At 35.5% G+C, this 44786-nt stretch carries 48 protein-coding genes and 2 pseudogenes; 21 read left to right on the forward strand and 29 right to left on the reverse strand.

The window, feature by feature from the left end:
- Positions 1 to 215 precede the first annotated feature (215 nt).
- Positions 216 to 2288, reverse strand: a complete 2073-nt coding sequence (gene mobQ / locus MKZ17_RS20175) for a MobQ family relaxase (RefSeq protein ID WP_340725592.1) — start codon at positions 2286 to 2288, stop codon at positions 216 to 218.
- Between the two features lie 219 nt (positions 2289 to 2507).
- On the opposite strand from mobQ, the gene MKZ17_RS20180 reads away from it, so the two are divergent.
- From MKZ17_RS20180 to MKZ17_RS20190, 3 genes are read left to right on the forward strand one after another with little or no spacing between them, the layout of a single operon-like run.
- Positions 2508 to 2738: a hypothetical protein gene (locus MKZ17_RS20180; RefSeq protein ID WP_340725593.1), complete on the forward strand. Its 231-nt coding sequence runs from the start codon at positions 2508 to 2510 to the stop codon at positions 2736 to 2738.
- Entirely contained in the window at positions 2728 to 2970 is a 243-nt protein-coding gene (locus MKZ17_RS20185) for a hypothetical protein (protein ID WP_340725594.1), read from the forward strand. The genes MKZ17_RS20180 and MKZ17_RS20185 overlap by 11 nt, the downstream gene beginning before the upstream one ends.
- A 48-nt stretch (positions 2971 to 3018) precedes the next feature.
- Complete coding sequence (locus MKZ17_RS20190) at positions 3019 to 3249, forward strand: helix-turn-helix domain-containing protein (protein ID WP_340725595.1); 231 nt, start codon at positions 3019 to 3021, stop codon at positions 3247 to 3249.
- 172 nt (positions 3250 to 3421) lie between these two features.
- On the opposite strand, the gene MKZ17_RS20195 is transcribed toward MKZ17_RS20190, so the two are convergent.
- Both MKZ17_RS20195 and MKZ17_RS20200 read right to left on the reverse strand, forming a co-directional pair.
- The gene (locus tag MKZ17_RS20195; protein ID WP_340725596.1) at positions 3422 to 4972 is read right to left on the reverse strand and encodes a primase C-terminal domain-containing protein; all 1551 of its coding nucleotides are present in this window, start codon (positions 4970 to 4972) and stop codon (positions 3422 to 3424) included.
- 729 nt (positions 4973 to 5701) lie between these two features.
- On the reverse strand, positions 5702 to 7447 hold the full coding sequence (locus MKZ17_RS20200; RefSeq protein WP_340725597.1) for a DUF262 domain-containing protein: 1746 nt from the start codon (positions 7445 to 7447) through the stop codon (positions 5702 to 5704).
- A 174-nt stretch (positions 7448 to 7621) separates the two neighbouring features.
- Here MKZ17_RS20200 and MKZ17_RS20205 point away from each other — a divergent pair, with 174 nt between their 5' ends.
- From MKZ17_RS20205 to MKZ17_RS20230, 6 genes are all read left to right on the forward strand, one after another.
- On the forward strand, positions 7622 to 8428 hold the full coding sequence (locus MKZ17_RS20205; RefSeq protein WP_340725598.1) for an AAA family ATPase: 807 nt from the start codon (positions 7622 to 7624) through the stop codon (positions 8426 to 8428).
- The gene (locus tag MKZ17_RS20210) at positions 8421 to 8837 is read left to right on the forward strand and encodes a hypothetical protein (protein WP_340725599.1); all 417 of its coding nucleotides are present in this window, start codon (positions 8421 to 8423) and stop codon (positions 8835 to 8837) included. Before MKZ17_RS20205 ends, MKZ17_RS20210 begins: the two co-directional genes overlap by 8 nt.
- Positions 8838 to 9017: 180 nt before the next feature.
- Positions 9018 to 9245: a single-stranded DNA-binding protein gene (locus MKZ17_RS20215; RefSeq protein WP_340725600.1), complete on the forward strand. Its 228-nt coding sequence runs from the start codon at positions 9018 to 9020 to the stop codon at positions 9243 to 9245.
- A 156-nt stretch (positions 9246 to 9401) separates the two neighbouring features.
- On the forward strand, positions 9402 to 10706 hold the full coding sequence (locus tag MKZ17_RS20220; protein WP_340725601.1) for a DNA cytosine methyltransferase: 1305 nt from the start codon (positions 9402 to 9404) through the stop codon (positions 10704 to 10706).
- Between the two features lie 35 nt (positions 10707 to 10741).
- Positions 10742 to 11809: a DNA cytosine methyltransferase gene (locus MKZ17_RS20225; protein ID WP_340725602.1), complete on the forward strand. Its 1068-nt coding sequence runs from the start codon at positions 10742 to 10744 to the stop codon at positions 11807 to 11809.
- Between the two features lie 49 nt (positions 11810 to 11858).
- A complete protein-coding gene (locus MKZ17_RS20230; RefSeq protein ID WP_340725603.1) occupies positions 11859 to 15029 on the forward strand; it encodes a type ISP restriction/modification enzyme in 3171 nt (1056 codons plus the stop codon).
- Between the two features lie 96 nt (positions 15030 to 15125).
- Here the strand turns inward: MKZ17_RS20230 and MKZ17_RS20235 are convergent, their stop codons facing one another.
- Complete coding sequence (locus tag MKZ17_RS20235; RefSeq protein WP_340725604.1) at positions 15126 to 16019, reverse strand: tyrosine-type recombinase/integrase; 894 nt, start codon at positions 16017 to 16019, stop codon at positions 15126 to 15128.
- A 467-nt stretch (positions 16020 to 16486) separates the two neighbouring features.
- The gene (locus MKZ17_RS20240; protein WP_340725605.1) at positions 16487 to 16969 is read right to left on the reverse strand and encodes a JAB domain-containing protein; all 483 of its coding nucleotides are present in this window, start codon (positions 16967 to 16969) and stop codon (positions 16487 to 16489) included.
- Between the two features lie 265 nt (positions 16970 to 17234).
- Here MKZ17_RS20240 and MKZ17_RS20245 point away from each other — a divergent pair, with 265 nt between their 5' ends.
- Both MKZ17_RS20245 and MKZ17_RS20250 read left to right on the forward strand, forming a co-directional pair.
- Positions 17235 to 17438, forward strand: a complete 204-nt coding sequence (locus tag MKZ17_RS20245) for a hypothetical protein (RefSeq protein ID WP_340725606.1) — start codon at positions 17235 to 17237, stop codon at positions 17436 to 17438.
- 128 nt (positions 17439 to 17566) lie between these two features.
- Positions 17567 to 18538 (forward strand): hypothetical protein, encoded by a 972-nt coding sequence (locus MKZ17_RS20250; RefSeq protein ID WP_340725607.1) that lies wholly within the window; start codon positions 17567 to 17569, stop codon positions 18536 to 18538.
- 22 nt (positions 18539 to 18560) lie between these two features.
- Here MKZ17_RS20250 and MKZ17_RS20255 read toward each other — a convergent pair whose 3' ends face one another.
- The 3 genes from MKZ17_RS20255 to MKZ17_RS20265 form a co-directional block, all read right to left on the reverse strand.
- Positions 18561 to 19199, reverse strand: coding sequence for a hypothetical protein (locus MKZ17_RS20255; protein ID WP_340725608.1), 639 nt, complete (start codon positions 19197 to 19199; stop codon positions 18561 to 18563).
- Positions 19200 to 19317: 118 nt separating this feature from the next.
- Positions 19318 to 20820 (reverse strand): ArdC family protein, encoded by a 1503-nt coding sequence (locus MKZ17_RS20260; RefSeq protein WP_340725609.1) that lies wholly within the window; start codon positions 20818 to 20820, stop codon positions 19318 to 19320.
- Entirely contained in the window at positions 20820 to 20999 is a 180-nt protein-coding gene (locus MKZ17_RS20265) for a hypothetical protein (protein WP_126992091.1), read from the reverse strand. The genes MKZ17_RS20260 and MKZ17_RS20265 overlap by 1 nt, the downstream gene beginning before the upstream one ends.
- 147 nt (positions 21000 to 21146) lie before the next feature.
- Between MKZ17_RS20265 and MKZ17_RS20270 the strand changes: the two genes are divergently transcribed.
- Entirely contained in the window at positions 21147 to 21701 is a 555-nt protein-coding gene (locus MKZ17_RS20270; RefSeq protein WP_340725610.1) for a hypothetical protein, read from the forward strand.
- Between the two features lie 43 nt (positions 21702 to 21744).
- Here the strand turns inward: MKZ17_RS20270 and MKZ17_RS20275 are convergent, their stop codons facing one another.
- Genes MKZ17_RS20275 through MKZ17_RS20285 form a run of 3 tightly spaced genes read right to left on the reverse strand, consistent with a single transcriptional unit; the run spans position 21745 to position 24523 of the window.
- Positions 21745 to 22098: a hypothetical protein gene (locus tag MKZ17_RS20275; RefSeq protein WP_340725611.1), complete on the reverse strand. Its 354-nt coding sequence runs from the start codon at positions 22096 to 22098 to the stop codon at positions 21745 to 21747.
- Between the two features lie 16 nt (positions 22099 to 22114).
- Positions 22115 to 22951, reverse strand: coding sequence for a conjugal transfer protein TrbL family protein (locus tag MKZ17_RS20280; protein WP_340725612.1), 837 nt, complete (start codon positions 22949 to 22951; stop codon positions 22115 to 22117).
- A 36-nt stretch (positions 22952 to 22987) separates the two neighbouring features.
- On the reverse strand, positions 22988 to 24523 hold the full coding sequence (locus tag MKZ17_RS20285) for a VirD4-like conjugal transfer protein, CD1115 family (protein ID WP_340725613.1): 1536 nt from the start codon (positions 24521 to 24523) through the stop codon (positions 22988 to 22990).
- A gap of 82 nt (positions 24524 to 24605) precedes the next feature.
- Here MKZ17_RS20285 and MKZ17_RS20290 point away from each other — a divergent pair, with 82 nt between their 5' ends.
- Entirely contained in the window at positions 24606 to 24788 is a 183-nt protein-coding gene (locus MKZ17_RS20290) for a hypothetical protein (RefSeq protein WP_340725614.1), read from the forward strand.
- A gap of 1 nt (position 24789) precedes the next feature.
- Here MKZ17_RS20290 and MKZ17_RS20295 read toward each other — a convergent pair whose 3' ends face one another.
- From MKZ17_RS20295 to MKZ17_RS20360, 14 genes and pseudogenes are all read right to left on the reverse strand, one after another.
- Positions 24790 to 25209, reverse strand: a complete 420-nt coding sequence (locus tag MKZ17_RS20295; protein WP_340725615.1) for a hypothetical protein — start codon at positions 25207 to 25209, stop codon at positions 24790 to 24792.
- Positions 25206 to 25760 (reverse strand): hypothetical protein, encoded by a 555-nt coding sequence (locus MKZ17_RS20300; protein WP_340725616.1) that lies wholly within the window; start codon positions 25758 to 25760, stop codon positions 25206 to 25208. The genes MKZ17_RS20295 and MKZ17_RS20300 overlap by 4 nt, the downstream gene beginning before the upstream one ends.
- A complete protein-coding gene (locus MKZ17_RS20305; protein ID WP_340725617.1) occupies positions 25757 to 26788 on the reverse strand; it encodes a bifunctional lytic transglycosylase/C40 family peptidase in 1032 nt (343 codons plus the stop codon). The genes MKZ17_RS20300 and MKZ17_RS20305 overlap by 4 nt, the downstream gene beginning before the upstream one ends.
- Before the next feature lie 4 nt (positions 26789 to 26792).
- Positions 26793 to 28151, reverse strand: coding sequence for a type VII secretion protein EssB/YukC (locus MKZ17_RS20310; protein ID WP_340725618.1), 1359 nt, complete (start codon positions 28149 to 28151; stop codon positions 26793 to 26795).
- 141 nt (positions 28152 to 28292) lie between these two features.
- Positions 28293 to 30230 carry a VirB4 family type IV secretion system protein gene (locus MKZ17_RS20315; protein WP_340725619.1) on the reverse strand — a complete coding sequence of 646 codons (1938 nt, stop codon included), beginning with the start codon at positions 30228 to 30230 and terminating at the stop codon, positions 28293 to 28295.
- Between the two features lie 11 nt (positions 30231 to 30241).
- Positions 30242 to 30907, reverse strand: coding sequence for a TrsD/TraD family conjugative transfer protein (gene trsD / locus MKZ17_RS20320; protein WP_340725620.1), 666 nt, complete (start codon positions 30905 to 30907; stop codon positions 30242 to 30244).
- Positions 30908 to 30925: 18 nt separating this feature from the next.
- Positions 30926 to 31264 (reverse strand): conjugal transfer protein, encoded by a 339-nt coding sequence (locus tag MKZ17_RS20325; RefSeq protein WP_340725621.1) that lies wholly within the window; start codon positions 31262 to 31264, stop codon positions 30926 to 30928.
- A 70-nt stretch (positions 31265 to 31334) separates the two neighbouring features.
- A complete protein-coding gene (locus MKZ17_RS20330; RefSeq protein WP_340725622.1) occupies positions 31335 to 31673 on the reverse strand; it encodes a CagC family type IV secretion system protein in 339 nt (112 codons plus the stop codon).
- A 29-nt stretch (positions 31674 to 31702) separates the two neighbouring features.
- Positions 31703 to 31843 carry a hypothetical protein gene (locus MKZ17_RS20335; protein ID WP_340725623.1) on the reverse strand — a complete coding sequence of 47 codons (141 nt, stop codon included), beginning with the start codon at positions 31841 to 31843 and terminating at the stop codon, positions 31703 to 31705.
- A 102-nt stretch (positions 31844 to 31945) separates the two neighbouring features.
- A complete protein-coding gene (locus MKZ17_RS20340; protein ID WP_340725624.1) occupies positions 31946 to 32263 on the reverse strand; it encodes a hypothetical protein in 318 nt (105 codons plus the stop codon).
- Between the two features lie 462 nt (positions 32264 to 32725).
- Positions 32726 to 33265: pseudogene (locus MKZ17_RS20345) on the reverse strand (recombinase family protein); the annotation flags it as partial.
- Between the two features lie 224 nt (positions 33266 to 33489).
- A complete protein-coding gene (locus MKZ17_RS20350; RefSeq protein ID WP_340725626.1) occupies positions 33490 to 33915 on the reverse strand; it encodes a hypothetical protein in 426 nt (141 codons plus the stop codon).
- A gap of 26 nt (positions 33916 to 33941) precedes the next feature.
- Positions 33942 to 34418, reverse strand: a complete 477-nt coding sequence (locus MKZ17_RS20355) for a hypothetical protein (protein WP_340725627.1) — start codon at positions 34416 to 34418, stop codon at positions 33942 to 33944.
- Positions 34419 to 34470: 52 nt separating this feature from the next.
- Positions 34471 to 34860: a hypothetical protein gene (locus tag MKZ17_RS20360; RefSeq protein ID WP_340725628.1), complete on the reverse strand. Its 390-nt coding sequence runs from the start codon at positions 34858 to 34860 to the stop codon at positions 34471 to 34473.
- Between the two features lie 454 nt (positions 34861 to 35314).
- Between MKZ17_RS20360 and MKZ17_RS20365 the strand changes: the two genes are divergently transcribed.
- On the forward strand, positions 35315 to 36241 hold the full coding sequence (locus MKZ17_RS20365; protein ID WP_340725629.1) for a serine hydrolase domain-containing protein: 927 nt from the start codon (positions 35315 to 35317) through the stop codon (positions 36239 to 36241).
- Positions 36242 to 36586: 345 nt separating this feature from the next.
- Entirely contained in the window at positions 36587 to 36787 is a 201-nt protein-coding gene (locus MKZ17_RS20370; RefSeq protein WP_340725630.1) for a hypothetical protein, read from the forward strand.
- A 60-nt stretch (positions 36788 to 36847) separates the two neighbouring features.
- Here the strand turns inward: MKZ17_RS20370 and MKZ17_RS20375 are convergent.
- Positions 36848 to 37735, reverse strand: a pseudogene (locus MKZ17_RS20375) (IS3 family transposase); the annotation flags it as partial.
- 11 nt (positions 37736 to 37746) lie between these two features.
- Here MKZ17_RS20375 and MKZ17_RS20380 point away from each other — a divergent pair.
- Together MKZ17_RS20380 and MKZ17_RS20385 are read left to right on the forward strand one after the other, a co-directional pair.
- Entirely contained in the window at positions 37747 to 37950 is a 204-nt protein-coding gene (locus tag MKZ17_RS20380; protein WP_340725638.1) for a helix-turn-helix transcriptional regulator, read from the forward strand.
- Entirely contained in the window at positions 37947 to 38330 is a 384-nt protein-coding gene (locus MKZ17_RS20385) for a hypothetical protein (RefSeq protein ID WP_340725631.1), read from the forward strand. Before MKZ17_RS20380 ends, MKZ17_RS20385 begins: the two co-directional genes overlap by 4 nt.
- A gap of 452 nt (positions 38331 to 38782) precedes the next feature.
- On the opposite strand, the gene MKZ17_RS20390 is transcribed toward MKZ17_RS20385, so the two are convergent.
- Positions 38783 to 38980, reverse strand: a complete 198-nt coding sequence (locus MKZ17_RS20390; protein ID WP_340725632.1) for a hypothetical protein — start codon at positions 38978 to 38980, stop codon at positions 38783 to 38785.
- A 140-nt stretch (positions 38981 to 39120) separates the two neighbouring features.
- Positions 39121 to 39648 (reverse strand): hypothetical protein, encoded by a 528-nt coding sequence (locus tag MKZ17_RS20395; RefSeq protein ID WP_340725633.1) that lies wholly within the window; start codon positions 39646 to 39648, stop codon positions 39121 to 39123.
- Positions 39649 to 40749: 1101 nt separating this feature from the next.
- Here MKZ17_RS20395 and MKZ17_RS20400 point away from each other — a divergent pair.
- Complete coding sequence (locus MKZ17_RS20400; protein WP_445326959.1) at positions 40750 to 41154, forward strand: transposase; 405 nt, start codon at positions 40750 to 40752, stop codon at positions 41152 to 41154.
- Between the two features lie 366 nt (positions 41155 to 41520).
- Here MKZ17_RS20400 and MKZ17_RS20405 read toward each other — a convergent pair whose 3' ends face one another.
- On the reverse strand, positions 41521 to 42144 hold the full coding sequence (locus MKZ17_RS20405; RefSeq protein ID WP_340725634.1) for a hypothetical protein: 624 nt from the start codon (positions 42142 to 42144) through the stop codon (positions 41521 to 41523).
- 465 nt (positions 42145 to 42609) lie between these two features.
- Between MKZ17_RS20405 and MKZ17_RS20410 the strand changes: the two genes are divergently transcribed.
- The 3 genes from MKZ17_RS20410 (at position 42610) to MKZ17_RS20420 (ending at position 44693) form a co-directional block, all read left to right on the forward strand.
- The gene (locus tag MKZ17_RS20410; RefSeq protein ID WP_340725635.1) at positions 42610 to 43095 is read left to right on the forward strand and encodes an NUDIX domain-containing protein; all 486 of its coding nucleotides are present in this window, start codon (positions 42610 to 42612) and stop codon (positions 43093 to 43095) included.
- 456 nt (positions 43096 to 43551) lie between these two features.
- Positions 43552 to 44430, forward strand: a complete 879-nt coding sequence (locus tag MKZ17_RS20415) for a helix-turn-helix transcriptional regulator (protein ID WP_340725636.1) — start codon at positions 43552 to 43554, stop codon at positions 44428 to 44430.
- Positions 44427 to 44693, forward strand: a complete 267-nt coding sequence (locus MKZ17_RS20420; protein ID WP_340725637.1) for a hypothetical protein — start codon at positions 44427 to 44429, stop codon at positions 44691 to 44693. Before MKZ17_RS20415 ends, MKZ17_RS20420 begins: the two co-directional genes overlap by 4 nt.
- The last annotated feature ends 93 nt before the right edge of the window (positions 44694 to 44786 follow it).

The raw sequence follows: 44786 nt of genomic DNA on the forward strand, positions 1-44786 counted from the left end.
AAGTTTGGGGGCATAGTAAAAAGGCAGGAATGTTGTTAAATAAACGTTTCTGCCCTTTCTTATGGAACATTGTTTATGCGTAATTTTATGCACGTTTTTAAAAAGCCTTTCCTGACAATCGTTTAAGCGTATTTTCGTGATGATTGCACTTCTTACAATCTTGCATAAAATCCTGTATATTCTTAGCGTATATTTTTCGCGTTTTGTCGGCAGGACTAAGATCGTTTTCTCTTTTGATTTGATTCCGATTGCTGTCTCATTCGCTGACGCTGTGCCTGCAACTTCTCAAACTCCTCATATTCAAGCTCATCCAAAATCCGATCAATCGCTTTTCCTTTAAAGAACTGCTCAAATAAAAATGGTGCGCCGTACACTTTTAACTGCTTGCCACCAAACGTGTCATTGTAACGAACAACACCTTCCCTCGTCTGCACAACCGTAACGGCTAAATGACGATTTGCCTGTTCTTCCGATAAAATACCTTCCCCAATGCAATCACTTAATACAAACGCTCGGTAACGAGAATGATTGAGGTCTTTCACAAGCCGTTGCTCTAACTCCTTCTGCAATGCTAATAATTCCTGAGGCGACGCCTGTTCACCTTTTAAAATCGCAATATCATATGCTTGCTTAAGTGTTAAATAACGATCCACCAATTGTAGCTGTTCTTTTTCGTACTTTTTCGGTGGCGTCTGTGGAAAATCATCAAGCTGCTCCTTCGTAAATGCCTCACCATAATAATCCATTGCTGTTACAAGCCATTCACGCTCTATAAGTGACTTATCTGCTACATCTAAACTTGGCATCCGTAAATGAATCCGTTCGTCGTAATAAGCGCCAAAAATCTTGAGTGCGAGCTGCAACCTTTTCATCTCTTTTAACTGCTTTTCAAATTGTGCTCGCTCTGCCTCTGATAAACGTGCAATTGTCGCTTTATTTTGCAGAGACACACCATGCTGTTGCATAAAAGTTGCTGTTTGTTGCTGCACTTTTTGTAATCGTTCCTCAGCTCCTACAACCGTAGCAATCGGCTGCTTTACAATTGACTGAATCTGACGAATAACTTCTTCAGCCCGAGCATCCATTAAAACCTCATTTACTTCTGCCTCATTTAATGTTTTTCCAATGCGAGCTGTACCATTTAACACTTCACGCTTTTCAAATGGCGTCCACGTGCTCGTATCAAGCTTAGAATAGTATTTAATAAGCAAACGGTCGGCTTCCTTTTCAAACAGCTCCTCAGCCCGTTTCAAAGCCTTTTCCTGCGCTTCAAAGCCTTTATAACTTTGCTCATTAAAATCGCCTAAATCAAGCTGTACTTGAAGCTTCACATCCCACAAATAAAGCATTCTTCTTTTATCTGCTAATGTTTCCGGCTGCACATACATTTTCAATACTTTCGATAACTGGCCAAGCTCCTGTTTTTCAGCTGGCGATAATGCCTTTAAAATGAGTTCATGTTTTTCAAACTGCTCTAATCTTTCTTCAACATCCTGAAGCGCTAATTTCTTCTCATTGCGCTCCTTCACTTCACGATTAATTGCCACTCGATCAGAAGAACGCCCTTCTTGCTCCATCTTCCTTGCAACATAGCCTTCATGAATCGTCGGCTCCTGCTCTAACCCTAAATCAGCATGTGACTTCTCTGAAATTTCTAGCTCAACGCCAGCAAGCAATAAATGCTGATTTGCATAAACTGCCCAAGACAAGCGCCACTGCTGTAATTTCTCTTTTCGATTCCAATCATTTACGTCAATTTTTCGAGACTTTTTCGCCCCACTTTCCGTAAATAAAGCCTCTCCCTTTTCATCAACAATGTATTCCTTTCGAGACTTCGCTCCCCAAGAACCATCTTCTAAAAATGGACGCATCGTTAACATCACATGAGCATGTGGATTTTTTACATCATCACGATGAATCGCCACATCTGCCACCATGCCCTCATCTACAAATACCTCTTGTACAAAATGACGCAGTAATTCTCTTTGTTGCTGCTGTGATAACTCTACCGGTAAAGCAACTGTAAATTCACGTGCAAGTTGTGCGTTTTTCGCCTTCTCAATCTTCTCTACTTCATTCCATAAACTTTCCCGATCTAAGCACCATTCAGGCGCATGTACAGGCTTTAAAAGCATCGTTTCTGGTAATACATCACGATGATGATAAGAACTCACTTTATCATACCGTTCACTATATAATCGTTCTCCACTTCGATAAGCTGCACTGGCGATTGCTGATTGTCCTTTACCTCTAGAAATGACCTGCATACTAAAATGATAAATTGCCATCAAACATCCCTCTTTTCACATGAGCGCTAGCGAATTTTTCACGTGAAGCGTGACCGTGTTTTCGCACATACACCAAATGAGAGCGTAGCGAACAAATGGTGTATAAGTGCGCCCTTAGTTACTTAGATTTTATCATAAGTCTCTTATTATTTGAATTATTTTCTCTTTTATGCTCTAATATCGTTAAAGTAACATTCTGAAATGAGAGGAGTTCTACCCATGAATGATATTCGTAAAAAACTTGATAAGCTGGAAGAAATGAAAGAACAAATTCGCCAAGAAAAAGAGAAAATGAATGCACATATCGGACGCCAGCTCTTAACAAAATTAAATATTCAACATGAAGATCTTTCGAAAACACAACTTGATGACTTAATTGATACACTCGTTACACTTTACCAAGATTACAACACACTAAAAACAGCTCCTGAACAAAGCCATGACAAATAATTCATTACACAAACTAATTGCTGAGAAAAATCGCTTAGAACTTGAAATCACAAAGCTCACAAAGCAACAAACCCATAATGAACGTACACATACACTCATTCAAAAAGGCGCTTTACTAAACAAATACTTTGATACACACCATTTATCCATTGAAGAGACAGAAGAATTACTCCAACTTTTTGCAAACTTTATAAAAGAGAAACGACCACAACGATTTAATAAATCTACCTAACAAAGGTAGAAATTTCTACTTTTGTTAGGTTACTAAAGGAGCTTATCTATGCAACTATTATCAAATGCAATTAGAGAACATATCAAAGACCTCATGCAACAACAAAACTTAACCGTTTCCGAACTAGCAAGACGATCGGGTTTAACACAATCAACCGTAGATTCCGTACTTCATACACAAAACACAAATCCTCGTATTGACACGATCCACAAAATTATTAAAGCCTTAAACATATCTGTTACAGAATTCTTTAATCATCCTACATTTAAAGACCTTTAAAACATAAAAGGTCCTCGCCCAGCAAGCTGGCCTGCGGAACGCCTCCCGCTCTGGGCTCTACTCTCCTACAAACATAAAAAATATACCTAAGAAACAACAACTACTATAGCCTCTCTCCTACACCAAAAAGCACGCGTAATTAGAAATATGTAAGGCAGACTGGAGTATTAATTTAACTAGAGCCACGAATACGATGTTCATCGGTGACGGATGGGCTTTCTTTAAAGAATAGAGATGCTAAATAGCTCATTAACGGCGCATAGCCGGCAATGATTTCTAACTCCTCTGTCCATTCCTTTATAACTTGAATCAGCTGCTTGCGATATGTCGCTTTTTTCTCTCTTGCCGTATTCATAAGCTCCATTGCATACTGAATAAACAGCTTCACTGTTGTCCAACCTGTTTTGGCACCTCTACCTTTCCCTGTTACCGTTTTAACGAGCTGTGTAGAACGCTTTAGCACCTCATTTAATGTACTTTGCGCCATACCGATTGCCTCACAAAGCTCTTTTTGTGTACGCCAAATAAACGGCTCTGAAGACGCTTTTTCAGCCGTAATGTACCCTATAATATCTTCTTCCCATTCATCATAATGGCTACGTGTACGATCCTCTCGCTCCTTTTTAAACTTGTACCAGGCACGACTGCCAAATGACACCGTATATTCAGTCCCATTTTTTACGTGCAGGGCAAGTATCGCCTCTACATATTCTTTACTTGGACCATTATATTTTCCTGAATACGCTGACTGTAAAATGGCATATAAGTCCTGACCATTTAAAGGATCTTGTAAGCGCGCATTAAATTCATCTAAAAAGTTCTCCGTACGCGACTGGTCCCAACCTTCTGCGTAGCAAATAAGCGCTAGTGTAAACAGCGTATTATTACGCCCTAGCATGCCTTTATTACCTTTAATATTCACTGTATGAACTAATGCATCAAACCACTCTGTATGCACGACAGACTGCTTCTGTTTCTTTGTAGGTAGCACAAATAAAGGACGCTGTTGATCATCATCTTGACGCATCGACCACTGTATCAGTGCCGCAATAGAATATTGATTATCGAAATCTTTATACACGACATTTTTTTCTGTTGGTAAACGGAAAAAGCCAAAGTCATTGCAAAATAAATCGGCTTCTACCGACTGTAAACTACGCTTTAAATTATCACTAATACGCTTGGCCACTTTTAACCCACGGAAGTTTTCTTTATTTGAAATAAACAGTGGCGATTCCAGTACAAAATACAGCTGATAACCACGATCCGATGCAACAATAAACGTCGGTAAACCAATTGAAGCGTCCATGCAGACAAGTAGCAGCTCGTTCACACTATATTTTTTCGTATCAATATCGACAACGAACGTATTAATTTGCTGAAGATTACGCTCCTCAAAGCCGTGGATAAAACGGCGTGAATCATCCGTATAACCAAACGTACGGTACACGTTCGGTGTAAAGTGTGTTAACGAAGGCGCATCCTCTAATAACGTTTCCTTCGACGTCACGATGTACCCCTTTACGCCATTTGCTGTAAAGTCTGCTTTTTGACGCACCACAAAGACAGACCCTTGACGTGTCGATTTTTCTTTCTTCTCAGCCTCAACACGTGCCGGCAAGCTCGCTTTCGAATGTTTCTTTTTATATGTGTGGATTCCTGTGTGTAGCAGCGTATCAAACAGCTGTCCCATCTCCTGCTTTTGTAACGCAAAAATAACCATGGACATAGCTCTCCTTTCTTCTAGGTGAGCGTCCACAGCTATCTCGTTCACAAGCACACTTAAAAAAGGGTGCATGAAGCCAATTTTCAATCAGAAATATTGAAAATGTCGTCTACAGTTGCTATAATTAGCGTAATCTTGTTTTACTAATGGCGTGTTACCAGCACACCATTTGCTAATTATAACAACAAATAAGATAGTCACATCTAGCCATGGACGCTCTCTTGTTTAGTTGTTGAAACGACGATAAGTTAGTTACCAGCTAACCGCTCGGACGCTCACTTATTTAGTTGTTATTTTTGTTGGAGTCATTCCTTGTCCTGCCAAAGACAATTGAGGAATGGCTTTTTATTTTGCCTAAAATCTTTATTACTATTTAATAAACCATAAAATACGAGGGTTGTAAACTCATAAAAAGCGTTGATATCCTTATGTTTTCTCGCACTTTTCTACTTTTCCACTTTTGCGAGAAAGTTGACTTTGGGTAGAAATTGCAAATTTCCACTTTTCCACCTTTGCGAAGTAGAAATGATTTTTCGCGTTTTAAAATGGACATAAAAATCCCCTCTCACGCCTTATATAGCAAGGATTTTCGTGAAAGGGGACAAATAAGAACTTTATTTCAAAAGTAGAAATTTCTACTTTTGTTAAGTAGATACGTTTCTCGCAAAGGCGGAAATTTCTACTTTTCCACTTTTGTGAGGAAAGGGGCTTTATATTACATTTTTGTTACAGCACAATTTTTAGTAACGCTTCTCGTAAAAGCTGCTCTCTTTGCTCTAGAAATTCAAGAAACGCATCTAACTCTTGCGAAACTTGAGGTATATAATGTTTTTCAAAATAGAAATTCAAATCTACATCATTAGGGTACTTATTATTTATCCATTCTTTAAATGGTCTGTCCGACTTTTCGATATTAGGTATACCTTCTAACAATTGAATATTACTAATTAAATCAACACTCTCTAAATATTTATCGATTTTATCTTCCGAAACACCGGCTCTTTTTAATTTAGGTCTTGTAAAGTAGCTTCTCGGATGAATGTGATCTAAATGGAAGATATTCCGATAATCTAGCGTCGGATACAACATCGAAAGAATTGTAAATGTGCGACCATTTCCATACTTGGAACTTAATAAATTATCAATTTCATCTTCATCTAAAGTAAAGTTTTTCACTTGGCCCTTATGTGCACTAATAATTTCATCTAATGGGAAATTCGATGGATTCTCTTGTATCACTTTGCGTAATGATTTAATAACATTATCCGGTGCTCCACCAAACACTCTTTTTAATAACGCTATACTTAACCATTTTTTTAATTTACTTCGGTCGTCTTCATACTTTTGTAAAATATAATAATTTTCAGGAAGCCCAATCGTCTTCAAATAATAAATAATCGGAATAAGAGCATTATTAGATGTCAACGTACTTTCTGAATAACCGAAACTAGCAGCCAAATGTACGCCCTGTCTAATAGCTTCCTTAATTTCTTCCCACTTATCTTCTATCGTTTGCATAGTAGACGCATTAAAATTATCCACTTTAAACGCAATGTCAGTAAAATCGCATAAAACTAGACTTGTTTTTAAAATAAAGTCTTTATTGAAATAAAACCCATGTCCAATGGCATTAATTTCTTCAACAAATTCTGTAATTTCTTTGCGCGCATCTTTCTTCTTCCATTGTGCCGTTGCTATAGATAATAATAAATCTGAGTAACTTAAAGTAGTACCACCACTATTTACTCGAATAAAGATATTAAGTACCTTATCTAACTCCTGATCTTTTTCTAAATAATAATTTACTATAGGTGTCTGATGAATGACCTTGTGCAATTTGAACAAAGTACTACTAACGAATCTAGCCTGTTCTTTTTCAAGTACATTTAATCCGTTTTCAAAAATGTAATCATTTACTTCCACAGGCTCTTCATATTTCAAAATATCGCCGACTTTAAACCAATGTGCTACACCATCTTCGTTGTCTTCTTTTGCTTCTTCCTCTGTAATGAACAAGAAATCATACTTCACATCAAATTCATCTGATTCCGCTAATAAATCTAAATATAAATAACGTTTTGGATAAGCTGTTGGATTATCTCTGCGCTTTCTTGGCATTTTATATGAATAGCTACCATGTAACCCAATGTATAAAGAAGTTAGTCTTTGTTGACCATCTAATATAGCAGTTAAATCATTATCTTTATTAATTTCAGAAACGCGATTATGTTTGTTTGTCTTTTCATGAAAATCTCTAATGAAATCATAAAATTGAAATTTCGTATTATTTTCTTTTAATACTTTCCAAAATAAAAATGATCCAACAGGATATCCTTGCATAATTGAATCAAATAAATGTTCGATTTGATTGGTATCCCAAACAAACTCCCTCTGGATGGCAGGTAACACAAATTCTCTCCGACGTATACTATCTGTTACTTCTTTAATTGTTATTGGCGTTTGAAAACTCAAAGTAATCGCTCCCTTCGAAATTGATTATATCAGTAACCAACAAAATTTCCTATTAAATACAGTTATAAAAGTGGAAATTTGCAAAGAAGATTTTTGCAAAGTATCTTTTTATAAGTTATACTTTAGTTATTAAAAGATAAGTTCGAAAATATATATCTATGAGGAGATGATAAAATGGCGATAACAATCGTGGTTGGGAACTTTAAAGGTGGCGTAGGTAAGACAAAGGTGTCAGTGATGGCGAGCTGGGAGCTGGCAATGGCACGTGGTAAAAAGGTTCTTTTAGTAGATATGGATCCCCAAGGCAACGCGAGCACTTTAATTGCACGTTCAACAGGTGTAACAGAAATTAACACAAGTATTTTTGAAGGGTTCCAAAACGGCTCGTTAAAAGAGTGCATCGTCGAAGTGACGGATAACCTGCATATGATTCCCGCACAAGTGTCGTTCAAAAACTTCCCAAAATTCTTATATGCCAATGTAAAAGAAGAAATCGATCAAGTTTCGTATTTAAAGAAACTGCTCGATCCGATTCGTGACGAGTACGACTACATCTTCATTGACGTACCACCAACAATTAGTGACTTCTCGGATAATGCGATGATGGCTGCGGATTACGTTTTAATTATCCTACAAGCTCAAGAATTATCGCTTGAAGGCGCTGAAACGTATGTAAAATACCTACAGTTTATGGCCGACAACTACGATGCGGATATCCAAGTCGCTGGTGTATTACCTGTGTTACTTCGTCCAGGTGGTCGTGTGGACATGTCGACAATTGAACGTGCGAAAGAAATGTTCGGGGAAGATAACGTGATGGAAAATGTCATCAAACACTTAGAACGCTTAAAAGCTTGGGACGTAACAGGTATCACAGACAACGATATGCACGATCGCAAAGCACACCAAGTCTTCCTTGATGTCATTGACGAGTTAGAAGAGAAGCTAAATCAGTTTGAGGAGGCTGGTAAGTATGAGTAATGAAAAAGGCGGTTTAATTAAAAAGAAGAAAAAACCGACAATCATGCAGCCGGCTGTTCCCGTTAAAAAAAATGATATGGACTTCGGTTATGCTGCACCTGAAAAACAGGACGAGCCGATAGCACCTGTTGAAGTACCTACCCCTGTGGTTGTTGAAAAAGAGGTCACAAAGATCGAGCCGGCTCAGCCACGTAAAAAGCTAGGTGTTGGGAAAACAAACAGCACCAAGAGCTTAAAAGTACCGACTGTCATTCATAGTGAAATCAATTTACTTGGTTCTTTTATGGATGAAGGGAAAACGTATGTCATTTTGCAAAAGTTGATTGATAGCTATGTGAAGAACGAATTAACGGATCGTCAACAGCGCCAGTTTGAATTTATGGTTGAAGCGTTTCACGAGGAAAAGTAAAGAAAGAATACTTCACAAAAGTAGAAATTTCTACTTTTGTGAAGTATCTATTTTAAGATTTTATATTTATAATAGTTATCTTAATTACAATAGAATAGTTTTGTATATACCTATTTACTATTATTACAGAAAGTTGTATCATAAGCTTATGCATATGTTTAAGAGATGGGGGAATAAAATTTGGACTGTTTAAAAAAAGCAATTCAAGAAATTTCATATCTAAAAAAAGACGAAGAATTTTTAATAAAGGACTTATTTAAGGGATATGAATGGAATCGCCTAGGTATAGGTGAGCGCCGTACATTAGGATCTCTATTTCTAAATGAAGTAAGACATGGTCAATTAAAAAATAATATTAAAATTGTTGAAAAAAATAGTGCAAACCAACAATTATATATAAAAATTTGACAACTATTTAAATAAGAAAATCAATTTCAGAAGAATAATTAACAGCTACAAATAAAAAAATATTGCTTTTTGTATAACTAAAAACAACTTAGTGGCAAAAATTTTAAAAAAAATATAAAATAAAGAAACATACGTTCCTAAATAAAGGAGTTAGAAATGCAAAATACATTATATAAAACAGCTCTTATTGACTTATATGAAAAATACAACTTAGATACTTACATTAAAAATAATTCAATTAATTTAGGGTATCCTCCAGATAACATAAGAGTTCATTCACGCTCTTTAGGTGTCTGGTTATCTTCAACAAAAAAATTCCACACTCTAGATTTATCACAACCTATTAAAGGTTCAATTCAAGTCGTTGATTTCTTTTCAGGTTGTGGTGGTATTTCATCTGGATTCAAAGCCTTTTCAACGATAATTAACTCTTTTGAAGAAGTATGTGCTATTGATAACGACATCAAAGCAAATAGTACATTTAAAGAAAATCTAGGTCTTACTCCACTCGAGTTAGATATTAATACTCTTGTTGATTTAAACTCTAGAGATTTATATAAAATTTTAAATATTAACCCTTCAAAACCATTGTTAATAATTGGTTGTGCCCCATGTCAGGGTTTTTCTGCACATAGTAAAAAATTAAAAGTTACAAATGATACTAGAAACACATTAGTAGGGAAATTTGCTAATATAGCTAAAAAATTAAATCCCGATTTTATTGTCATGGAGAATGTTCCCGAATTACTATCTAAAAAATACTGGTCTAATTTTGAAGAATTTGAAACAACTTTCCTAGAAAGTGGTTATAATGTTCGAGCTAGAGTTTATAATATGGCAGATTTCGGAATACCACAAGCGCGTCATCGTTCAATTGTACTTGCATCTAAAAGAAAGTTTTTAATGCCCGAAGGATTTTTAAAACCTAATCAATATCAAACGGTTCGAGATGCAATTGGGCACCTACCTCCTATTGAACCAGGTATCCCTTCTCCCACAGATCCGTTTCATGTAACGGCTAAACATCAAAAATCAACTATTGAAACTATTAAAAGTGTACCTAAAAACGGTGGTAACAGACCCATAGGTTCAGGACCCCAATGCTTAGATAAAGTTAAAGGCTTTTCGGACGTTTATGGCCGTCTTTCATGGGACAAACCCGCTATTACAATGACAAACTATGCGCGTAACCCTGCTAGTGGAAGATTTGTTCACCCTGAACAAGATAGAGGATTATCTGTTAGAGAGGTCTCTTTAATTCAGGGGTTCCCCCAAAATTATAAATTTTTAGGGAATTTTGATGAGAAGTATAGACAGATTGGGAACTCAGTTCCTCCTAGATTTGCAACTTATTTAGCAGCTTTTATTTTTGGAGAAATATTATCCGAAGAACCTACTGAAGAACAATATTTATTAGATTGTTCTGAGGATATTAACTTTTCTCTCACAAATACTTTTTAAGTTATAAATCTATTTATAGAAAGGAACGATGTTAATTGAAACAATTCACTTGTATAGATTTATTCTGTGGTGCTGGAGGCTTATCACTGGGGTTAAGTAAGGCAAACTTTAATATTAAAATAGCTTTTGATAATAACGAACATGCAGTATCAACATATAATAATAACTTTTCTCATAAAGCTGTTTTAGAGTCTGTTGAAAATATAAACAGTAACCAAGTATTAAAATCAGTTGGTCTAAAAAAAGGAGAGTTAGACCTTTTAGCCGGAGGTCCTCCATGTCAAGGCTTTTCGATACAACGACGTGGAGATGATAATGACTCTAGGAATACATTAGTTCTTGAATATGCCCGCTTATTAGAAGAACTTAGTCCTAAAATGTTCATTATGGAAAATGTTACTGGTCTTCAAACTAAACGTGGCAAAGTGTTTCTAGATGAAATAATTGAAAGAGCACAAAAGGCAGGATATAAATGCCACATCAGTATTTTAAATGCTGCTGATTTTGGAGTACCACAAATCAGAAAAAGAATATTTATTGTTGGAGAAAAAAGTATAGGAACAGAATCTTATTTTAAATTCCCAGAAAAGATTTTTGAACCTAATAATTATAGAACTGTGTGGAACGCTATTAAGGACTTACCTCAGCCACCTGATAATTTTAAAGATCATGAATTATATCCTAATCATAGAAAAGAAAGATTATCAGAATTAAACCGTTTAAGAATCTCCCATGTTCCTCAAGGTGGGGGACGTGAAAATATTCCAGAAGAATTACGATTAGAATGTCATAAAGTAAGTGTTGAAAAAGCAGGACATAGATATGTATATGGCCGTTTAGAAGCTGATAAACCTAGTGGGACAATAACTGCAAGATTTGATAGCTTTACACGAGGAAAATTTGCCCACCCTTTCGAAAACAGAAGTATTACATTACGTGAGGGTGCTAGATTACAAACATTCCCCGATGATTTTGTATTTTTAGGTTCTAAAGTAGAAGTGGCGAAGCAAATAGGGAATGCAGTTCCCCCAGTTTTAGCAGAACATTTAGGTCATGCCTTAAATCTAGCTATATCAAAAATGGATAAAATTTCTATGGTATAATTTAAATCAGCACCAGTATATTGGTGCTGATTTTTTAGGAGGGTTAAGCATGTTAAATAAAAAAATTGTTAAAGATTATCTTATTTCGTTTTTAAACTTTTATACTCAAGGAACAGAGTCTGGCTCTGCAACTCCAGAATTAACTTACAGACCTGCTATTAGTAACTTTTTCACTAACCTATTGAAAAACTTAAATATAGAAAAAAAAATTAACTACATACACGAACCTAGCTCAACTGGTCAAGGCCGTCCTGATTATTTATTCCATAATATCAATGACTATGGTGTTTATGGTTATATCGAAACAAAGTACGTGACATCTACTCAAATTCAAGTTACTGAATTTGAAGAACAACTAAAAAAATATGCTCAACTAAATGTGCCCTTAATTTTGACAGATGGGTTAGAATTTATTTTTTTCAAAGCCGATGGAGATATTCTAGATTTAGAAAATTTCGAACGTGTCTGCTTAGTAACATCTAAACTAGATTTCCTGCAAAAAAAGAAAATTAACCTATCATTGGACTCATTAGAAAAATTTGATTTAGAGATATCTGAATTTTTTTCCGAATCTAATCTACGTACCTTAATAAATAATGAAGTAATATCGCTTTTTTCTCGAAAAACGGCATTAATGAAATCCGAAATTCAAAAAATAATTAATATTCAGTATCCTGACCCTTTAAACTTAGAACTACATAGTAACTTAAGTAATATATACAATAACTTTAAGGCTACTCTTGACTCTAGCCTAAATAATGAATATTTTTCAAGTTTATGTGCTCAACTACTAAATTTTTCTTTATTAAGTCGCTATATAGAGTTGAAAATTAATAAAAAAGAAATAACTGTTTTAGAATTAGAATTAATAAATTCGTCAATACTTTTACAAAACTACACGCCCTTGAACACATTAATGACATACATTAAAAATAATAAATTAAGTCCTATAGCTACAACTTGGTATAGTTTGGCAAACATTTTAACAAAAATTAAATTTGATTATATTGACCTTATTGAAAATATTCCTGATTTCCATACTAAATTTTATAAACAATATGACTTAAAAGAAAAAGATGCTTATGGTGCTTATATTACACCTAATGAGGTAGTGCAATACTGGATAAGATTTTTAAATGACCTTTCAAATAAGTTTTTAGATAAAGATTTATTCGATAGATCCTTATCTATAATTGACCCTTGTTGTGGAACAAATGCAGTACATTATAATTTGACTGAATTTACAAATGTTTTAGGCAAGAAATTAGAGTGTACATTTATTGGTTTAGAAATTTTACCTGCTCCACTATTCATGGGCTGGATTCGTCTTTCTAAATTTTCTAATTTAGATACATTCAAAACTTACTTGTGTAATTCACTAATTGATGATTTGAATTGTAATGAAGAAAGTTCTAGCGATTTATCTGATGCGTATATGAATACTATAAAATCCGAAATTTCTAGAAAATTCAATTTGATAATCGCAAGTCCCCCCTCATCTGACGAAAGTATTTTAAATACAGGAGAAAATTTTAAATTTGTAAATAATATTATTGAAAAGTTTAAAATTCCATCCGAATTAAGAAGCTCTAGACAAAATATTCAAAAATCATTACAAAATGATTTTGTTAAATTTATAGCATGGTCTATGAGCAAAACAGTCGAGGGGCAAAGTATGATTTCCTTAAACGTGCCTAGTTCACTTTTAACTGAGGAATCATACCTTTATTTAAGAAAATATTTAATTGATAAATTTAAAATTATATATGTTCTAGAGTATGATTCTGATTTAAGAAAAAATTCTGGTAATAACCAAAATATAAATAACACAAGGCAAGGTCGAGTACTTATTACTCTCGTAGATGTACCTACAAATGCAGCTACAACTAAATTATATTATAAAGATATATCTTGTTTATCTATAACGGAGAGAAGAAAATGGTTTAACGATAATAACGATTTTTCTGAATATCTAGAATATGAAATTCAAACAAAAAATTATCTTTTGAAACCTGTACAAGTTGAAAAAAATAGTGTAGATTTATATTCCAATAAATTCATCTCCTTAGATTCTATTTTTAAAAATAATGTATCTGGTGTAAAAACAGCTTGTACAGCCTTGGTCGTACAAAATAATGAGGATTTAGTTCTATCTATTTTGGAAGAGTTTAAAAACGAAAAAATCTCTGATGAATATATGTTTAATAAATATTTCCAAAAGCAAGGACGAAATGTTAGCTATGCAACTGGTTGGAAAAGAGCTTATACAGCTAGGGAAATTAGTGATAATTTCATCCGTGAAAATATTGTTCCTTATAACTTTAGACCATTTTTAAAACGATCTATTTTTTACGCACCTTCTGTAATGAATGAAGCATCCAATGGTGGAGCACGATATAGACCTGAGTTACAGAAACTGTATTTAGAATCACATGTAAACCAAACTGCTTTAGCAATAGCAAAAAAACCATCTAGCTTAAGTACATCTATCGTACCTTTCACATATGTAATTGATAGCCTTACAGATAATGATTTAGCAAAAAGAGGTAACTCTTATATATACCCCATTTATTATTATCGTGAAGGTATAATAACAAATATTGACGAAAAAGTAATTAGAACTCTAAATTCATTATTCTATAACGATGAAACACCTAATTATGAATCAATTGCGTTAGATTTAATATCATATATTTATATTATTAGCTCTTCATCATACTTTTTAGAAACATTTTCTGATATCCTTTATTATCAAATAACTAATGAGTCTATTAAGGTCCCTATAACTTCAGATAAAGATTTCTATTTAACTGCTGTGAGTTTAGGACATCAATTGATTGAATCTCAATCGTCTTATATAAGAAACACTGCTAACCTTAGAGATTTACTAAAATTTGATGGCAATATAGATTTCTTACTATCAAATATTAAAATTGACTCCAATAACGGTTCTATTAAGCTTCAAGATGAAAATAACAAAGTAAAATTCTCTATAAATAACATTCCTAAAGGCATACTAACCTATAACATTAAAGGATATGACGTTGTAAAAACTTGGTTTAAATTTAATACTTATTTATTCACACATCAAAAATTCACTAAGACTGATTTAGAAAATGTCATCATCTTCTTGGAATCTCTATATAGTTATCTACAGATAGTAGAAAGTAGTGACTCTCTCGTAGAACAAATAGTTAATTCAAAATTAATTTCATTCTAGAAAGTAATCAGATAATACAAACTTACCCTTTCATATGACCAAAAGCCTGTTTTAGTATTTGAACAGGCTTAAAATTCTATTATTTTTAAAATTTTATTACAAATAATCATCTACATCATCCGATTTCAATTTAATATAATGCTCCATAATCGTTTGATGTGACTTATGGCCAGATTGTTTCGCAATTGTTGGAATATCAGCACCATTTTGATACATAGCAGTAATTTGCGTTTTTCGGAATGTGTAGGGTGCAAAGCCTAACCAACTTTGAATCGCTTGGTTATAGCTGACCTCACTAATTTGACGGCTCGTATGATTACCCCATTTATCAGCTGCACCAACAAAATGATCATCTGGTATCAGTTCACACGAAACAATATACTTTCGAATTGCCTGCACGCACTCTAGCGTCAGGCGTTTTTCTTTCATTTCGCCTTGTTTGACCATCATCACCTGTACCGTTCGATTTTCTAAATCAAAATCGCTCACCTTCAGCCGCACCATTTCAGAAGGACGATTGGCTGTAATCAAATTAACCAAGCAAATCGCACGCTTGCGAATGTCACTCTTTTTATCCGTATCATAGCGATCAATGAGACGTAACACATCACTTTGCTTTTCGGCACGTTTCCCTCGCATCGGTTTTAGACGCATATATTCCTCATGATTATATAAACCTCGCAATAATTTGATGCTCGTCTCATGCTCTGAGGTGAATTGAAATCCATATTCATGCACTAGCCAGTACTTCACACCCGCTAAGCGTCGATTAAATGTGGATAGTCGGACTTGCTGCTGTGTAATTAAATGATGGAGATACAACTCTAACGATTCAAAATCTAACTTTAAAAAATGTTCATCACAAAACGCTTGGAATTGTTTAAAGTCAGATTGATATTGTGCCAGCTTCTGTTGTTGAATTTTCTGCAGTGTTTCGTCCTTTTGCTTCGTCATTTTATATTGCTGCAAAGAAAATAGAGTTTCTTCCATTATATATGCACTCCTATCCAAATTTTGAGTGGATATTTCAAAAGTAGAAATTTCTACTTTTGAAAAGTTTTCTTTTTGTGATTTAATCGCTTTAAATATAAGAACTTACGTTTGTTTATTATACCATTATCAACCTTAAACAAGCATTATTTTTTAAGGTTGATAACTTATTTTTTATACACCTCACTTAGCAAAGTCTCCACGAACGAACTATCTGTCATTTCTAAAATCCTCTTTAAATAATTGACTTCCTACTTCTTCTTACTTTAAAATGATGAACAGGAAATAACCACAATGGTTGTAGGGGTAATGGGGCAGCTTATTACGCTGATTTTTAAAATTTGATGACCTTAGAGTCTAGCGCCAATTGGTGCACCATCACAAGGCGACGCGATTTTTTACTTACAATCTCTTACCCTATCTCATATAAATTGAAAAAGACGCACAAAGTGTACGCCTTTTCACTCTTACATATATCCTTTTTCTTTTAATGACAGGAAATTATTTTCGCAAACGATTAAATGGTCGAGAAGTTCCACGCCTAATAATTCTCCTGCCTCCTTTAAACGCTCCGTAACATCAATATCCTCGGGGCTTGGTGTACAATTTTGGCTGGGGTGGTTATGTGCCACAATTATACTACCTGCATTTTGTAAGAATGCTGTTTTAAACACTTCACGTGGTGTGACGATACTTGCATTTAATGAACCGATATGACAACGGTGCAAAGATTGAATTTGATTTTTTGTTGATAAACAAGCGACTAAAAAGATTTCTCTATCCTCGTCACCAATAAATTTCATTGCAATATTGGCAAAGTCTTGAGGGCTACGCACTGTATAATCTGTAAGGTTTTCCGACAAATATTTCTTTGGCAGTTTACGACGCTCGGCTTTAATTTTTACAATCTCATAAATCGGCTCTAACGACTGGTTGCTAGTGTTTGTCATGGTGTTTCCTCCTTAGATTTTTTCGATTGCTTTAGCCGCAATCACGAAGTCGGAAGGCTGAATTTTTTCCGATTTCTTGGCTATGCCATGCAGCTATTTGCAGCAATCAAAAAGCAAGGAATCGCCTTAGCGATAGCTCAAAATTTTTTGTAGCGTAAGCATGTTTAAACAAAAAATTTTGACAGTCCTTGCTTTTTGAGGTGAAACTCGGATAGCAGTGTGGTAGGCAGAATCTGCCACGCTGCTTGCCGCAAGTTGAACGCAAATGGCAAAGCCCAAGCAAATGATCTTGTTGCTTGGGCGTATGGCGAAAGAAATCGAAAAAATGCTCACAATAAAAGTGACTGCCGTGACAGTCACTTCCGATTTGTCTTTTGTATTAGATGTTGACCTTCGCCTCGTTTGGTATGGCGGCCTTGCCGTAAACGGTACAGGAATCTACTCGCTGTTAGGCACTTACAGCGAGTGATTATCGAAGCGTTTAATGCCAAAGCGACACGTACCCATTCACACAAAGCGTCATTTGCTTGTGATGAAGGGGTAGTGCAAGTGCTATAATAAATGTTTTATTTACTCTAATTACGTGGAGGTTAGTTAATGAACACTTATTTAAATAATTCCTTTAAAGCTAATACTAAACCTATTTCTTTTGTTCCATTACAAAATATCGAATTACAAGGTCCTACACACACTGTAACCTTCCCAAAAAACATAAAATTACGAAAGACAGCACCAGATATACTCAATCGCCATAAAGAAGTCTTATATAAAAATATGGGTATTTCATTAGCTAATGAAGTTTTTAATACATATTTAGTTTATTCATACACTGAAGACATTGGAAAATTTGAAGATTTCCTAACACCTTATAAACAAGTATTATGGTTAATAAAAGACAATGCAGTGGATTATACGTTACTCTTTGGCTTTAATGGAAATTGGTCAAATTGGTGCTTTACTTTTAACTCAACAAAAGTCTCTAATTCTGATGGTACTTACCGTAGTTCTAAATTTAGCTCTGAAGAATTAAAACGAGCTGCTTTATTGGTGGAAGAATTACAAAAAAACAAATTATTTATTGAAGTGAGCACACTTGAAACATATAGTAATACTCCCAATCAAATTATTTTCTCCCATGATAAAACATTAGAATATGAAAAGCTCAGTCGATTACAAGTGGCTTGGAGATTCATACATTTAGCTCGAACTCAAACATTTTTAAATTCAAAAATTTCTTTTTATATAATGGCACTTGAAAGCATTTTCTCAGATAGTACGCAGTATATTAAGGAAAAATTATCAATGAGAACAAGTAAATTTATAGCCGAAAATCAAGATGATTTTGAATTCATTAATAAAACCATAAAAAAGGCCTATAATATTCGTTCCGTGTATTTACATGGTTCTTCAAAAATCACTGATAATTTGACTTTACTTTCTAAAGATATTGATTCAATCCTCCGACGAGTGATAAACCGTATTTTAGAAGAATTTGAAAATTTCAGTCATTTAAATAAAAGACAATACAAAGAGTGGATACAAAAAATAGAAGAAAAAAATATTATTTAGCACCTAAATTCAATAAAACAAACTAGGAGGTTATTTTTCCAAAAAAACTTTTAAGATGTTCTTTAAAATCTTTTTTTCTTGAAATAATTTCATAAAAAAATTCTTGATTTACACTTATATCATTTTTCGCTACCAGATGATGAATATCTTTCAAACAATTCAATACCAAGTCTGGAGATTTTATTTCCGATACTTTCATATTCTCACAAAATTCTAAACAAAGATTATCAATATTCAATTTTAATAAATCACTAGGAAACATTTTAATAAGCCAATCTTCACTTACTAATATATGTGCCTCTATACACGAAGAATTAGAATGTATCGTAAAAATTTCAGCATTATTCATCTGATTGAATCCAAATAATGCAACATGAGCAACTGCTTCATTTGAATGATTATTCATTAATTCCTTTATTTCTGTCGCAATTATTTTTAACTCATAGAATTGATAGAAATTATTCATTTTTTTCTTACAAAGGGAATAAATTTTCTCTAATAATAAAATATCTCCAGTAACAGCTAAATATTGATATTTAGTTATTTGTTCGAACTTTCTGAAATTATTTTTTACAGGTACTAAATTTTCTAAATCTGTTAATTGACCATCGCTAGTAACAGCAATAAAATCTTTACTTAAAAATATTGATACAAAACTCATTATATCCCTCATTTTCAAACCAAGTATTATTTATATAATACCAGAACTTACGTTCTTATAAAAGTATAAGTCCCCTCTTACTAAATATCCTTTTATTAATATTTAGTAAGAGGATTTTTTATTCTATTTGAAATGAGATCTTTTGCTTATTAATTTTCCTATCATTTAAATTTATCTGTTCTTTATCTACATCCTTCCCTTGTAACTGACTAATTAGTTTATTCTCATTTTCCAACACTGGCTTAAAATGCTGCAATTCATCTTTCCCATAAATATAAGCCTTCACCGTCTGATTTTCAGATGCAGCTGCATGGAGAAACGATGCTTTTGCCTCCTTCACTTCGCTAAATCCAATAATCGGTGCGTCCGTTTTCTTATGATACAGCTCTATAACAGGCTTGGGTACATTCACTTCACGCAAAGCAAATTGCTCAGAAAAGCTCTCGTACATCATCGCTGCTGTGGGTTGTCGATCGATGACATTCATCAGTAAAATGACCTTATCTTTTAGCATACCTTCATGAATGACTTCCCCTCGTTCATCCATCAAATACTTCGTTTGACGGTCGTACTTAGCGATTTCAAAGCCATTGTAGCGTGCATCAAATACTTCAATCGCAATTTTAGGCGCTTTTACATAAGAAAGGGCTGGTAAATGTTTGGCCAACTGCTCAAATGAAACCGCCTTGCTCTCTAGTTTTGGTTCCTGAATGATTTGTTCTAATTGCTCATACAGTTGTGGGTGCAGCACAACATCTAGCGTGGCTAACGTCTTTTCAAGAGTCGCCTGAATTTCAAATAATGCCTTTCGCATTAATTCCGTATCTTTTGCCCATGTTGCAATATATCCTAAGGAAAAATGGCTCGTATCAAAGCCTAAATATGCCATTGTCGCACAGGCAATCGATTCTGCTTGCGCTTCCTTGTGGGCACGTGTTGCTTCACGATAATCACCACTACGCCCGTGCAGCTGTGCATGGGCGAATTCATGAATAAGCGTACTTAATTTTGCAACCGGATTATTTTCACTACCATTAATGATAATTTCGTTTGTCGATGGCACAAAGTAACCTCGTCCTTCCTCATGAATCGAATACGTCTTCTCTGCAACGTGCAACTGCTTAAATTGATTCAAATAATTTTTAAACTGATCATATAGCCTCTGGGCATCCTCATCGGTTTGAAATCGTTCAATTACAAAATCTCTAGTCGTTTTAAGTGGCTCTCCTGCCGTTTGGGCAATGTCAAACACCGTTACCCATTTATACCGAACTAAGACGTTCTCCATCTTCAGCTCACAGTTTTCATAAATGGGTTGCTTTGTTTTCGGATCGAGTACTGGCTGCTGCTCAAAAATAGGGGCACGAATTTGAATCCCCTTCTCCCCTTTTTGTACATAACGCTCATGCTTTTTCCATGCTTGAAAGCCAGCGACATAAGTAGCTTTCGGATTTTGCATAAAAATGAGAATTTGGTTATCTACCGAATACTGGCGCATACTTGCCATGAAAGTTAAGTACCGCTTAAATTCAGCTTGGTTCGCAAATTGCGTCAGTTGTTCTTCAAGTCTTGTCGTAAGCTCTTTTGTGCGTTTCTCATATGAGTTAGGTCGTAAGGGCATTACGCCTCACCTCGCTTTTGATATAAAGGTACATAACGCTGCTCGTTTTCAAATGGCACTTCTAAATACGCAACAATGTCGTATGAAAGTAAATCTGGTACTTCTACAATCGTCAGTAAATCACGCTTATCACGGTAAATCGGCTTATCGCTAAACTCCACTTCTTCACGTCGATACATTTCTCTAACCTCCTTCTTTATTTCAAAAGTAGAAATTTCTACTTTTGAAAGGTATATATTTCTACTTATGTTTTTTATACTTATGTTCTATTTATTCACTTTCAAAACTATATTCTATTTGTTAAATTAAAATTAAGGAGGTGCTTTATGCACTTAGATAAACATATTAAAGACTTTTTTCACCTAGTAAAAATACAGCAAATTGAGATTTACAATGAATTTTCTTTGCAACACGAATTAGGTATATATTTGCGTAATCATCTTGATTCTACTTTTATAATTCAATTCGAAAGGAATATTCGTTTCTTTGGGATCCAAGAAAAATTAATTAAAAAAGAATTGGATATAGCAATCTATAATTCACAAACAAATGAAAAATATGCTATCGAACTTAAATTCCCCAAAAATGGGCAGCATCCTGAATCAATGTTTAGTTTTTCTAAAGACATTAAATTTATGGAACAAATAAAAGAACATGGTTTTACTAATACATATGCTGTAACCTACGTCGAAGATAAATTATTTTATAAGGGTTCCAATACTAGCGGTATCTATGCATATTTCCGTTCGGGTCATTTACTTCACGGTGAAATTATTAAACCTACAGGAAAAAAAGATGAGCATTTTTATATTAATGGTTCATATCAAATAAATTGGACAAGTTTAGATAACGATGCTTGTTATTATATAGTTACGATTTAATACTTAACAAAAGTAGAAATTTCTACTTTTGTTAAGTATATTTTTATTTACTAAGCTTAATCGTTGCATCTTCCACACGCTTGCCGTCTTCATCTAGCTCATACAAAGTGATGTTTTCTTTATCTTGTTTTTCAATTTCATACTGGTAAGCAAGCTGTTTCTCACCGTCTTTAGTTGTATAAAGATTTAAAATCTCATCTTCAACCGTCCATTCAAATGAATTATTGAACACGCCCATTTCAACTAACACCGTATCATTATCATTAAAAGTAACTGTGCCTCCACCGCCTGAAGATTCAGTGCCAGTCCATTCACCAAGTAAATCACTTTGACTATCCCCACACGCTGCTAATAAAAACGTTAATAATACAATAGGTAACATACGCATCCACTTCATTACCTTAGCCTCCTATCTATTTTAAAAGTCGCATCATCGAAATACGGGTAGCTGACTTCCCAAGAGAAATCCCGCCTTTTGCACCTCCACTTGAATACCACATAGAACGAAGCACACTAGGCCCACGAATAATTAATACACCACAACCGATGATTAACATAAAGTCATACCAACTATTAAAGTTAGCGAGCAACTGGACAATGGCTGCCATGAGTAGCACTTGCGTAACGATACTAACAATTTGGCTTAAAAATTCACGCCACCATACTTCACTAAAATCATAGTTTTCAGTCGCAATGGTAATCGCTGCAAAGACACTAAATATCTCTAAAATGATGAGATCCACATGGTACACGCAAATTTTGAACGTGAACACGATAAACACGACGACTAAAAATAGTAATAGTAATGTAATTGCCATCGTGCCCGATCCAAATACATCTACGACCATGGAAGATTCAATTGAATTCGTAATAATATCTGAGGAGCTGCCAGCAATTTCAACAAACATATACTCCATTAATGGGTACAGAATTTCTTTCACCACAAAATATAAAATAATGGGTAGCAAAAACACCATGACACTTGCCTTTAATGCACTGACGATAATTTCAGCAATATTACTTTCATTATTGGTCGCTTCATTTAGCATGGCGTTCAATATTCTAAACAGCACAATCGCCACAAGTAACACACCGCCAAAAACAGCAAAAATGCGATACACATTTAAAAACAAGCCACTGAGCGCTTCATGGTTAAAGAGTACCTCTGCTAAAAACTTAAAAACCGCTGTTAGTAAATCATTTAACCATTCCTCAATCATATTCATGACTTTATCTTTTATATCAAACAACTGGCAGCCCTCCTTTTAACGAAGCTCTATGCACAGCTATTGTTTTTCTAAATCAATTTCTCCCTGTAATTCCTCCATTGCACTTTCAAATGTGACCTCCTGCTCCACCACTTCAAAGCCAAAAAAGTCCTTTTCCAACTGTTCCTGCTCGGTTTGCTTGGCTACTGCCTTTTTCGCAATATCTTCCTCAAACGCTTGCTGAGCAAGCGTTAACTTTTGTAGTTGCTCTGCTGAAGGCTTTGCATGATAGCCAAACTGGCTGACCTCATATTTTTCCGTTACACCAGGAAACAATTGAAACTGAAAGGCTTTTTTTACTCGAATGGGTGGCTTATGCTGAAATAAAATGATGCCCATATCAGCCGGCATTTGCATAATTTCACCTGCTGTCATTAAATCACGTGCAGCAAAGCTTTCATTTTCGCTCATGCTACTCGTTCGGTTCTCCTTACCGTATTGCTTCGATTCAGATTCCGTATCTACTTTAACGGTCGTTTTATCAAGCAAGTCCTTAAAATAAGTAGCCGTTGTACGATTAGCAGCGTTTAAACATAATTTAATCCCACAGTTCCCTAAAATGGACTCTGCCTTTTTATCGCCGTAACGATCCTGAAGCTGCGAAATCGTTTGAATAATTGTAGCGACACTAATGCCGTAACCACGACACGTTGCTAAAAATTCCTCGTAATTATCAAACTTCCCGAGATTAACAAACTCATCTAAAATAAAGTTCACATTCCGTGGCAATTTCGCATGATGTAGTGCTGCTAGCTCGTACAATTCATTAAATAATTGACTAAAGAACAAGTTCACTAAGCTCTGCCATGACTGGTCCATCAACGGAATAATTACATACAGCATCATTTTCTTCTGCCCGATATCCATCAAATGAAAATCGCTGAAACTCGTAAATTCTGCCACTTCGCTATCAATGTAGTCAGAAATGGTCGTAAGGAGCGATACGATAATACTGCCCTGCATTTCCTGCTTCGCTTTTTTATAACCTAGCTCGTAGGCACGTCTCGCTGGATGCTTAAAATCAAGCTGTAAAAACTGTTTGTCGAGGTCGCTGTCCCCGTGACCATCCTCCGTATCAAACGTTTGCAAAAATTCTAATAACCCACGCATATTACGATGCTTCGGCTCTAACTCATGAATGGCGTATAAAATGAGCGCTTTCAGAAGTGCTCGCTGCGAGTAGTACCACACATCTCTCTTGCCGTCCTTATTCGCACTATCAACCATCTTCGTCGCAACTGTGGTCGCCTGCGTTTCCTTGCGTACATAATCAAGGGGATTATGCCGATCGCTCGCCTGCATGTTCATAAAATTAATAACATGTACCTCGTAGCCCTGTGCCTCTTTAATCGCTGCCGTTTTCTCGTACACCTCGGCCTTGGGGTCTGTGATGACAATGCTGTTCTCGGTTTCATATAAAACATTCGTCATAACAAAGGACTGTGTTTTATAGCTACCAGGTCCACCAACGACCATAATATTGCGGTTCGGCTTCGATTCATTTGGCTGGATTAACACCTTTTTATTGTAGATGCCTAAAATGGTGCCGTTCATTTTATCAGCTCCCTTTTCACTTATAAAACAAGAGCTAGGTATGGTAAAATTTAGACAAATATATTTTAAGGAGCCAACAAGCTTGGCTGCCTTAGCAACTGTCTACTTATTTTCTTTAGGTATAACTGTAGTTTCTACATTAAAAATGAATCAGGTGGTGGTTAACATGAAAAATATCTTTAGCTTTACTACACTAGCAACAATCAGCAATCAGTTAACATCCCTACTTGGCTCAGCCTTAGTAACAGTTGCTTTGGCTCCTTAAGCTATATTTTTGTATCGTGATCCTTAAGTGACTGTAAAAATGTTTCACGCACATCCTTCTCCAATTTTGCGATAAAATTGCCATCTAATATTTCCTTCTCCTTCGCCCAACGTGCCGAGCCGTGATACGCATTTTTCTCGTGAATGTCCCAGCCATCCTTTTTCGTTTTGCGTTTTAATTGCAGTAACGCACTATAAAACAAATTAAGTACCGTTAATATGAAGAATAATGGATTTTTAGATGCCACGTAGCCCTCTATCGTCTGTACAGGATGTAGGAAAAGCTCCTTTACACTCCCAAGCATTGCATCTGTCGTAATGGCGAGCTTCAGTTCACCAAGCAGTAAAATGAAATCAATGAGCACGAGTATGACAATCTCGAAGGCTAGAAAGCTGACGATAAACCAGAGAAATTTTTTCATACACCGTCCACCTCCGTCATATTGCCAATGACCTTAAATTCTCCAAGTATAAACTGCTCCTGCTCTTTTAAAACTTGGACCTCATACAACTGACTGCCGTGATTGACCAGTGCCCCATCTAAAAAATAGTTGGTCGTGGTGTACACTAAAAACGTGTGGGGCTCCTTAGGATTCAAATAAATTTGTACATCTTCTACTTCATTTTTCATTGCGACCACAGGTGGTGAAAGAGAGGAGGCACCTTTTAATTTGTTCAGTACATCTAATTCAACAAAACTCGACAATTCATTAAAGCGAGTGACATAAGAATCATTGTCATAGTTCAAATAAACCCGAAAAGCTTTCTCTACAAAAGCAACTTCCTCACCGGTTACTTGTAAACCCGTAACAGCCGAAAGTTCTTCATTCTTTAGCGTGAGTGCCTCGAGTTCCCCATTCTTTCGTTCAATCGTTTCCTTTAAAGCCTTCTTATCATTAGACAGTGCAAAAATTGAACCTGTTAAAACGAGAACAATGAATACAAATACACCTACGACAATCCATTGCTTCATCCTCCCTCACCTCCCGCAAAATTAACGACACGACCATACCCATATAAATGCTCTTGCCAATAACGATCGTTTAAATCAGTAAAGCCAATCCCTCCACCATTCGCATCAAACATTTTGCCATTCCCTACATACATGCCAATATGAGTGACAGGTCTACCGGCATTATACGTACCTGTGAAAAAGATAAAATCCCCTGGTTGCAGTTCATCCGCTGTAATTTTTTGTGACGCATTATACTGCTCTTGGGCTGTTCGTGGTAAATTGACGCCAATCTTACGAAACGCCCACATCATTAATCCCGAGCAATCAAAAGAAGTCGTCGGACTCATGCCTCCAAATGTGTATGGATACCCATCAAACTGAGTCATCGCTTCATACACCACTTGAAAATCTGCTGAGGCATTTGCTAAATCAAGAACCTCACCGTCACGCATCGTCCCTATATAACGCTTTACATGGGCCACATATTTGGGATCTCCGTAGCTTTGCCAACCAAGTTTCGCTGCTTGCTGCTTAGAAAATACTTGGGCTAATGCTGCTGAATGCTTACCACCATTTGCTGCAACAAAATCCATATAACCCGAACCGTAATTATAGCTTTGAATGGCTGTGTCTAAATCGACGCCAAGGCGCTCTTGTTTCGCGAGTACCTTTTTAAAATGAGCAACACCGACTTCAATGGAATAAACAGGATCTGTAATCGTATTCGGTGGCAATCCAATGGACTCACTCGCCTGCATCACATCGAGTGAAGCTGTACCGCCGCTTTCCTGCATCATAATGGCAAGCACTAATGGTGTATGCTCTTCTAACTCATATTGTAAAAGTGCACCGTGCACTATTTCCTCATAGTGCAAAACAGCTTGCGACAGTTGGCTACCGATGGTGTATTGCCCTGTTGGTGGCTTCGTATCCTCTGCAACGAAAGCTATAATAAGGATGAAAAATAAAAAGAACGGTGCAAGCACAAGCCACAACAACTTCCGACCACCTTGTGAGAATAAAAGCTTCGCCATTAACAATTTCATCGACTTAGCCTCCCTTTAACCCTTGGATCTTCGCCTCCAATTCTTGAATTTTCGTTTGCTGAACCTTCAATTGATCGGCCTTGTTTGCTGAATTCTCAGATTCGAGAGCTGTTAATTTTTCCTTCGCTACGACAAGCTCACTCTCCGCCTGTGTGAGTTCAATCGCACGCTTCAGCTCGGCATCTTGCGTCTTATTGAGTACTTCTCGAGCACCTGCCATATCACCGTTTTTCACAAAGGCTTGTCCCATCCGTCTAAGTGTATGTTCATCAGAAATAAACGGTAAATCAGCTGACATTTGTGCCACATCGTAGCTTACAATCGCCTTCTCCTGTGCGAGCTTTTGCGTATAGACAGGCATCTCCTCAGAAATGGTTAAATCAAGTAAGTTTTTTTCTTCTCCTTCGTTATATAAAGCTGTAATGACCGTTTCTAAAATCGCTGGCTCTGTATCAAGAGCTAACTGCCACTGCTCTTCTAAAACTAGCTTTTTAGCAACATCTTCTGTGGAATCCCCTAACGCTAAAAATAACGGAACCGCCTCTTTAAATTTCCCAGCTGCAAACAACGTATCAGCCTCTTGAATGAGCTGTTCCTCCTCATAATCAGCTGTTAATGATTGAATCGCTGCTGCTTGCTGTTCATTAGCATCTTGCTTTACATACCCAACGCCAACTAAGCCAAGTAACGCTGTTGAAACAACACCTAAAATCATACGAGAACGCCATTTCTTCCGTTCAGCTGTTTGTGTCTGCACGGTATAATACGCTACGAAATCATAAGCTTCAGTTAATAAGAGCTGCATGTCTTCAATCGTTTGTGCCTGTAAAATCGAATGTACCAAATCATTTGCACGCTTCGTTAAATGCTCAGGCTCTTCTAAGCATTTTTCATAGGGCTGATTTGTTAAAATCGTTAAGATTAATGCTTTGTAGCGCTGTAAATGCGTATATTTTTCCTCACGTGGCATTTGTCGGTTCGCTCGGTAGCCGTAACGAATCGTCGACATTGGATGATAATACACAGTTGCAGGATGCAAACTAACGAAGCTTGAAGTCTTCGTCACAATCTCATCAAGTAATATCGCTTGGGCAATAGCAAGCTTTACAACATAAGCCTCCTGTTTAATCGCCACAATGGGCTTCAAGTGCTCTACAAAATGAAAAGTCATGACGACATGCCCTTCATTCTCCTCAATACTTCGAAATGATAGAAAGGCATCATTCCGTGTATCGCGTAAAAACTGTTCGATTTCTTCCAACCGGTCATAACTAAATTCATTACGATGGATCGTAAATTGGGCTAGTTCACGTGTTAATTTAATGCTGCCAAATGAAAAATTGTAAATCTTGGTCGCACTCATACTAGCACCTCCTAACGATTTAAAATAAAGGGTTAACTTATAAATCCAGTAATATCAATAGGTTAACCAGTTAACCAAATAAATTTATAGTTCTTATACTTTTGATAGGTAGAAAATTCTACTTAACAAAAGTGGAAATTTCTACTTTTCAAAGTTCCTCATTTCCAGTGCCTCTTGTCGTTCCAACTCTGTCATACGAATACGCTCTTCGTAATTCGGTGTAATAGCTGCACTAACCTCATATAGCTCCTCATAACGAGCTGGATCTTTTAATCGTAGTTCTTCTTCTGTCAGCTCTACCCGCATAAACGCTCGCTGTGTACCATGAATAATAAGTGCCTCGCCTTGCTTACGACGCTCTAATAATTTCTTTTCCTTTTCACTAAAGGTCATGCGTAGCTTTTCGGTAATATCATCTACCCCCTTATTATCTAGACCAAAAAATACTTTCGTATAACTGTTCCCAATGACAGCCTCACCAACATTTTGACCATTGGCCATCTTCCCATCGAGCACATCTTGAATTTGTTGCGTACCAGCAATTGCCCCCGCATTGTATTTTCGGAACCGTTTATATGCCTGGTAAAAGAAACTCGCTGCATCTGGATTTTGTGTTAAAAAATGAAACTCATCAACAAACAGCTTCACATTTTCACTTGTATTTTCCGTAATGTTATCCCATAAATAACTAAACGTATTTAAATACGCTGCCCCTTGTACATCAGCCTCATTTTGCAACGGCTTTAAATCAAACGATAAAAGATCACTTTGTAAATTAATATTCGTATGCCCATTAAAAATCGTTTTACTACCATTCACATAGCTCTCCAAAATATAATGAAAATCCTCAATCCGTGCGTACCGGTCAGCGTCACGCGCCTTTAAAGCAGCAATTGCCTCATATACGTCAGATAAAATCGGATACGCTGTACTGGGAATCTCTCGAAAGCTGTTATACTGCAAAATCCCTGCATCTCGGTACACTTCACGTAATACAGCATCTAAAATCGCTTTTTCTACCTGCGTAATGTCCTGCTTCAACACTTGAAAAAAACCGAGAAGACGCTGAATTTTATCTTTTAACACCATATCCAAATCAACAGGTCCCTCATCCATAACTTGCTCAGAAAACACTTCTAATGGGTTAATTTTCGTACTCGAATTACTGCTTAAATGGACAACTGTTCCACCTAAATGCTCGACGATGTTCGTGTATTCATTTTCAGGATCGATAATAAACACCTTCACGCCCCGAGCAAAATAACGTAAAATCTTCTGCACCATATAAGTGGTCTTACCGACACCACTCGTCCCAATAACGACCATATTTTGATTAAGCGTATTTTTACGGTCCAAATAATCAATGGCAATTAAGCTACCCGTATCTTTGTTCACGCCTTCTACATCACTACGTGGGTTAATCGTTAAAATTTCGGCATCATCAAATGGAAACATACTGCTCGCTGCCTCCGTATTGGACTGCTTATACGTGTAGTCTCCAAGCAGATTTTCTAAAATCGGCATTGCACTCCAAAACGTTTGGTACATCGCCTTAATCGGTGTCATTGCCTTTAGCTGCAATTTCACGAGTGTATTATGAACGGAATCACTCAGCGCATTTAATTCATCCAGCGACTTCGCCTGCAAATAAATATACGTGTATTGATAAATGTAGCTCGATTCATTTTCAAGAAATTTCATCAATTGATGCTCAGCTGCTTCAACCTGCTTTTCAAGCTGACGTTTTTTCAGTGGATCAAACGTCTTCAATACCTCAGCCTGCTTATTTTTAATCGTCTTATTATAGTGTTCAACCATTTTCGCCGAATTGGACGATTCTAAAAATTGTACAATCGTAATGTTGCCCTTCTTACGTTTCAGCTCTGATAACCAGTTGCCGTAACGACTCTTTGGGTAATCAATAATCGCAATGACACGAATAAAATTATCACCAGACTCAATATGGTCCGCACATTCCTCCCATGAAAACGGATAAATCATATCTAAGCTCGACCCATCCAGTACGTCACTAAGTGCTTGTTCCTTTTCCACGTGTGGCTGCTGTCGTCGTTTAAACATGCCATCACCTCCTAGTGATTGGAGAAATTGAGTAAGTGCTGTAACACCCCACGACACTCCTTTGCTGTTAGCTGCCGAGCCTCCACATCATACGTACTCAGTGCATTCTCTAATTGCCGAATAAAAAGTAGCACCTTTTCTTCCAAATGGATCGCTGTTTGCTCCAGTGACGCTAAATGCTTTTTCGGTATTTTTTCATGCAGTACGACAATATGTGTCTTTGTCGTCATTTCCTGTGAAGACGCAACGCCAGAAAATGTATCTACATAGCTCGCAATGAGTGCTAGCTTTGCTTCATTTTCAGGCTCCTCCTCTAGTACCGTTAAATAACGATGCTGCCAAAATAAAATATACTCACTAAAATCAACAGGCATCGTAATATCAAGGTATTGCTGCACCTCCTCACTATTTTCACCGAGCGTCGACATTAAAAAGGCGTTAAACTCATCAAAAACATCCTCTTGCTCGGTCGTTGTGAGTAAATCTAAATTAATGCCCGTCACTTTGAGTAATACGACTAAATAGCCTCGTTTTGTCACGAGAAAATCATTGTACTGTGCTTCAATGAGCGACATATCCTGTAGGCTCTGCTTACCTTTATCGAGCGTTTTCGGCTCATCATCAAACACATAATCGTCTATTGGCTTTTTCTTAGGACCAAACAACTTTTCCCACAAACTAATCACCGCCTTACTTTAAAAGCGATTCTGTTTCTTCCGTATATAAAAGAGCTTTTGTCTACTCGTAAATTGATTGCGTAGCTTTACATAATCCTGAAAACGAATATTCGGTCGATGGCGAATTGGTCGAGAAGACAAGAAAGCTAAAACGATAATGAGCACAATTAGTAAAAGCATGAACTTAAAAAACATGAGCCACACGTTATGTGGTGGCAAAGCGACAATGATTAGTCCAATGACAATCGGTGGCACTAGATATAGCAGTAATTCCTTCAGTGTAATCCCTAAAAAAATCCCGTAACCCGACTCTACATTCTCAGGGAAGACAAACTTTTTACCTTTATGCTCCGCCATTTTCTACACCTCGCAAAAGTAGAAATTTCTACTTTTAATAAGTAGTTTTTTCTACTTATTAAAATTCTACTTACGTGAATAATGAATAAACCCAAGGCAGTAACCAAATAATCGCTGCTGCTAAAGCAACGAGTGCACATACACGCCCAACACTTTTAAACACTTCATTCTTTTCATGCGGATCATCTGCTGCCGGCATACGCTTAATAATAATAAATAAAGCTGCACAAATTCCGACTAAGACCACAAGTGCTGTTAAAATGCCTTTCACGACATTGGCTGCATTTGTGAGCTTAGCTTGGACTTGTCCAGCTGAGGCAAAAACGATTTCGGGTGTTATGAAATAACAAACGACAATGGCCAAAGCTGCTCCAAATACTAAGCTCGTTGCTTTTGTGTTATTTGTCATACGCAAACCTACTTTCACTATTCATTTCTCTATGATTCATCACGCTCCACCTCTAAAGATGGCGCTAGTGCACGCTCCTTTTCTACTTGCTTCATTGCTTCTAGCTGTATTTTGGCTTGCTGCTCAGTTTCAAATGAAGGGGACAACTGTTCTAGTTCTCCGTGCTTCAATCGCCCAACAAAAACGGCTCGCTGCTTTCGTTCTTGATCTAGGGTTTCAAATAGCTGAAGCTTTTCCTCATAGCGCCGAACAGCTCGCTCTAATTCAATCCCCTACACGCTCAAGAATCCTTCTAAAAAACTAGCTCCGGCAAAGGACACTTCATTCACAATACGCCCGCCTTTCACACGAATTGCCGTTACATCTACTTGATCGACAAGGTTAGCATCAGCTACATTGCCTTGCTGTAAAAAATGCTGCCGTAAAACAAGTGGCTTAACCTCAATAGAAGAAATCACTTCTTCCTCAGCAAGCTGCTGTCGAATCTTCGAAAGTGGCTGCCCCTTCACTGAATCACTCACGCCTACTTGCCCGTCATGTACAAATTCAGTCGCTCGCTTACTACTTAACCAACGTTCCGTAATCAGCACTATCACCTACTTTCGTACCTTTGATAACCGTATTTTCCCGTTCTACCAAACAATAAGCGGATATGTAGTGGAATTTAAAGAAACGGACATTTTTGTTACAGTTGTAACAAAAATGTCATTAAAATATTTGATTTTTCTGTAAATATAAAGGTGAAAAGGTATAATTTTAGTAAGAATGCCGTCAACATTTCGGAAATTTTGTACGCTAAGGCGTCCCGTCAGAAAAAAGCGGATTTACAACGTTAAGGGGGATAATGTTCCCAAACGTCGGTTTGGGTGCATTTTTACTCTGTAAATAGATAGTTGATATGTATTTTAATTTAATGAATTCTATTATTCTGATTTTTTGTAATTTTAGTCGTATATTAAGTTATAATAGGGGTCCCGTCAGAAAAATGCGGATTTACAACGTTAAGGAAAAATGGACATGAAACAAGAGCATGCACAACGCTAACTGTTGGGCTGCTCTTGTTTTAAATAGCGATAAATTGTAGCACGACTAATCCCTGTCATTTCAACAATTTCACTCACACTATACTGTTCAGATTTATATAAATTGATGGCTTTTTTTAGCTCACGTTCATTCACTTTCGGACGCCCACCTTGACGCCCTCTGGCTCTAGCACTGATTAGCCCTTCCTTCGTTCGCTGGACAATTAAATCACGTTCAAACTGGCTGAATGCTTGGAAAACCGTCATCATTAATTTCCCTTGTGGTGTTGAAGTATCAAAGTTTTCTTTAATGCTTAGCAACTTGATCTCTCGTTCTTCAAAATACGCAACTAATTCAATTAAATCCTTCGTACTTCTACCTAACCGAGAAAAGCTTTCTACGATTACCATGTCTCCTGGTCGCAATTTATCCTTCAGCCGGTTTAATTCTGGACGATCTGTTTTCGTTCCGGATAATTTCTCAGTTAAAATTTCTTGGCAATTGTACTGCTTCAATAAATCTAACTGTCGATTCAATTCCTGCTGTCGTGTACTCACTCTTGGGAGCATATTAATTTCTTAGGTGAATACCACTTTAGATCAGAAGGTAGCCACAATCCAAAGGAACTTCGCCCATTACGAATTCCTTAACGTTTTTAAAATAGGCGTTTCCGTCAGAAAAAATCCCTTAACGTTGTAAATCCGCATTTTTCTGACGGGACCCCAAAAAGATGTGAACACTGCGATTGTAGTGTTCACATCTTATATATTGAGGTCTAATCAAGTAATTTTAATTATAGTTTCTTTACTTCTTCTGGAAATAGAAAACTAATTAGATTTTTGAACATACCTTGTCGATACATACATAAGAGGATTTCTTGAATAATTTCTTCATACTCTATATTTAAAGTAGATGAAATTATAGTCATTGTTTGATTTACAGTCGGTAAACCTTTTTCAAACAACTCAGATGGGTATTCTGTATCTATCCTAAAAGAATCTGGTTCTTGGTTTAAACGGTTTGATAGATGGAACATAATATATTCTAGTTTCTTTCTATCCTCTTCAAAAATACCTAGAGAAAGAAGTTTATGCCAGTATGGGTATTTTAAATTAGGTTCAATTAAGCTAGAAAGACGCATCAAACTACGCTCTAAAGATGAAACCTTGTACCTTAATTCTTCTATAATTTTGATGTTTTCTTGCTGTTTATCGTTCAAAGTTTTTCACTCCAGTGTATACGTTCTTAAACAAAGATACTAATAAGTGAAGTTACGCCATCTGCAATTGCATGAGATATTCCTTCATTTTTAGTAGTTTTCATTATTACTTTATAAATTCCGAGTTCAATCCAGTCTTCAGCAAGTTGATTATATGCAATAGCATCGTCTAAAACATATGAAATCTCATATAAATTAGTTTTGAAAACTTTAGCTGTTGGTGCATCGAAATATTCAGTAATGGCATGTTTTACCCATTTATTATTTGCTCCAGCTTTAAGACCTTTCGAGATTCCTTTAACTGCTGCTACTGCAAAAAATCTTGGAAGTCCATATGTACCTACTTCTGTATCTTGTTCAATGCTAATAATTTCAATATCTTGTGTATTTACTTCTTTGATTGGAGTCGTTACTTCTGGTGTAGAAGCAAACGTACTTGTTGTAAGTCCTAACATCATTACTACAGATAATACTACAGCTATAATTTGCTTTGAATAAGACATTCTCTAATTCCACCTTTTCTAATATGTTTTTTAAAACAATAATAGAGTAACATTAATTACAATAAAATACAATTATACCTAATTTTAACTCATTCGAATCTAAAAAATCCTGCCAGCCGTTCACACCATTTAATTCATTCGGTGTTTGTTTAAATAGTGCCTGGTTCCGTCCTTCACCTTCGTCCATGCCCAATAATAAATCAAATTTACTTTTATTAAAAAAACAACCTGGAATATCTTCTCGGACACTTTCATTTTCAATCGTTCGGAACGTACCGTTTCTTTTTACCGTGATACTTTTGGTGTATTTGATATGCTTGTATTCCACTTCAAAATCTAAAGGGCAAATTTTAACTGCACCACGGAACCCGTTTGGCAGCTTTTTATGCAAACGTCTTATAGGGGTCCCGTCAGATTTATGCGGATTTACAACGTTAAGCAAAATAAAGTTCCCAAACACTGGTTTGGGTGCATTTCGTTGGGAATATATGTTAAAGTTGATTTTATAAAGAGATGTGAAGGGATTGGTGTCATTGTGCATAAAAGAAGTATTTTATTATCTTCGTACCAGTGTTAATAATAGGCTTACTTTTAATATACTATCTTCCGGCAAATGAGCTTACTTATCTAATGTTAATTCCTCTGATTGCTTGGCTCATTTATTATGCTTGGATATATATCGAAAAAAGATTGAAAAACAAAACTTAATTATTTTATTTAATTGATAAAGCATAAATAATAACGTTCCCAAATGACTCTTAGGGAGCATTCATTTCAGCAGCTAAGGACTACAGTAAGTTCTTAGCTGCTTTTTATTTCATTTGGCTACCAAATCGTGATTAGGGTATGTTTTGTGATAATATAGTTTGTAGAAAATATTACCAAAGGAGATTTTTATGATCACTCAATTTCTAAAAGACATACCCTCTAACGAATTAGAGTTAAATATCCAAAAAATGAATGCACTTATTGAGTATTGTAAAGACGAGGAATCAGATGAACTAATACTCATTTCTAAAAATGGAATGTATCATGAAAATTTTACAAATACGAATAAACCTATTGCCATTAATTCATTGACAAAGGTTTTTGCTGGAACTGCAATCGGATTATTAATAGACGAAGGGTTAATTTCTTCTTTACATACGCCTATTTCTACCTATTTCTCAAATTTAAAAAACACAGAAATGAGTGAAATTACACTTTGGCATATTTTAACGCATACTTCTGGAATTCATACAGACGGACACGATAATGAGCTTAGTGCTGCCCCGAATATTGCAAAATATGTTTTAGCTTTACCGATAACGGATAAACCAGGTACTGTTTCAAAATATAATAATGAAGCAGTTGGTCTACTTTCCGAAATTGTACGAACAATAACAGGCAAAACAATAGACCAATATCTAAATGAAAAACTATTTATCCCATTAGGAATTAAAGATTGGGAGTGGTTAAAGGACCAATCAAATAACCCTTATGCATACGCTGGGCTTTCCTTAAAAGGAATTGACTTAGCAAAATTCGCCTATTTGCATTTAAATGATGGAGTATGGAATGGGCAACAAATTATTACTAAACATTGGATTGATATGGCTACTCACCCTACTCAGTCCATTAATCGAAATTGGGGTTACTTATGGTTAACAGCTTATGTGGAAGATGTATATATTGGCTACGGAATGAGTGGTTTTGGTGGTAAGTATTTATTAGTGAGCCCGAAAGAAAATTTTATTGCAATCCGCCTTGTACATAGAAGAGACCCTATTCCTGCTCCTAGTGCAGACCTATTTTTCAAACTTGCAATTGATATAATCAAATAATCTAATACGAACTTTATATACGGCTCATTTTATACATTTAGATACAAAATAACGTTCCCAAATGCAAGCTTGGTAACATTTCAAACAGCGACAAGTACTGTTAAATCAGTGTTTGTTGCTGTTTTATTAGAAAATAAAGCTCTGAGACGTTGTGAGGAATTATTTTAAAAAAGATTGTTCGATTCACTTGTTCTGAATGGTTGTAACATATAAATAGACTCTCAATGAAATTTTACCAAAGGACGCTTTGGGAACGTTAAAAAATAGCTAATGCTTGTTATCAAACTGTATTCTCTTTAAATTTAAATAATATAGTGATTTTTATAAGCAAAGGTGGGATAAAGATTGAATAATAATAAAAATTCTAAACTTGAGAAATGGCGAAAAGATTATGCTGCGTTAGCTGTTGCAATAGGTTGTTTATATAGTCTTATTGTAAGTTGGGGAGATAATTTGTTTATGTCTGTATTGCTATCTTTAGGAGTAATAATCTGTGGGACAATTGGCTTTTTTGATTTAAAACGTATTTTAAAAAGGGCTCTTTAAATCCATACAAAATAACGTTCCCAAATGTGAAGTGACCCCTAAAAGTTAGACACGGTAATTTCAGGCAACCATTTGGGCATGAGTTCGATATTGTACCGGGCTCATACCTTTTAATTTTGCCTTAATCCGTTTTTTATTGTAGTAGTTGATATATTTTTCTAGTTCTCTTTTGAATTGCTCGATATTTTCAAATTCCTTTAAATAGAGGAATTCAGATTTCATGATGCCAAAGAAATTCTCCATCACGGAGTTATCGTAACAGTTACCTTTACGGGACATACTTTGCACAATGCCTCTTGTTTCAAGACTGTGGCGATATTGTTTCATTTGATAATGCCAGCCTTGATCCGAATGTATTAATAGCTGGTGGTCTTCTGGTAAGCATTCTAACGCCTTTTCTAACATGTCTGAAACTAGGGAAAAGGTTGGCCTTGATCCAATTTTATACGTAATAATTTCACCATTAAATAAATCTAAAACAGGCGATAAATAAAGCTTTTCTCCAAATAATTTAAATTCAGTAATATCAGTTACCCATTTCTGATTTGGTGCTTCTGCTAGAAAGTTACGATCTAAAATATTTGGCGCAATTTTACCGACTTTACCTTTATATGATTTATATTTTTTCATACGTACTAAGCACTTTAAGCCTAGCTCTTTCATGATGCGTTGAACCTTCTTATGATTCACTTTTCGCCCACGATTCGCTAACTCGTCACGAATACGACGATAACCATAACGACCTTCATGTTCATCGTAAATCGCTTGGATTTCGACCTTTAAATCAGCGTTTGGATCTAGTCGATTCATCTTCTTCACTATATCGTAATACGTACTGCGTTTAATTTCTGCGAATGCCACAAGTGCTTTCACCGAATATTTATGCCTTAATTCACAAATAACTTTTACTTTGTCTTTCGTGGTGATTTTTCTTTGGCTCATATAAAGGAGGACTTACTATCAAAAATAATATTAAGGTTCTACGAGCTCAACATAGTATGACGCAGGACCAGTTGGCGGAAAAACTTTCTGTTTCTAGACAAACAATCATTTCACTTGAAAAAGAAAAATATAACCCATCCATTATTTTAACTTTTAAATTGGCAGAAATTTTCAACTGCAAGATTGAAGATATATTTATTTATGAGGGGGAGTTTGAATGAAAAAAGCACGTGAAAATCAATTAACATACCTATTTTTAGGTATTATAATGATTCCACTAAGTATTTACATTAATTACCCATATATTGCAAATGGTGACTTCCCAGAAGGGATTATGACTTTTTTCTTGGGAACAAGTGCATTAATGATGTCCTATTTGTCACCTCATTTATTTCCGAGAGATGAACGTACAAAAGAAATTATAGGCAAGAGTATGACAGTAAATTATTTTACATTATTCGGGGCATTCCTAATCCTGTTTCTATTAACTGGTTCACTAGGACCTATTACTTTAAGCGCTACGCAAGTTTTATTAGTTTTATTTTGCATTATGATTACGTCAATTCCATTAACGATGGTTATTTATTCGAAACTAATTTAATGATTAATCTATACAGAAATAAAAAAATAACGTTCCCAAATGGAAGTTAGGGAATCACCCCCATTTAATATAATGGGGGTTTTTGGCTACTAAAGATCAGTATGTGCCGCAATAACGACTGCCCTCCTACAAGAACGCCATGAGCTTGCATTAGAACGTGCAATCGTAAAAGCTGAGCGTGAATACCAAGAGAAACTGCAGGCCCAGCTAGATACATACAATGCCCGTATTACAGAACTTCAGGTTGAAAATGATCGTATTCGTGGGATGTACGAAAATCGTTTAGAAGAGCATTTAAAGAATAACGAGAAAAAGAAGTAAAGTTTAGGAGGACACGTACATGAAGTCAACTGGAACAGGTTAGTATTCAACTATTCTATTTCATGATTTCCCTATAAATGATATCAATTCGTTGAGTAATAAAGATTAATTTCAATTTGCAGTACCAATTGTTAATTCTTTTTCCAAGAATAAGGCTTTTTTGCCCAATTATATATACTTACAAATAAATATATAAGTACACAGGAGATTGCTAAAATAATTAAGTTTTCACTCCATTTAATATCACTGTTAGAGAAAAATTGTTTAATAGTTAAAACAATAAAGAAAATCACGGGAAAAGCAAAATAAGATAATTGATTTTTTTTCATATTACCAACCCCTTCACTATAATAACAGAAGCAATACATCATACAGTATTGCTTCCCAGTAAACACTCCTACCCTACACTTGATAAGTTTAAAGCCAAGAAGAATTTCCGAGTAGGAAATTCTTTTCTGTATTCTGTATATTATATCCAGCCCTCTTCTGTGTATAAGCAATAGAAGAAGTATGCCGATAGATTAACCGCTATACCAGGAACGGAGCCCTTAAAGCCTATTTTCACCAAGTAACCTGCTGCTTTCGTAAATTCACCAGCTTTTAGATAATCATAAATTATAGTTAATGCACTTGTTCCAAGCATCCAACCATAATTTTCCATAATAAGGGTGTTAATGCAAGCATCTACTTTTGCAGTAAATGGAGTAATCATCTCGTCTTTAAGAACATTCTGTTTTGCATTCAATTTATTTATATCTTTTAATAATGCAGTATCAACTGAATCACCAAACTTTTCAGCAATTTTATCTGTATCCAATCCAATTACATTACCAGCTAAATCGTATAATGCTGCTTCTTCAAAAGCAAATTGTAAAGCTTCTGCTAATTCATTAACTAATTCTTCGTCATTTCCTTCTGCATTTGCATTAGGTGCTGCGAAAGCAAAACTTGAAATAATCAATACTAGCGAGAAAATTGAAAATAATATTTTTTTCATAATAATTACCCCATTCCATTTTTATTTTACTACTTCTCATTTAACTGAATCTTCTACATAGGAAATTACAATTGAATTGTAGAAGTTTTTAAACACAAATACTTCGCCACCTGTCAACCATAAAATTAACATTGCCACTCAATATCAACCATTTTTTCCTCCTCTCATTTTAACTATAAATGGTAAAATTTAGATAAATTCAAAATATTCATTTTTGAATATTAAAAATTCAGAAGTGATATATTATGTTTGGAATAATAGCGAGAATTTCAAAGGGGATATAACCATTTTGAAATTGCTAGATTCGCAAAAATTACTCAAGGTACATATAGTAAATTTTGAAAAAGAGGAAAGAGAAGTAAGGGCTTTATGAAAAAACACTTTCCTTAAATCAAGGAAAGCAAAGCATTTGAAGCTAAATAACCATTTTTTTATAGATAAAATCGAATCTTCTTTAATTCTTAGCATATACAAACTCATTCAAATAAACGTTCCCAAATAAAAGCTTGGTAACATTCCAAACAGCGACAAGTACTGTTAAATCAGTGTTTGTCGCTGTTTTTAATAGAAAATAACGCTCTGAGACGCTGCGAGATATCATTTTAAAGAGGGCTGCTCAATTCACTCTATCTGAATGAAGGTAAAATATAAATAGAATCTCAATGAATGTTACCAAAGGACGCTTTGGGAAGGTTATCAACTTTCGTAACTTCTACCAATTAATTTCGTTACTCTTATGAGTACAAAATTATCAATATTTGAGTTGATTGTAATTGAACTTATGAATGGGGGATTTATGATTTTAATTTTATTTGGTTTTTTGATTGCTTTCATTACCGTTATATTATTTTTGCTTTTATGTACTAGGATAATAATTTCTTTTATTAAAAAGAAACCTTTTCCTAAAAAATTATTGGTTGCATCGTTGTCTGGGGTTGTTCTGGTATCTTCAATCTATATATATGAAGTGTACTTTTTTACATTTAGTTAAATTTATAGGGAATATATCCAAAATGGACCTGGACCTGTAATATCACCGACTGAAGAATACACAGCTAATTTATTGGAAAAGAAAGAAGAGCTTGTGAAGTAAATGGTGGTATGTCTGAGGGAAAAAGAGAATATCTCGTATTGCGTTCGATTCCAGGCGTTGGCGATACAACTGCTTGTCGATTAATTGGTGAACTAGGTGATATTCGACGCTTTAAAAACACCAAACAAATCAACGCATACGTAGGGATTGATATAATGCGCTATCAACCTGGGAATACCCAGTACCGTGACCGTATCAATAAACGAGGAAACAAGAAGCTACGAAAGATTTTATTTTTTATGATCTGTGCAATGATTATGGCAAAAGGAAAACCGAACCATTTTGTTGATTACTATTATAAATTAAAAACGCAACCTCAGAGGAAGCCTCATAAGGTCGCAATTGTGGCGTGTATCAATAAATTTCTGAAAGTGACATTTCAGTTAATGACACACGGTATACTGTACGATTAAGAGTCCGCACTACCAGCTCAGAAATCGAAAATATAAAAGAATTTACCGGGATACACTTGACTAATCGTAAAAAAACTGCGCCTCCAATTGTTAGACGTGTCTAACAATTGGGGTGCAGTTCATAAAAGTAAATAACTTATAGGATATATTTTATTAATATAAGTCCTAGAGGTTGCGTGGTTACTTATATTTTTTTGCTAAAACTTTATAGGCGTAATACAAAATTAGTACGAAAAAGATTCCGTAAGTAACCTTGTACAATAACGTAAAGGTTTTATGGTCAGCAGTTATAATATTAAGGAAATAACTGCTTAAAAGATAAAGAAAAATAATTGAAATGAGTTTAAATTTATCGTTCATTTCAGATTACCAAATAACATCGAAGTATCCGTTTTTAGGTTTTGCATCTTTTGAATCAATGTAGTTTGTGATTTTTTCTGCTGGATCTAATACACTAACTACGAAATCAGCAAGTACAGGAAGGCTGATACCTAATGCGATTGCAGCTTTACCTAAGATTTTAGTTTTAATTGAGCTTGTGAACATTCTTGCTAATTCTTTAGCGCCGTATTTCTTTAAGGCAACAGCGATTGTACCTACTCCAAGAGAAAGTAAGATTGCATCTAAAATTACATCAATTGAAGCTTTTACATACTTGTTTTGAAGATGAATATCTGGAAGGTTTGGCGTCCAAATATCGCCAAGGTCGAAAAGTGGCATAATTACGTTTTCGTCTGAAAGATCAGGCATTTCGATTGTTGCAAGGTTTCCTCTAAGCGCAAGTTCCATATCTTTACGCTCTTCTTCATCGGCAATTGTAGCTAATTTCATTTGTAAAGCTTGCTCAATTGCTCTATCAAGCTCTTCATCTGTTACTGTAATTTTTTCGAAAGTTTGCTCACCCTCACCCTTAGCGAAAGCATTAGAGCTTAAACTAAATAATAATACTAAGGCAATTAAAGAACTAGCGATTTTTTTGAATACTTTCATAAAATAAATCCTCCTCCGAGAAGCTGTGATTAACTTCTCTCAATTTTTTTGGATTATCTAAGAATTGTATTCTCAGATAATTTAGTGCATAAAACGCTTTGAAAACCTTTGTATTCAGTAAGGACCAAGCAACCTATACCTCCATTTACTTTCGTAACAAATTATACCATAAAACTAATTATTATGTATAGTTGTAAAATATAGGGAATGAGGGTGGTGATTTCAATGGTATATAATAACGGCTCAGTTTTTAGATACATAAGATTAAATAAACAATTATCTTTAATATACAAACTAAATCTAAAAAAACGTTCCCAAATAAGCCATTGGGAACATTCGAGCCAGCAGCCAGGACATTTCGTATTCTTAGCTGTTTTTGATTACCAAACATCGCTTTGGGGGCATTTAAAGGAATTCATTCGCATCTTCTAGAAACCTTAATATATCAACTTAGGAGGTTTTTAAATGTCTTCTCATATTAGAGTTCGAGCTGGTGCAATAATCATAGAAAATAATGAAATATTATTAACGGTGTATAACGACCCAATAAGAGGTATCGTTTACGATTTACCTGCTGGTGGAGCGGAACCCAATGAATCAATTACAGATACAGTTAAAAGAGAAGCTAAAGAAGAAGCGTGTATAGATGTAGAAGTAGGTCCTCTAGCTTTTGTTTATGAATACACACCTCATCTTAATTTTGAAAAGTTTGGGAACATACATACATTAGTTATGATGTTTGAATGCAAAATAAAAAGCCCTAGTACACCAAAATTTCCAGAAAACCCAGATTCAAATCAAATAGATGTTAAATGGCTACCTATTTTAGAGTTACAAAATATTGAAATGTACGCAAACATCGGACATTATTTACAGGAATATACGCAAAATCCTAGAAACATTGATTTAATAGAAGAGCATAAACTAAATGAGGTGTATCGAGTTCGTTAGAATTATTTTATACAACCCCATACAAAAAAACGTTCCCAAATCCAAGCTTGGTAACATTTGAAACAGCGACAAACACTGATTTAACAATGTTTGTCGCTGTTTTTTATAGAAAATAACACTCTGGGACGCTGCGAAAAATAATTTTAAAGAAGACTGTTCGATCCACTTGTTCTGAATGGCGATAACGTATAAATAGAATCTTACCAAAGGACGCTTTGGTAACGTGTTTTTATTAAAACAAACAAAATTACCTTTCGACACAATAAGAGCATTCCTTTTCTATTTTAGTTTGCAAAGAACAGAAAAGTTTTGTGAAGATATAGCTCTCCGCCCTTAGATAATGGTTGCTTCACCACATTTTAATCTCTCTTTTTAAACCTTATACTTACAATAGTGCAATAATTATCAAAAATATTCCTTATTCCCCCTATATACTTAATCTTGAGGTGAGCAGTTATGTATAGTGAAATCGTTCAGAAAATCGTGGATACATTAGAGGAGAACTTATTAACAACATGGCAGTTGGATCATTACGCAACAAAAATTGGCTATTCGAAATTTTATTTGACGCGTCAGTTTAAAAAAGAAACTGGTTTAACGATTGGCGAGTATATTCGAAAAAGACGTCTGGCCGTATCTGCTTTTTTATTGCTTCATACTGATTACACAATCCTTGATATTTCGTTCGAATGTCAATTTCAATCGCAAGAAGCTTTTACACGTGCATTTAAAGAGCTATACAGCATGCCACCCGGTAAATACCGCCATATGATGCGTTCTTTATACACAAAGGAGGAACAGGAAATGACAACAACAAACGAGGTAAAAGGTTGGTTATTAACGGGGACAAACCCATCTGCTTATACAATGAAAGCCGACCACGAAGTATTCCATACAGGCTCAAAATCTGGTTATCTTGGCTCTACACGTCCTGCTGAGGAAGGGCAATTTGGTACGATGATGCAAGTATTTTCCGCTAAAAATTGGATTGGTAAGCGAATGAAAATGTCCTGCTTCATCAAAACAAAAGATGCAATGAAATGCGGGGCTTGGTGCCGAATTGATACAAAAAATGGTGATTTGTTGCAGTTTGATAATATGGACAATCGTTCCATCCATGGTACAACTGACTGGAATTATTACTTCATTGTGTTAGATATACCAGAAGAGAGCGCCGCTATTCATTTTGGAGTTTTACTTGCTGGTTCAGGTGAAGCATGGATTGATGGAATCGCCTTTGAGGAAGTGGACGATTCAGTACCATCCACTAATATAGCAGGCTCTGCTGGTGAATTACCGTTAGAGCCAGTGAATTTAGGGTTTGATGATTTATGATGCTACTCGATATACTATTTGATATCTTCATCAACATCTATACGTCGTTAGGCTATGGAACAAAGGAACATAAAATTGAGTCAAAGATGGAAAAAATCAAATCCGACCATCCACAAGCCTATGTAATCTACATGCAAAACCAAGCCCTATTCGAAACAGATGCAGAGCTAAGTAAAAAGGTTTTGGACTTAGATGTAAAAAACAAAATGGTGGTCAACAATACAGTCAATGAGATTTACGCACATTTTGCGGTTGCAGCTTAACAGCGACTCGCCAAATTTATAACGTTAAGAAAAAGTGCCACCAAAGTGGGCGGTTTTATATACATTCAAATTCAAAATAACGTTCCCAAATGA

This window comes from Solibacillus sp. FSL R7-0682 (genome assembly GCF_038005985.1).
Classification (GTDB): Bacteria; Bacillota; Bacilli; order Bacillales_A; family Planococcaceae; genus Solibacillus.

Coding starts and splice junctions, on each gene's coding strand:
- MKZ17_RS20305 (WP_340725617.1), bottom strand. CDS start 26,788: ATGAAATTGTTAATGGCGAAGCTTTTATTCTCACAAGGTGGTCGGAAG.
- MKZ17_RS20240 (WP_340725605.1), bottom strand. CDS start 16,969: ATGACAAACACTAGCAACCAGTCGTTAGAGCCGATTTATGAGATTGTA.
- MKZ17_RS20220 (WP_340725601.1), top strand. CDS start 9,402: ATGCAAAATACATTATATAAAACAGCTCTTATTGACTTATATGAAAAA.
- MKZ17_RS20385 (WP_340725631.1), top strand. CDS start 37,947: ATGAAAAAAGCACGTGAAAATCAATTAACATACCTATTTTTAGGTATT.
- MKZ17_RS20325 (WP_340725621.1), bottom strand. CDS start 31,264: ATGGCGGAGCATAAAGGTAAAAAGTTTGTCTTCCCTGAGAATGTAGAG.
- MKZ17_RS20275 (WP_340725611.1), bottom strand. CDS start 22,098: ATGAAGTGGATGCGTATGTTACCTATTGTATTATTAACGTTTTTATTA.
- MKZ17_RS20330 (WP_340725622.1), bottom strand. CDS start 31,673: ATGACAAATAACACAAAAGCAACGAGCTTAGTATTTGGAGCAGCTTTG.
- MKZ17_RS20265 (WP_126992091.1), bottom strand. CDS start 20,999: ATGTATCGACGTGAAGAAGTGGAGTTTAGCGATAAGCCGATTTACCGT.
- MKZ17_RS20235 (WP_340725604.1), bottom strand. CDS start 16,019: ATGGAAGAAACTCTATTTTCTTTGCAGCAATATAAAATGACGAAGCAA.
- MKZ17_RS20260 (WP_340725609.1), bottom strand. CDS start 20,820: ATGCCCTTACGACCTAACTCATATGAGAAACGCACAAAAGAGCTTACG.
- MKZ17_RS20410 (WP_340725635.1), top strand. CDS start 42,610: ATGTCTTCTCATATTAGAGTTCGAGCTGGTGCAATAATCATAGAAAAT.
- MKZ17_RS20405 (WP_340725634.1), bottom strand. CDS start 42,144: ATGAAAGTATTCAAAAAAATCGCTAGTTCTTTAATTGCCTTAGTATTA.
- MKZ17_RS20415 (WP_340725636.1), top strand. CDS start 43,552: ATGTATAGTGAAATCGTTCAGAAAATCGTGGATACATTAGAGGAGAAC.
- MKZ17_RS20420 (WP_340725637.1), top strand. CDS start 44,427: ATGATGCTACTCGATATACTATTTGATATCTTCATCAACATCTATACG.
- MKZ17_RS20270 (WP_340725610.1), top strand. CDS start 21,147: ATGCACTTAGATAAACATATTAAAGACTTTTTTCACCTAGTAAAAATA.
- MKZ17_RS20365 (WP_340725629.1), top strand. CDS start 35,315: ATGATCACTCAATTTCTAAAAGACATACCCTCTAACGAATTAGAGTTA.
- MKZ17_RS20250 (WP_340725607.1), top strand. CDS start 17,567: ATGAACACTTATTTAAATAATTCCTTTAAAGCTAATACTAAACCTATT.
- MKZ17_RS20185 (WP_340725594.1), top strand. CDS start 2,728: ATGACAAATAATTCATTACACAAACTAATTGCTGAGAAAAATCGCTTA.
- MKZ17_RS20300 (WP_340725616.1), bottom strand. CDS start 25,760: ATGAAGCAATGGATTGTCGTAGGTGTATTTGTATTCATTGTTCTCGTT.
- MKZ17_RS20255 (WP_340725608.1), bottom strand. CDS start 19,199: ATGAGTTTTGTATCAATATTTTTAAGTAAAGATTTTATTGCTGTTACT.
- MKZ17_RS20190 (WP_340725595.1), top strand. CDS start 3,019: ATGCAACTATTATCAAATGCAATTAGAGAACATATCAAAGACCTCATG.
- MKZ17_RS20285 (WP_340725613.1), bottom strand. CDS start 24,523: ATGAACGGCACCATTTTAGGCATCTACAATAAAAAGGTGTTAATCCAG.
- MKZ17_RS20315 (WP_340725619.1), bottom strand. CDS start 30,230: ATGTTTAAACGACGACAGCAGCCACACGTGGAAAAGGAACAAGCACTT.
- MKZ17_RS20400 (WP_445326959.1), top strand. CDS start 40,750: ATGTCTGAGGGAAAAAGAGAATATCTCGTATTGCGTTCGATTCCAGGC.
- MKZ17_RS20205 (WP_340725598.1), top strand. CDS start 7,622: ATGGCGATAACAATCGTGGTTGGGAACTTTAAAGGTGGCGTAGGTAAG.
- mobQ (WP_340725592.1), bottom strand. CDS start 2,288: ATGGCAATTTATCATTTTAGTATGCAGGTCATTTCTAGAGGTAAAGGA.
- MKZ17_RS20390 (WP_340725632.1), bottom strand. CDS start 38,980: ATGAAAAAAAATCAATTATCTTATTTTGCTTTTCCCGTGATTTTCTTT.
- MKZ17_RS20395 (WP_340725633.1), bottom strand. CDS start 39,648: ATGAAAAAAATATTATTTTCAATTTTCTCGCTAGTATTGATTATTTCA.
- MKZ17_RS20230 (WP_340725603.1), top strand. CDS start 11,859: ATGTTAAATAAAAAAATTGTTAAAGATTATCTTATTTCGTTTTTAAAC.
- MKZ17_RS20295 (WP_340725615.1), bottom strand. CDS start 25,209: ATGAAAAAATTTCTCTGGTTTATCGTCAGCTTTCTAGCCTTCGAGATT.
- MKZ17_RS20210 (WP_340725599.1), top strand. CDS start 8,421: ATGAGTAATGAAAAAGGCGGTTTAATTAAAAAGAAGAAAAAACCGACA.
- MKZ17_RS20245 (WP_340725606.1), top strand. CDS start 17,235: ATGGCAAAGCCCAAGCAAATGATCTTGTTGCTTGGGCGTATGGCGAAA.
- MKZ17_RS20355 (WP_340725627.1), bottom strand. CDS start 34,418: ATGTCTTATTCAAAGCAAATTATAGCTGTAGTATTATCTGTAGTAATG.
- MKZ17_RS20310 (WP_340725618.1), bottom strand. CDS start 28,151: ATGAGTGCGACCAAGATTTACAATTTTTCATTTGGCAGCATTAAATTA.
- MKZ17_RS20195 (WP_340725596.1), bottom strand. CDS start 4,972: ATGGTTATTTTTGCGTTACAAAAGCAGGAGATGGGACAGCTGTTTGAT.
- MKZ17_RS20180 (WP_340725593.1), top strand. CDS start 2,508: ATGAATGATATTCGTAAAAAACTTGATAAGCTGGAAGAAATGAAAGAA.